46 protein-coding genes, 1 tRNA gene and 1 pseudogene (1 of these 48 running past the window's edge) are annotated in these 57,671 nt (G+C 57.6%); 27 read left to right on the top strand and 21 right to left on the bottom strand.

Going from position 1 to position 57,671, the window contains the following annotated elements:
* Positions 1 to 175 precede the first annotated feature (175 nt).
* Together IM314_RS15990 and rbn are read right to left on the bottom strand one after the other, a co-directional pair.
* Positions 176 to 1,180 carry a chemotaxis protein gene (locus tag IM314_RS15990; RefSeq protein ID WP_028013927.1) on the bottom strand — a complete coding sequence of 335 codons (1,005 nt, stop codon included), beginning with the start codon at positions 1,178 to 1,180 and terminating at the stop codon, positions 176 to 178.
* Between the two features lie 64 nt (positions 1,181 to 1,244).
* On the bottom strand, positions 1,245 to 2,162 hold the full coding sequence (rbn, locus tag IM314_RS15995) for a ribonuclease BN (RefSeq protein WP_153656580.1): 918 nt from the start codon (positions 2,160 to 2,162) through the stop codon (positions 1,245 to 1,247).
* Positions 2,163 to 2,233: 71 nt separating this feature from the next.
* Here rbn and IM314_RS16000 point away from each other — a divergent pair, with 71 nt between their 5' ends.
* The 8 genes from IM314_RS16000 to menE all read left to right on the top strand — a co-directional run bounded on the left by IM314_RS16000 (position 2,234) and on the right by menE (position 10,144).
* Positions 2,234 to 2,695: a GNAT family N-acetyltransferase gene (locus IM314_RS16000; protein WP_193358832.1), complete on the top strand. Its 462-nt coding sequence runs from the start codon at positions 2,234 to 2,236 to the stop codon at positions 2,693 to 2,695.
* 53 nt (positions 2,696 to 2,748) lie between these two features.
* Entirely contained in the window at positions 2,749 to 3,054 is a 306-nt protein-coding gene (gene elaB, locus IM314_RS16005; protein WP_028013924.1) for a stress response protein ElaB, read from the top strand.
* 85 nt (positions 3,055 to 3,139) lie between these two features.
* Positions 3,140 to 4,435, top strand: coding sequence for an isochorismate synthase MenF (gene menF / locus IM314_RS16010; protein ID WP_193358831.1), 1,296 nt, complete (start codon positions 3,140 to 3,142; stop codon positions 4,433 to 4,435).
* Positions 4,436 to 4,523: 88 nt separating this feature from the next.
* Positions 4,524 to 6,194 carry a 2-succinyl-5-enolpyruvyl-6-hydroxy-3-cyclohexene-1-carboxylic-acid synthase gene (gene menD, locus IM314_RS16015; protein WP_193358830.1) on the top strand — a complete coding sequence of 557 codons (1,671 nt, stop codon included), beginning with the start codon at positions 4,524 to 4,526 and terminating at the stop codon, positions 6,192 to 6,194.
* The gene (gene menH, locus IM314_RS16020; protein WP_193358829.1) at positions 6,191 to 6,967 is read left to right on the top strand and encodes a 2-succinyl-6-hydroxy-2,4-cyclohexadiene-1-carboxylate synthase; all 777 of its coding nucleotides are present in this window, start codon (positions 6,191 to 6,193) and stop codon (positions 6,965 to 6,967) included. Before menD ends, menH begins: the two co-directional genes overlap by 4 nt.
* Positions 6,964 to 7,821 (top strand): 1,4-dihydroxy-2-naphthoyl-CoA synthase, encoded by an 858-nt coding sequence (gene menB, locus IM314_RS16025; RefSeq protein WP_028013920.1) that lies wholly within the window; start codon positions 6,964 to 6,966, stop codon positions 7,819 to 7,821. Before menH ends, menB begins: the two co-directional genes overlap by 4 nt.
* Positions 7,821 to 8,786, top strand: coding sequence for an o-succinylbenzoate synthase (gene menC, locus IM314_RS16030; RefSeq protein ID WP_193358828.1), 966 nt, complete (start codon positions 7,821 to 7,823; stop codon positions 8,784 to 8,786). The genes menB and menC overlap by 1 nt, the downstream gene beginning before the upstream one ends.
* Positions 8,783 to 10,144 carry an o-succinylbenzoate--CoA ligase gene (gene menE, locus IM314_RS16035; protein WP_193358827.1) on the top strand — a complete coding sequence of 454 codons (1,362 nt, stop codon included), beginning with the start codon at positions 8,783 to 8,785 and terminating at the stop codon, positions 10,142 to 10,144. Before menC ends, menE begins: the two co-directional genes overlap by 4 nt.
* Here menE and IM314_RS16040 read toward each other — a convergent pair whose 3' ends face one another.
* The 3 genes from IM314_RS16040 to IM314_RS16050 are packed head-to-tail and all read right to left on the bottom strand — an operon-like array spanning position 10,145 to position 13,094.
* A complete protein-coding gene (locus IM314_RS16040) occupies positions 10,145 to 11,659 on the bottom strand; it encodes a tripartite tricarboxylate transporter permease (RefSeq protein WP_193358826.1) in 1,515 nt (504 codons plus the stop codon).
* Positions 11,660 to 11,670: 11 nt separating this feature from the next.
* Positions 11,671 to 12,102 carry a tripartite tricarboxylate transporter TctB family protein gene (locus IM314_RS16045; RefSeq protein ID WP_014884622.1) on the bottom strand — a complete coding sequence of 144 codons (432 nt, stop codon included), beginning with the start codon at positions 12,100 to 12,102 and terminating at the stop codon, positions 11,671 to 11,673.
* Positions 12,103 to 12,113: 11 nt separating this feature from the next.
* Positions 12,114 to 13,094 (bottom strand): tripartite tricarboxylate transporter substrate binding protein, encoded by a 981-nt coding sequence (locus tag IM314_RS16050; RefSeq protein ID WP_041908951.1) that lies wholly within the window; start codon positions 13,092 to 13,094, stop codon positions 12,114 to 12,116.
* A gap of 137 nt (positions 13,095 to 13,231) precedes the next feature.
* Between IM314_RS16050 and tctD the strand changes: the two genes are divergently transcribed.
* The 4 genes from tctD to IM314_RS16070 all read left to right on the top strand — a co-directional run bounded on the left by tctD (position 13,232) and on the right by IM314_RS16070 (position 17,263).
* The gene (tctD, locus tag IM314_RS16055) at positions 13,232 to 13,906 is read left to right on the top strand and encodes a transcriptional regulator TctD (protein ID WP_028013915.1); all 675 of its coding nucleotides are present in this window, start codon (positions 13,232 to 13,234) and stop codon (positions 13,904 to 13,906) included.
* Positions 13,893 to 15,302, top strand: coding sequence for a sensor histidine kinase (locus IM314_RS16060; RefSeq protein ID WP_193358825.1), 1,410 nt, complete (start codon positions 13,893 to 13,895; stop codon positions 15,300 to 15,302). Before tctD ends, IM314_RS16060 begins: the two co-directional genes overlap by 14 nt.
* A 128-nt stretch (positions 15,303 to 15,430) precedes the next feature.
* Positions 15,431 to 15,970: a YfaZ family outer membrane protein gene (locus IM314_RS16065; protein WP_028013913.1), complete on the top strand. Its 540-nt coding sequence runs from the start codon at positions 15,431 to 15,433 to the stop codon at positions 15,968 to 15,970.
* 93 nt (positions 15,971 to 16,063) lie between these two features.
* Entirely contained in the window at positions 16,064 to 17,263 is a 1,200-nt protein-coding gene (locus tag IM314_RS16070; RefSeq protein WP_193358824.1) for a nicotinamide mononucleotide deamidase-related protein YfaY, read from the top strand.
* Positions 17,264 to 17,296: 33 nt separating this feature from the next.
* On the opposite strand, the gene glpC is transcribed toward IM314_RS16070, so the two are convergent.
* From glpC to glpA, 3 genes and pseudogenes are all read right to left on the bottom strand, one after another.
* Positions 17,297 to 18,487: an anaerobic glycerol-3-phosphate dehydrogenase subunit GlpC gene (gene glpC / locus IM314_RS16075; protein ID WP_193358823.1), complete on the bottom strand. Its 1,191-nt coding sequence runs from the start codon at positions 18,485 to 18,487 to the stop codon at positions 17,297 to 17,299.
* On the bottom strand, positions 18,484 to 19,701 hold the full coding sequence (glpB, locus tag IM314_RS16080) for a glycerol-3-phosphate dehydrogenase subunit GlpB (RefSeq protein WP_193358822.1): 1,218 nt from the start codon (positions 19,699 to 19,701) through the stop codon (positions 18,484 to 18,486). Before glpB ends, glpC begins: the two co-directional genes overlap by 4 nt.
* Positions 19,691 to 21,345, bottom strand: a pseudogene (glpA, locus tag IM314_RS16085) (anaerobic glycerol-3-phosphate dehydrogenase subunit A). The gene glpB and the pseudogene glpA overlap by 11 nt, the downstream one beginning before the upstream one ends.
* Before the next feature lie 250 nt (positions 21,346 to 21,595).
* Between glpA and glpT the strand changes: the two are divergent.
* Both glpT and glpQ read left to right on the top strand, forming a co-directional pair.
* A complete protein-coding gene (gene glpT / locus IM314_RS16090; RefSeq protein WP_028013908.1) occupies positions 21,596 to 22,948 on the top strand; it encodes a glycerol-3-phosphate transporter in 1,353 nt (450 codons plus the stop codon).
* Positions 22,949 to 22,959: 11 nt separating this feature from the next.
* A complete protein-coding gene (glpQ, locus tag IM314_RS16095) occupies positions 22,960 to 24,012 on the top strand; it encodes a glycerophosphodiester phosphodiesterase (protein WP_041908960.1) in 1,053 nt (350 codons plus the stop codon).
* 23 nt (positions 24,013 to 24,035) lie between these two features.
* Here the strand turns inward: glpQ and yfaE are convergent, their stop codons facing one another.
* The 4 genes from yfaE to ubiG form a co-directional block, all read right to left on the bottom strand.
* Positions 24,036 to 24,290 carry a class I ribonucleotide reductase maintenance protein YfaE gene (gene yfaE / locus IM314_RS16100; RefSeq protein WP_047367977.1) on the bottom strand — a complete coding sequence of 85 codons (255 nt, stop codon included), beginning with the start codon at positions 24,288 to 24,290 and terminating at the stop codon, positions 24,036 to 24,038.
* Positions 24,290 to 25,420, bottom strand: coding sequence for a class Ia ribonucleoside-diphosphate reductase subunit beta (nrdB, locus tag IM314_RS16105; RefSeq protein ID WP_041908962.1), 1,131 nt, complete (start codon positions 25,418 to 25,420; stop codon positions 24,290 to 24,292). Before nrdB ends, yfaE begins: the two co-directional genes overlap by 1 nt.
* 49 nt (positions 25,421 to 25,469) lie before the next feature.
* A complete protein-coding gene (nrdA, locus tag IM314_RS16110; RefSeq protein ID WP_028013905.1) occupies positions 25,470 to 27,755 on the bottom strand; it encodes a class 1a ribonucleoside-diphosphate reductase subunit alpha in 2,286 nt (761 codons plus the stop codon).
* Positions 27,756 to 28,102: 347 nt separating this feature from the next.
* Complete coding sequence (gene ubiG / locus IM314_RS16115) at positions 28,103 to 28,831, bottom strand: bifunctional 2-polyprenyl-6-hydroxyphenol methylase/3-demethylubiquinol 3-O-methyltransferase UbiG (RefSeq protein WP_047363045.1); 729 nt, start codon at positions 28,829 to 28,831, stop codon at positions 28,103 to 28,105.
* Between the two features lie 146 nt (positions 28,832 to 28,977).
* On the opposite strand from ubiG, the gene gyrA reads away from it, so the two are divergent.
* Complete coding sequence (gene gyrA / locus IM314_RS16120; protein ID WP_060571957.1) at positions 28,978 to 31,614, top strand: DNA topoisomerase (ATP-hydrolyzing) subunit A; 2,637 nt, start codon at positions 28,978 to 28,980, stop codon at positions 31,612 to 31,614.
* Between the two features lie 134 nt (positions 31,615 to 31,748).
* Entirely contained in the window at positions 31,749 to 34,595 is a 2,847-nt protein-coding gene (gene rcsC, locus IM314_RS16125) for a two-component system sensor histidine kinase RcsC (protein ID WP_047367976.1), read from the top strand.
* A 112-nt stretch (positions 34,596 to 34,707) separates the two neighbouring features.
* On the opposite strand, the gene rcsB is transcribed toward rcsC, so the two are convergent.
* Positions 34,708 to 35,358, bottom strand: coding sequence for a response regulator transcription factor RcsB (gene rcsB / locus IM314_RS16130; protein ID WP_006176468.1), 651 nt, complete (start codon positions 35,356 to 35,358; stop codon positions 34,708 to 34,710).
* A 16-nt stretch (positions 35,359 to 35,374) separates the two neighbouring features.
* Positions 35,375 to 38,047, bottom strand: coding sequence for a phosphotransferase RcsD (gene rcsD / locus IM314_RS16135; protein ID WP_047363050.1), 2,673 nt, complete (start codon positions 38,045 to 38,047; stop codon positions 35,375 to 35,377).
* 743 nt (positions 38,048 to 38,790) lie between these two features.
* Between rcsD and IM314_RS16140 the strand changes: the two genes are divergently transcribed.
* The 6 genes from IM314_RS16140 to mgtE all read left to right on the top strand — a co-directional run bounded on the left by IM314_RS16140 (position 38,791) and on the right by mgtE (position 46,160).
* Positions 38,791 to 39,906: a porin OmpC gene (locus IM314_RS16140; protein ID WP_193358821.1), complete on the top strand. Its 1,116-nt coding sequence runs from the start codon at positions 38,791 to 38,793 to the stop codon at positions 39,904 to 39,906.
* A gap of 114 nt (positions 39,907 to 40,020) precedes the next feature.
* Complete coding sequence (gene apbE, locus IM314_RS16145) at positions 40,021 to 41,076, top strand: FAD:protein FMN transferase ApbE (protein WP_193358820.1); 1,056 nt, start codon at positions 40,021 to 40,023, stop codon at positions 41,074 to 41,076.
* 72 nt (positions 41,077 to 41,148) lie between these two features.
* Entirely contained in the window at positions 41,149 to 42,207 is a 1,059-nt protein-coding gene (gene ada, locus IM314_RS16150; protein ID WP_047363052.1) for a bifunctional DNA-binding transcriptional regulator/O6-methylguanine-DNA methyltransferase Ada, read from the top strand.
* Positions 42,207 to 42,863 carry a DNA oxidative demethylase AlkB gene (gene alkB, locus IM314_RS16155; protein ID WP_193358819.1) on the top strand — a complete coding sequence of 219 codons (657 nt, stop codon included), beginning with the start codon at positions 42,207 to 42,209 and terminating at the stop codon, positions 42,861 to 42,863. Before ada ends, alkB begins: the two co-directional genes overlap by 1 nt.
* A gap of 69 nt (positions 42,864 to 42,932) precedes the next feature.
* The gene (locus IM314_RS16160; protein WP_045629903.1) at positions 42,933 to 44,576 is read left to right on the top strand and encodes a multidrug ABC transporter permease/ATP-binding protein; all 1,644 of its coding nucleotides are present in this window, start codon (positions 42,933 to 42,935) and stop codon (positions 44,574 to 44,576) included.
* Positions 44,577 to 44,723: 147 nt separating this feature from the next.
* Positions 44,724 to 46,160 (top strand): magnesium transporter, encoded by a 1,437-nt coding sequence (mgtE, locus tag IM314_RS16165; protein ID WP_028013894.1) that lies wholly within the window; start codon positions 44,724 to 44,726, stop codon positions 46,158 to 46,160.
* On the opposite strand, the gene IM314_RS16170 is transcribed toward mgtE, so the two are convergent.
* Positions 46,123 to 47,412 (bottom strand): SulP family inorganic anion transporter, encoded by a 1,290-nt coding sequence (locus tag IM314_RS16170; protein ID WP_193357288.1) that lies wholly within the window; start codon positions 47,410 to 47,412, stop codon positions 46,123 to 46,125. The genes mgtE and IM314_RS16170 overlap by 38 nt on opposite strands.
* A gap of 188 nt (positions 47,413 to 47,600) precedes the next feature.
* Between IM314_RS16170 and mqo the strand changes: the two genes are divergently transcribed.
* Positions 47,601 to 49,250, top strand: coding sequence for a malate dehydrogenase (quinone) (gene mqo / locus IM314_RS16175; protein ID WP_060571583.1), 1,650 nt, complete (start codon positions 47,601 to 47,603; stop codon positions 49,248 to 49,250).
* Positions 49,251 to 49,330: 80 nt separating this feature from the next.
* On the opposite strand, the gene eco is transcribed toward mqo, so the two are convergent.
* The gene (gene eco / locus IM314_RS16180; RefSeq protein WP_193358818.1) at positions 49,331 to 49,834 is read right to left on the bottom strand and encodes a serine protease inhibitor ecotin; all 504 of its coding nucleotides are present in this window, start codon (positions 49,832 to 49,834) and stop codon (positions 49,331 to 49,333) included.
* A gap of 209 nt (positions 49,835 to 50,043) precedes the next feature.
* Between eco and IM314_RS16185 the strand changes: the two genes are divergently transcribed.
* Both IM314_RS16185 and IM314_RS16190 read left to right on the top strand, forming a co-directional pair.
* Positions 50,044 to 50,304, top strand: coding sequence for a DUF2534 family protein (locus IM314_RS16185; RefSeq protein ID WP_008500962.1), 261 nt, complete (start codon positions 50,044 to 50,046; stop codon positions 50,302 to 50,304).
* A gap of 123 nt (positions 50,305 to 50,427) precedes the next feature.
* Positions 50,428 to 51,615 (top strand): MFS transporter, encoded by a 1,188-nt coding sequence (locus IM314_RS16190; RefSeq protein WP_049137286.1) that lies wholly within the window; start codon positions 50,428 to 50,430, stop codon positions 51,613 to 51,615.
* A gap of 37 nt (positions 51,616 to 51,652) precedes the next feature.
* Here IM314_RS16190 and IM314_RS16195 read toward each other — a convergent pair.
* From IM314_RS16195 to IM314_RS16205, 3 genes are all read right to left on the bottom strand, one after another.
* Positions 51,653 to 51,729, bottom strand: a tRNA-Pro gene (locus IM314_RS16195).
* Between the two features lie 72 nt (positions 51,730 to 51,801).
* On the bottom strand, positions 51,802 to 53,562 hold the full coding sequence (yejM, locus tag IM314_RS16200; RefSeq protein ID WP_193358817.1) for an LPS biosynthesis-modulating metalloenzyme YejM: 1,761 nt from the start codon (positions 53,560 to 53,562) through the stop codon (positions 51,802 to 51,804).
* 19 nt (positions 53,563 to 53,581) lie between these two features.
* Positions 53,582 to 53,809: a YejL family protein gene (locus IM314_RS16205; RefSeq protein WP_014884596.1), complete on the bottom strand. Its 228-nt coding sequence runs from the start codon at positions 53,807 to 53,809 to the stop codon at positions 53,582 to 53,584.
* A 134-nt stretch (positions 53,810 to 53,943) separates the two neighbouring features.
* On the opposite strand from IM314_RS16205, the gene yejK reads away from it, so the two are divergent.
* Positions 53,944 to 54,951 carry a nucleoid-associated protein YejK gene (gene yejK / locus IM314_RS16210; RefSeq protein ID WP_109845346.1) on the top strand — a complete coding sequence of 336 codons (1,008 nt, stop codon included), beginning with the start codon at positions 53,944 to 53,946 and terminating at the stop codon, positions 54,949 to 54,951.
* A 50-nt stretch (positions 54,952 to 55,001) separates the two neighbouring features.
* On the opposite strand, the gene rplY is transcribed toward yejK, so the two are convergent.
* Positions 55,002 to 55,286, bottom strand: a complete 285-nt coding sequence (rplY, locus tag IM314_RS16215) for a 50S ribosomal protein L25 (RefSeq protein WP_003859376.1) — start codon at positions 55,284 to 55,286, stop codon at positions 55,002 to 55,004.
* 125 nt (positions 55,287 to 55,411) lie between these two features.
* The gene (locus tag IM314_RS16220; RefSeq protein ID WP_047363059.1) at positions 55,412 to 57,172 is read right to left on the bottom strand and encodes a DEAD/DEAH box helicase; all 1,761 of its coding nucleotides are present in this window, start codon (positions 57,170 to 57,172) and stop codon (positions 55,412 to 55,414) included.
* 152 nt (positions 57,173 to 57,324) lie between these two features.
* Here IM314_RS16220 and rsuA point away from each other — a divergent pair, with 152 nt between their 5' ends.
* Positions 57,325 to 57,671 carry the 5' end (the start) of a 16S rRNA pseudouridine(516) synthase RsuA gene (gene rsuA, locus IM314_RS16225; protein WP_028013885.1) on the top strand. It continues 361 nt past the right edge of the window, so 347 of the gene's 708 nt are visible here — the first part of the coding sequence; it begins with the start codon at positions 57,325 to 57,327; the stop codon falls past the right edge of the window.

The following is a 57,671-nucleotide window of genomic DNA, read 5'->3' on the forward strand; positions in this document are numbered from 1 at the left end:
AAACTCGGTACGTAATGACATGGTATCTCTCGCATCCCAGGGCATAAGCGACTCCATAGACGGGTTCTTATGCCTTAGTTGTAAGTGTCTACCATGTCCCCGAACAAGTGTTCACTATGTCCCCGGACCGTACAGTGGGAGAGGGATGGGGTGAGGGCACCAGCCCGCACAGGACTTAAGCCAGCTGCTTCCGGCTAATCAACGGCCCGCCAATCTTCTTCATCGAACGATCCAGCACTTCCTCAATCACCGACGACAGCTCGTTCAGCTCAAACTTCGCCACGTACCCGTCCGCCTTCACCTTGCGAATATGATCTTCGTTGGCGTTGCCGGAAAGGGAGGAGTGGATCACTACCGGAATATCCTTCAGAACCGGGTCGGTTTTGATTTTGCGCGTCAGCGTAAATCCGTCCATCTCCGGCATTTCGAGGTCGGTCAGCACCAGCGCGATCTTATCGGTGATCGGCACGCCCTCAGCCTGCGCCTGCGCGGCCAGCACGCCAATTTTTTCCCACGCGTCTTTGCCGGTGATGTGCAGCTGCGCTGGGATCTCCATCGCCTGCAGACCTTTCTCCAGCATCGAACGCGCCACTTTGGAATCTTCCGCCACAATCGCGACTGCGCCCGGCTTGATGTTGAACTTGGTGGTTTTCAGATTGGTGGCGTGCAGATCGTGGTTGGCTGGGGTGATGTCATACAGGATCTGCTCAACGTCCAGCACCATCGCCAGATCGTTGGTATCCGTTTTCTCATCCAGGCAGGCAATGCTGGTGATATAGCGGCCGCTGACGGCCGTTTCCGCCGCGTGCACCTGCTTCCAGTCCAGACGCATGATGTTTTCAACCGACTCCACGGCAAAGGCCTGCACGCTTCGGGCATATTCGGTGATAAGCAGGATGTTCAGCCCGGTGGTAGGCTTACAGCCCGCCACGGCGGCCAGATCTATCACCGGGATCACCTGATCGCGAATATTCACCATCCCCATCAGCGGTGATTTCATCCCGGCGGGTTTTGTGAATTCCGGCATCGGCACAATTTCACGCAGCTTAAAGACGTTAATGCCAAACAGCTCGGATTTATTTTCGTTCAGAGAGGTGCCAAGACGGAACAGTAACAGTTCAAAACGGTTCGACAGGGTGAGATTCGCCCTGTCATCAATATCTTTCTGGAAATTATCCATTCTACCCTCGAGAGAAATGCTGACCTTTTAATCGTTATCGGCATCCTGAGAGAAAAATGAAGGGCTAAACGCTGACCTTAGCGAAATCTTCGGCCAGCTCGCACGCCGGGAACACCGCCAGGCACTCTGCCAGCAGGCTTGCACACCCCCGCGCGTCGTAGCGGGAACTGACGTGAGTGACGATCAGCCTTCCGACGCCTGCGTCGCGGGCAAGCTGCGCCGCCTGACGCGTTGAGCTATGGCCGCGGCCGTTGGCTTTCTCTTCCATCGCCGTTTCCAGCGTGGCTTCGTGCACCATCACGTCAACGCCCTGGGCAAGCTGAAGCGCCGCCGGGCACGGGGCCGTGTCGCCAAAGATAGCCAGCTTCTTGCCCGGCTCGGGCGCGGCGAGATAATCCTGACCGTTGATGACGCGACCGTCCTCCAGCGTGACGGTCTCGCCGTGCTTCAGGCGCTGGAACAACGGTCCGGGTTTTACGCCAGCGGCCTTCAGCGCGGCGGCGTCCAGCGCGCCGGGTTTGTCATGCGCTTCAATGCGATAGCCATAGCACTCAACGGGATGATTCAGCGGCTGAGCGCTCACCTTATAATCACCGTCATCGAAAACCAGGCCTTCGCTAATCTCAACGATCTCCAGCGGATAATCCGTCCATGATCCGCTCAGGCGCAGCGCGGTTTCAACAAATTCACGCACACCCGCAGGACCGTAAATCGTCAGCGGATTGGCGTTGCCGGCCATGGAGCGGCTGCACAGCAGGCCCGGCAGGCCAAACAGATGGTCGCCGTGCAGGTGAGTAATAAAAATTTTATCCAGCTTGCCGGGGTGATACGCGGTGTGCAGCAGCTGATGCTGCGTCCCTTCACCGCAGTCAAACAGCCACAGCCCGCCGCGGGTGGGGTGCTTAAGATCCAGCAGAATTGCCGTCACGTTTCGTGAGCGGGTTGGCACGCCAGCGGACGTACCCAGAAAAATCAGTTCCATAACGCAATCAGCCCTTTGCCGAACGGGGAGGGGTTTAGTATAACGTGATGAACCCCAGGAAGGAGAAAGAGATGATCCAGTGGCAAGATTTACATCATAGTGAGCTCTCCGTTCATTCGCTCTACGCACTGCTTAAACTGCGCTGCGAAGTGTTTGTGGTTGAACAGACGTGCCCGTATCAGGATATCGACGGCGATGACCTCGTTGGCGAAAACCGCCATATCCTCGGCTGGAAGGATAACGAGCTGGTGGCGTATGCGAGGATTCTGAAAAGCGAGGACGATGTCGAGCCCGTGGTGATAGGCCGCGTCATTATCAGCGGTAACGCTCGGGGTGAGAAACTGGGCTATCAGCTGATGGAAAAAACGCTGGAGTCATGCCAGAAACAGTGGCCGGACAAGGCGTTATACCTGGGCGCGCAGGCGCACCTGCAATCCTTCTACGGTCATTTCGGTTTTATGCCGGTCACCGACATCTACGACGAAGACGGTATTCCGCACATCGGTATGGCGCGGGAAGCGAAACAGGCGTAATGGCGCGTCGTTGTCTATAGTTAGCGGACTGGTGTACTAACATGGAGAAAAATATGTCATTTCAATCCTGGGATACCCGTATCGACGACGACCTCACCTTACTGAGCGAAACGCTGGAAGAGGTGTTACGTTCCTCGGGCGACCCTGCCGATCAGAAATATATCGAGCTGAAAGCCCGTGCCGAGCAGGCGCTCCACGACGTTAAAAACCGCGTCAGCCATGCGTCTGATACTTACTACTACCGCGCCAAAAAAGCGGTTTATCGTGCCGATGATTACGTCCATGAAAAACCGTGGCAGGGCATTGGGGTGGGCGCAGCCGTAGGGCTGGTGCTGGGTCTGCTGCTGGCCCGTCGTTAAGCCGTTTAACCACTCCCTATACGTGGGTACTGATATTTCTTATGGTACCCCGTATAATATGAGGTTTTAACAGGGAGAGGTTCGCGTGAATTCGATTTTCCTCGCGCTGGAACAATTGCGTAGCCATCTTTCGCAAGCGTTACCTGCCACATCCGGCCTGCGTCATTTCGACGTCTCTTTCCCGTTAAACGATGCCTTCGATCCCCTCGCCTGGCTGGGCGAGCAGCAGTTCTATCCCCAGTTTTACTGGCAACAGCGTAACGGCGATGAAGAGCTGGCCGCGCTGGGAGCGGTGGTCCAATTCTCCTCTCTGGCGTTAGCCTCGCAGTTTTTAAGTGCGCAACACGCCCCTGAAGATACCCGAATCTGCGGCCTGAACGCGTTTAACCCGGAGCAGGGCAGCCTCTTTTTACCGCGTCTGCTGTGGCGACGTACCGCTGGCAACGCCACGTTGCGTCTGCAGCTGTGGAGCGACAGCTCGCTTGAGGACGATGCCGACACCGCGCGGGCGTTCTTACAGCAACTGCTTCCCGCCAGACCGATCCGTCCGCTCTCCGTGCAGGTTGAGCGCGAAACCCATCACCCGGAAAAACCGCAATGGCTTAGCCTTATCGGCAAAGCGACAGAGACGATTGCACGCGGTGATTTCGAAAAGGTCGTTCTCGCCCGAGCCACCGACCTGCAGTGTAAACAGCGCGTTAACCCCGTCGCGCTGATGGCCGCCAGCCGCGCCCTGAATTTAAACTGCTATCATTTCTGCATGATATTCGACGCCAGCAACGCGTTTCTCGGCTCCACGCCCGAGCGTCTCTGGCGGCGGCGCGGCAAGCTGCTGCGCACCGAAGCGCTGGCGGGCACCGTCGCCAGCCATACTGACGATAAACAGGCGCAGCGTCTGGGCGAGTGGCTGCTGAATGACGATAAAAACCAGCGCGAAAATATGCTGGTGGTGGAAGATATCTGCCAGCGTCTTCAACACCATACGCAGACGCTGGAGGTGTTGCCGGCTCAGGTCGTCCGCCTGCGCAAAGTGCAGCACTTACGCCGCTGTATCTGGACCGAGCTCAAGCAGGCCGACGATGAGCTGTGCCTGCACGTGCTACAGCCGACGGCGGCGGTTGCCGGGCTTCCGCGACAGCCAGCGCGCGAGTTTATTCAGCACGTTGAACCCTTTAACCGCGAGTGGTACGCCGGTTCGGCCGGGTATTTATCCCCCGAACAAAGCGAATTCTGCGTGGCGCTGCGCTCGGCGCGCGTACAGGAAGACGCTCTGCGGCTTTACGCCGGAGCGGGCATTGTCAGCGGCTCTGACCCGGAGCAGGAGTGGCAGGAGATCGAAAACAAAGCCGCCGGATTGCGCTCTCTGCTCCTAAGGGATTAATACTGATTCGCGCAATCCCGATTCATATCAAAATTCCAATTTTTTCTATTATTTATACTGTGTCGCATTCTTGATACCGGACAATCTCATGTCAGTAAGTTCTTTTAACCGACGCTGGGCGGCGGTGATCCTTGAAGCCCTGACGCGCCATGGAGTCAGGCACGTGTGTATTGCACCGGGTTCTCGCTCAACGCCGCTGACGCTGGCGGCGGCTGAAAACCGGGCGTTTGTTCACCACACCCACTTTGACGAGCGAGGCCTGGGGCATCTCGCGCTCGGGCTGGCGAAGGTCAGCAAAGAACCCGTGGCGGTGATTGTCACTTCCGGTACCGCCGTGGCGAACCTCTATCCGGCCCTGATTGAGGCCGGGTTAACCGGTGAAAAACTGATCCTGCTGACGGCCGACCGTCCGCCTGAGCTAATCGACTGCGGCGCCAATCAGGCTATTCGCCAGCCCGGACTTTTTTCTACGCACCCTTCGCAGACGGTTTCGTTACCGCGTCCCACCCAGGATATTCCTGCAAGCTGGCTGGTCTCGACCGTCGATCACGCCATGGCGACATTGCGCAGCGGGGCGCTGCATATCAACTGCCCGTTTGCCGAGCCGCTGTACGGCGAGCTGGACGATACCGGCCTTGACTGGCAGCGGTCGCTCGGCGAATGGTGGCAGAGCGAAAAGCCGTGGCTGCGCGAGCAGACGCATCTTGAGAGCGCGAAACAGCGCGACTGGTTCTTCTGGCGGCAGAAGCGAGGCGTGGTCATCGCCGGGCGCATGAGCGCCGCCGAAGGCAGGCTGGTCGCCGAATGGGCGCAAACCCTCGGCTGGCCGCTGATTGGCGACGTGCTTTCCCAGACCGGCCAGCCGCTGCCGTGCGCCGATCTCTGGCTGGGTAACGCGAAAGCGGTTACTGAGCTTTCGCAGGCGCAGATTGTGGTCCAGATCGGCGCAAGCCTGACCGGAAAACGTCTGCTGCAGTGGCAGGCGACCTGCACGCCGGAAGAGTACTGGGTGGTGGACGCGCTGGAAGGGCGGCTCGACCCGGCGCACCATAGCGGCCGTCGTCTGGTGAGCAAAATTGATAGCTGGCTGGAACTGCACCCGGCGGAAAAACGTCAGCCCTGGGCGGTGGCGATCCCTGAGCTGTCGCGTCAGGCGTGGGAAATCACCAAAGCGCGCTGTGAGACATTCAGCGAGGCCGGGCTGGCGCACCGTATTCGCCAATACCTGCCGGAACAGGGGCAGCTGTTTGTCGGCAACAGCCTGGTCGTGCGGCTGATCGATGCCTTTTCGCAGCTGCCGGCGGGCTACCCGGTGTACAGCAACCGCGGTGCCAGCGGCATCGACGGGCTGATCTCGACGGCGGCGGGGGTGCAGCGCGCCAGCGCGAAATCGACGCTGGCGATCGTGGGCGATCTCTCCGCGCTCTACGATCTCAACGCGCTGGCGCTACTGCGTCAGGCGTCCGCGCCGTTTGTGCTGATTGTGGTCAACAACAACGGTGGGCAGATTTTCTCCCTGTTGCCAACGCCCCAGAGCGAGCGCGAGCGCTTCTACCTGATGCCGCAGAACGTGCAGTTTGAACACGCCGCGGCGATGTTCAGCCTGAAATACCATCGCCCGGAAAGCTGGGAACAGCTGGAAGCGGCGTTAAGCACCGCCTGGAAGCAGCCGGGCGCGACGCTGATTGAGCTGGTGGTGAACGAGGCCGATGGCGCGCAGACCCTGCAAAGCCTGCTGGCGCAGGTGAGCCAGCTGTGATCCTCTCGGGTGTGCAGCAGGCCGGAAAACCGGGCTATCCCTGGCTGGTCTTTTTGCACGGTTTTTCCGGCGACTGCCCCGAGTGGCAGGCTGTCGGGAAGCAACTCGGCGAGTATTCCCGGCTCTATCTTGACCTGCCGGGCCACGGTGAGTCCGGGAATATTGCCGTGACGGGGTTCGACGAGATGAGCACGTTACTTACCCGAACCCTGCTTAGTTACAACATACTGAACTTTTGGCTGGTGGGGTACTCCCTCGGCGGCCGCATTGCGATGTTTCATGCCTGCCAGCAGCCGAAGGGGCTGCTGGGGGTGATCGTTGAAGGTGGACATCCGGGCCTGCAGGATGAGGATGAGCGTCACGCGCGGTGGACATCCGACCGCCGCTGGGCGACGCGTTTTCGCACCGAACCGCTGGAAAAGGTATTTACCGACTGGTATCAACAGCCGGTATTTGCTTCCCTCACTGACCACCAGCGCAAGGCGCTTATCGCCCTGCGCAGCCAGAACAACGGCGCGACGCTGGCGAAGATGCTCGAAGCAACGTCGCTGGCCGTGCAGCCCGATTTGCGTGCCGCGATTAGCGTATGCAATTTCCCTTTTGACTATCTCTACGGTGAACGTGACCAGAAGTTCGCGGCCCTGGCCGCTGAACTGGACGCCGTTCGCCATGCGATTCCAAACGCCGGACACAACGCCCACCGGGAAAACCCCGACGCGGTTGCCGCGAGTCTGGCTCAGATACTGCGTCTTCGAATAAAGGACACTCTATGATCTATCCTGATGAACATATGCTTTATGCGCCGGTTGAATGGCAGGACTGCTCCGAAGGCTACACCGACATTCGTTACCACAAATCCGCCGACGGCATTGCCAAAATCACCATCAACCGTCCGCAGGTGCGTAACGCCTTCCGTCCGCTGACCGTCAAAGAGATGATTCAGGCCCTGGCGGATGCGCGCTACGACGACAGTATCGGCGTGATCGTGCTGACCGGTGAAGGCGAGAAGGCCTTCTGCTCCGGTGGCGATCAGAAGGTGCGCGGCGACTACGGCGGATACCAGGACGATGCGGGTACGCACCACCTGAACGTCCTCGATTTCCAGCGCCAGATCCGCACCTGCCCGAAACCGGTGGTGGCGATGGTGGCGGGCTATTCCATCGGCGGTGGCCACGTGCTGCACATGATGTGCGACCTGACCATCGCTGCTGAAAACGCCATCTTCGGCCAGACCGGCCCGAAAGTGGGCTCCTTCGACGGCGGCTGGGGTGCCTCTTACATGGCGCGCATCGTCGGGCAGAAAAAAGCCCGCGAAATCTGGTTCCTGTGCCGCCAGTACAACGCACAGGAAGCGCTGGATATGGGCCTGGTGAATACCGTGGTGCCGCTTGCCGATCTCGAAAAAGAGACCGTGCGCTGGTGCCGCGAGATGCTGCAAAACAGCCCAATGGCGCTGCGCTGTCTGAAGGCGGCCCTGAACGCGGACTGTGACGGTCAGGCGGGTCTGCAGGAGTTGGCGGGTAACGCCACCATGCTGTTCTACATGACCGAAGAGGGTCAGGAAGGGCGCAACGCGTTCAACGAAAAACGCCAGCCAGACTTCAGCAAATACAAACGGAACCCGTAATGCGTCGCGCGCAGGTTTACCGCTGGCAGATACCGATGGACGCGGGCGTGGTGCTGCGTGAACGGCGGTTAAAGACCCGTGACGGCTTCTTTGTGCATCTTCATCAGGACGAGCAGGAAGGCTGGGGCGAGATTTCGCCTCTGCCGGGCTTTAGCCTGGAGTCGCTGGATGACGCGCAGTCTGCATTGCTGACGTGGGTAAAGGCGTGGCGTGAGGGCGCAAACCCGGCATTACCGGACACGCGTTCCGCCGCCTTTGGCATCAGCTGCGCGCTGGCGGAGCTGGACGGTAGCCTGCCGGAAGAGGCTAACTATCGCGCGGCACCGCTCTGCACGGGCGACCCGGACGAGCTGTTCGCGCTGCTCGCCGCCATGCCGGGCGAGAAAGTGGCGAAAATCAAAGTCGGTCTCTACGAAGCGGTGCGTGACGGCATGGTCGCCAATCTGCTGCTGGAAGCAATCCCCGATCTGCACCTGCGTCTGGATGCCAACCGCGCGTGGACGCCGCTTAAGGCGCAGCAGTTCGCCAGGTACGTCAACCCGGCGTACCGCAGCCGCATTGCCTTCCTCGAAGAACCGTGCAAAACCCGCGATGACTCGCGCGCCTTTGCCCGCGAAACGGGGATCGCCATCGCCTGGGATGAAAGTCTGCGCGAGGACGATTTTGAATTTGTCGCCGAGCCCGGCGTCAGCGCGGTGGTGATTAAGCCGACGCTAACCGGCAGCCTGGCGAAGGTGCGCGAGCAGGTCTCGGCGGCGCACGCGCTGGGGCTGACGGCGGTGATCAGCTCGTCGATAGAGTCCAGCCTGGGGCTGACCCAGCTGGCGCGCATTGCCGCCTGGTTAACGCCGGACACGGTTCCCGGCCTCGACACGCTGAACCTGATGCAGGCTCAGCTTCTCCGCGAGTGGCCTGCCAGCACGCTGCCGTGCCTCGACGCAGAGGCACTGGAGCCGTTGCTATGAGTTTTACCGACTGGCCCTGGCGTCACTGGCGCGCGCTTTTTGCCGATAAACCGGCCCTGAGGCTGAATGATGAAGCGCTCACCTGGCAGCAGTTGTGTGTACGCGTCGACCGCCTTGCGGCAGGGTTTCACCAGCAGGGCGTGACGGAGGGCGACGGCGTACTGCTGCTGGCCTATAACCACCCGCAAACGCTGCTGGCATGGCTGGCGCTGCTTCAGTGCGGGGCACGTATTCTTCCCGTTAATCCGCAGCTGCCGCGCCCGCTGCTCGACGTGCTGATCCCGCAGATGACGCTGCGCTTTGCGCTGGTGCTGGACGGCAGCTACGACGGCCTTCACGGCCTGAGCATGTGCGAGCCAGCAGATGCGTACTGCGCTGCGTGGCAGCCGTCGCGGCTGGCCACCATGACGCTCACCTCCGGCTCCACCGGGCTGCCGAAGGCGGCGGTGCATACCAGCGCCGCCCATCTTGCCAGCGCCCGCGGCGTGCTGTCGCTGATGCCCTACGGGGATAATGACGACTGGCTGCTTTCGCTGCCGCTGTTTCACGTTTCAGGCCAGGGGATTTTATGGCGCTGGCTGCAGGCCGGTGCGCGCTTAACCGTGCGCGAGAAGCAGCCGCTGGAGCAGGCGCTACGCGGCTGCACCCACGCCTCGCTGGTGCCGACCCAGCTCTGGCGTCTCCTCAATAGCGAAAGCCACATCGCACTGAAAGCGGTGCTGCTCGGCGGGGCGGCCATTCCCGTAACGCTGACGCAAAAGGCCCGGGAACAGGGCGTTCGGACGTACTGCGGCTACGGCCTCACCGAGTTTGCCTCTACCGTCTGCGCAAAAGAGGCTGACGGCGATCCGGACGTGGGCCGTGCGCTGCCGGGCAGAGAGGTGCAGGTCGTTAACGGTGAAGTCTGGATCAAAGCGCAGAGCATGGCTTCCGGCTACTGGCGGGACGGCGCCCTGATACCGCTGACCAACGCGCAGGGCTGGTTTGCCACTCGCGATCGCGGGGAATGGCATGGCGACCGTCTGACGATTTTAGGCCGCATGGACAATCTCTTTTTCAGCGGTGGAGAGGGGATCCAGCCGGAATCGCTGGAGCGCGTTATCGCCGCGCACCCGCAGATTAACCAGGTTTTTATCGTCCCGCTGGATGACGCCGAGTTTGGACAGCGTCCGGTGGCGGTGGTGGAGTGCGAGCCGGGAACGGATATCACCCGTTTCCCGACCTGGGTACAGGGCAGGCTGGCGCGCTTTGAGCAGCCCGTTCACTGGCTGGTGCTGCCGGCTGAGCTAAAAAATGGCGGGATTAAGATCTCCCGCCAGGCGTTAAAGCAGTGGGTCAATGCCCAGCTGTCCGTATAGTTAGCCGATATCCGGCTCCGGTTTGCGCTGGCGACGACGCAGCAGGCGCAACACCGGCGGCACCACAATCACCATGACCGCGAGCGCTAACAGAACCTTCGCGACGCTGCTGTCCCACAGTATCGACACATTACCGTTGCTGATGGACAGGGCGCGGCGCAGGTTCTGCTCCAGCATCTCACCCAGCACAAAGCCCAAAATCAGCGGAGACATTGGGAAGTGCATTTTTCGCAAGATGTAGCCGAACACGCCGAGGACCACCATCAGCACCAGGTCAAACGTGGTGCTGTGCACCGCGTAAACCCCCACCGCAGAGACGGCGGCAATGGCGGGCACTAGGAACCACAGCGGAATCGTCAGCATGCGGGTGAACAGCCCAATCAGCGGGATATTCATCACCAGTAGCATGACGTTGGCGATCAGCAGCGCGGCAATCAGCCCCCAGACAATATCAGGCTGCTCGGTAAACATCGCCGGGCCGGGCGTAATGTTATAGAGCGTCAGCGCGCCCATCATCACCGCCGTGGTGCCGGATCCCGGCACGCCCAGGGTCAGCATCGGGATAAACGAGCCGCAGGCCGAGGCGTTATTGGCCGCCTCAGGCGCGGCGACGCCGCGAATATCGCCTTTACCAAAGCTGTCGCTATTGCCGCTGAGCTTCTTCTCGGTCATGTAGGTGATGGCGCTGGCGATAGTGGCCCCGGCGCCCGGCAGGATGCCGACGAAGAAGCCAATCACCGACGAGCGCAGCGTGGCGCCGATGCACTGCGCGCCCTCTTTAGTGCTAAAGAGCATCCGGCCGGTTTTGCGCACCAGCGTCTGCCCGCTGCTGGTATGCTCCAGCATCAGTAAGATCTCAGAGACAGAGAACAGGCCGATCACGACGACAATGAACTGCACGCCATCGGACAGGTGAACGCTGTCGAAGGTAAAGCGATAGACCCCGGTGTTGGCATCCACGCCGACGGTGGCTAACCCTAAGCCAATCAGCGCGGATAAAAACGACTTCAGCGGATTTTGCGCCATCATGCTGCCGAGGCAGGCAATGGCGAACACCATCAGGGCAAAATATTCTGCCGGACCAAACGCCAGCGACCACTGGGCCAGCGCAGGAGCGAACAGAATGATGCCGCCAATGGCAATCAGTGAGCCAAAGAATGAACTGACCGCAGAGATGGAGAGCGCCACGCCGCCGCGTCCCTGCCGCGCCATTGGGTAGCCGTCCAGCGCGGTCATGATCGCCGCCGCATCCCCCGGCACGTTAAGCAGGATCGACGAAATGCGTCCGCCATATTCACAGCCGATGTAGACCGTTGCCAGCAGGATCAGTGCCGATTCCGCAGGCAGATGCAGGGCAAACGCCAGCGGGAGTAAAATCGCCACGCCGTTGATCGGCCCAAGGCCCGGCAGCAGGCCGACAATCGTGCCCACGAAACAGCCGATCAGGGCTATCACCAGGTTTTCCGGGGTCATCGCCACGGCGAACCCCTGCGAGAGGTAAATCCAGGTATCCATAGCGTGCTCCGTTAATTAAGCCAGGCGCCGAGCGGTAACGTCACGTCCAGCAAGCGGTCAAAGGCGTACCACAGTAAAATCCCCATCACCACGCCTGAGATCCCCGCCGCGGGGAGGGTGGCGTTAAACAGCATGCCGATGACCATCGTCAGAATGGCGGTCGCCACCGGGAAGCCGAGCCACTCAAAGCCCCAGGCATACATCAGCAGGACAATCACCATCACCAGCAGACGCTGCAGAATGCGACGCGGCGGCCACTCGACGGTATCCGGGTGGCGAAGCAGCAGCGCCACCGAGCAGAGCAGCATCAGGCCGACGATGCCCATCGGGAAGGGGCGGGGTCCCACGGGTTCATAGCTGTATTCGCTGTGGATCTGCCAGGCGACAAACATCCCGCCAACGCAGAGCAGCAGCCATATCCCGGCAAAAATACGATCGCTCATAGCGCCTCCGGTTATTTCGCCAGGCCAAAGGCTTTCGCCTGTTCGCGGTAGTCATTCACCTGTTTTTTGACGTACTCATCCAGTGGCTTACCGGTCAGGTTAAACTCAAACAGTCCGCGCAGATCGCGCTGTTTCTTAAATTCTTCCGTCTGCTGGAGTTTGTTGAACGCGTCGACCCACCACTGGTACTCGGCGTCGGTCACTTTTGGCCCGACGAAGAAGCCGCGGATGATCGGCCAGACCAGGTTATAACCCTGCTCTTTGGCGGTCGGGACGTTCGCCAGCTGGCCCGGCAGACGGTTTTCCGAGAAGACCGCCAGCACGCGGATTTTATCCCCGCTCAGGTACGGCACCATCTCGCTGAGATCGCCGGAAACGGCCTGAACGTGGTTGCCCATCAGCGCCGTGACCGGTTCGCCGCCGCCCTCAAAGGCCACGTAGCGCATCTTATGCGGGTCAACCTTCGCCTGCTGGGCGAGAAGGGCCGCTTTCATCCAGTCCTGGCTGCCGATAGACGCCCCTGCGCCAATCACCACGCTGTTCGGATCTTTTTCCATAGCGGTCAGCAGATCTTTCAGGGATTTCCACGGGGAATCGGCACGCACGGCAATCATTCCGTAGTCGGTGCCGACGGTCGCCAGCCAGCGCACGTCGTTCACACCGTAGCGGCCAAACTTGCCCTGCGACAGGTTCAGCAGCGAGCCGCCGGAGAAGGCCACCACCGTTCCCGCTTCCGCCGGACGTTGCGCGACAATCGCGTTATAGGCCACCGCGCCCACGCCGCCTGGCATGTAGGTGACGCGCATCGGTTTCTCAATGGCCTTCGTCTCCAGCAGGCTGACCTGAATAAGCTTGCAGGTGAGATCGAAACCGCCGCCCGGTTTGGCCGGGGCGATACATTCGGTACGGGACGGAGCGTCCTGGGCCTGAACGACAGAGGTACTCAACAGCAATACGCTTGCAGCAAGGGTAGAAAGTAATTGTTTTTTCATCGTTTATCCTCACGCCGTGGGTACGGGTCTTTTTTTCTGATTATGTGAACCACCTTGTAGCGGTTCCGTTGCGTGATTGTTAAAACAATAACCTTTCATTTCCCTTTCAACGGGACACCAACTTTACAGGATGTGACATGCGTCTCTTACTCGCAGAAGATAATCGTGAGCTGGCTCACTGGCTGGAGAAAGCGCTGGTGCAGGAAGGCTTTGCCGTGGACTGCGTCTCCGACGGACGTGCCGCCGACCATCTGCTGCAGGGTGAAAACTACGCGGTCGCTATTCTGGACATCGGCATGCCCGGTTTTGACGGCCTGGAAGTGGTCCACCGCCTCAGAAAACGGGGGCAAACGCTGCCGGTGCTGTTTCTTACCGCCCGCAGCAACGTGGCGGATCGGGTGAAGGGACTGAACGCCGGGGCAGATGACTATCTGCCAAAACCGTTTGAGCTGGAGGAGCTTGACGCGCGTCTGCGCGCCCTGTTGCGCCGAAGCGAGGGGCGAACGCAGGAGCGCCAGCGCCTTGGGGAGCTGGAGTATGACGACGAGGGCTTTTTCCTGCTGCGCGATGAACCGCTTTCCCTGACGCCGCGGGAGCTCTCCCTGCTGAAAGTGCTGATGCACCGCCGGACCCGTCCGGTTTCACGACAGCAGCTTTTCGACCAGGTGTTCAGCCTGAACGACGACGTCAGCCCTGAAAGCATCGATCTCTATATTCACCGGCTGCGTAAGAAGTTGACCGGCAGCGGCGTGCGGATAACCACCCTTCGGGGGCTTGGGTACGTGCTGGAGTGCGGCGATGAGGTGGGTTAAGCCGCAGTCGCTCTATCTGCAGCTGTTGCTTTTCCTGGGTCTACCGCTGCTGCTGCTGTGGGGATTGTCGGCCTTTAACAGCTACGTTAGCGCGCTGCAGGCGGCCACGCAGGCCTACGATCGCACGCTGTTATCCTCTGCCCGCACCATCTCCGAGCGGCTGGAGGTGCGCAACAGCAGGTTGGCGGTCGACGTGCCCTGGGTGGTGCTCGACAGCTTTGAGCTCAACATGAACGACCGGCTCTACTATAAGGTGGTCGACCCCGACGGACGGGTGATCTCCGGCTATGACGATCTGCCGAAGATGCCGCCTGCGACGTCGCGCACCACGCTCTATCCGGCGCTGGCCTGGTTTTACCACACCGAATATCGCGGCCAGGCGATTCGGGTGGCGCGCCTGCTGCAGCCCGTAAATGAAGATAATGTTTTTGGCATGGCGGAGATTTACGTCGCCGAGACGCTCCAGTCCCGCCGCTATCTCGCCAGCCAGTTGCTCTTTTCATCCTGGGTTTCACAGGGGCTGCTGGTGCTGCTGACGCTGGTGCTGACCGCATGGCTGCTGCGCCGCGTGCTGCGCCCAATGCGCCAGCTTTCGTCACTGATGGTGCGGCGCGAGCCGGGCCTGCTCGCACCGCTGCCGGAGCTGCTGCCCTGGTCCGAGACCCGGCTGCTGATAGTCGCCTTTAACCGCTATATCGACCGGCTGCGCGGCGTGCTTTCGCGTCAGGAACGCTTTAACGCGGATGCGTCGCACCAGCTCAAAACGCCGCTGGCGGTGCTTAAAACCCAGGTCTCCGTCGCCCTCGCGCGTCAGGATCCCGCCCTGTGGCAGGAGAGTCTGCGGGCAATGAATGCCACCCTGGACGACACTATCGTGCTCACCGAGCGGCTGCTGCAGCTTTCAGCGGTGAAGGGAAAAGAGCAGGGGGATCGTCATTTTACGCCTGTGGATCTGGTTCAGGTGGTGCAGAACTGCTGCTTTTCCCGGCTGGCGCAGGCGCGGAGCAAGGCGATTGATTTAGGATATGACGGTGTACAGCAGCCGGTCACGATCGAAGGCGATGACGTTCTGCTGGGCGAGCTGTGCGCCAACCTGCTGGAGAACGCGATTAAATATACGCCTGCAGGCGGGACCGTGACCGTTTTCCTGCGCATGGATGGCGGTGCCGTTGAGCTGAGCGTTGAGGACAGCGGCCCCGGCATTGAAGAGGATCAGATCTACCAGGCGATGCAGCCTTTCCACCGTCTGGACAACGTCGGGAACGCCGCCGGCTCCGGGATTGGGCTGGCGCTGGCGGGGGATATCGCCCGGCTGCACCGCAGCCATTTGCAGCTGACTCGCAGCGAAACGCTGGGTGGCCTTTGCGTCAAAATGCGCTTTCTGCTGCTTACGTAAAAAAGCCGGGGGTTTCAAATCGTTACAATCTTCCTGTCCGCCGCACGCAGAGTGCTTGATCCCCCGCAGACTCAGGTTAAAATCTCGCGGTTTTGGGGACTTCTCTATAATTATGCAGGATCGCGACAATGAAAAAAGTGGCATTACTGGGCCTCGGCCTGATGGTTGTATCTGCGGCGGCTAACGCCATTAGCATTAATGGTTCGGCGGGTCAGGACTATACCCACCTCGGTTTTGGCATGGGTACTGACACCTCCGGTCTGGCAATGACCGGCGGCTGGACGCACAACGATGACGACGGCGACGCGGCAAGCCTCGGCCTCGGTCTGAATATTCCTCTTGGCCCATTCCTGGCCACCGTTGGCGGTAAAGGTATCTACACCAACCCAAATGACGGTGATGAAGGGTACGCAGCGGCAGTGGGCGGCGGCCTGCAGTGGAAAATTGGCGACAGCTTCGGCCTGTTTGGTGAGTACTACTACTCTCCGGATTCTCTCTCCAGCGGCATCGACAGCTATGAAGAAGCCAACGCCGGCGCGCGCTGGACCATCATGCGTCCGATTACCATCGAAGCGGGCTACCGTTATCTGAACCTGGCCGGTAAAGACGGCAACCGCGATAACGCGCTGGCTGACGGCCCGTACGTGGGCGTGAGCGCAGGCTTCTAATCGTTCCGGCGCGGCGTTCCGTCGCGCCAGTTTCTCTCATCTCCACCCCGCGTTTGCGCTATAGTGTTTTGACCAAATAAGCGGGAGAACACAATGATTAACGTGGAGATGTTATCCACCGGCGACGAAGTGCTGCACGGACAGATTATTGATACCAATGCTGCCTGGCTTGCCGATCTTTTCTTTGAGCAAGGATTACCGTTAACGCGCCGCAATACCGTGGGCGACAATCTGGAGTCACTGGTCGCTGTTCTGCGCGAGCGCAGTGAACAGTGCGACGTGCTGATTGTGAACGGCGGGCTTGGCCCCACCAGTGACGATCTTAGCGCGCTGGCTGCCGCGACCGCAAAAGGCGAAGGGCTGGTGCTGCACGAGGCGTGGCTTTCGCAGATGGAACGCTTCTTCTCCGAACGTGGCCGCGTCATGGCCCCCAGCAACCGTAAACAGGCTGAAATTCCCGCCAGCGCCGAGCTGGTTGATAACCCGGTCGGTACCGCATGCGGGTTTGCCATGCAGCTGAACCGCTGCCTGATGTTCTTCACGCCGGGCGTGCCTTCCGAATTTAAGGTGATGGTCGAGCAGCAGATCCTGCCGCGCCTTCGCCAGCGTTTTACTCTGCCTGAACCTCCGCTGTGCCTGCGCCTGACCACCTTTGGCCGCTCGGAAAGCGATCTGGCCCAGAGCCTTGACCACCTTCCGCTGCCGCCGGGCGTGTCCATGGGCTATCGCTCCTCTATGCCGATCATTGAACTCAAATTAACAGGACCGGCCACGCAGAAAGAGGCGATGCTTGCCCTGTGGCCTGAGGTGCAGCGCGTGGCGGGCGAAAGCCTGATTTTTGAAGGGACGGAAGGGTTGCCTGAGCAGATTGCAAAACATCTGCAGACTCGCCAGCTCAGCGTGACCTTAAGCGAGCAGTTCACCGGTGGCCTGCTGGCGCTGCAATTGTCGCGCGTCAACGCGCCGCTGCTCGCCAGCGAAGTGGTGCCGTTTCAGCAGGAGACCCTGGCGCAAACCGCCCGCTGGGCTTCCGAAAGAAGGGTGAAGCATTTTGCCGGTCTGGCGCTGTTTGTCGGCGGGCTGGATGAGGATTACCTCAACTTCGCGCTGGCGACGCCGGAAGGCACCTGGGCGCTGCGGGTAGAAATGAGCATCACCCGCCACAGCCTGGCGGTGCGTCAGGAGGTGTGCGCCATGATGGCGCTGAATATGCTGCGCCGCTGGCTCAACGGCAAAGAGGTCGCCAGCGAGCACGGCTGGATTAACGTTGTCGAGTCGCTGTTCGTTGAGTAATGCCTGTGCCGGGGCCTTTCGCCCCGGCAACGTTCAGCCCAGCGCTTTCGCCAGCAGGGTAATCGGATGTTCGCAGCGCTTGCTGGTGGACATCTCAATCTGCCATTTACAGGTTTCGCAGTCCGTCACCACGATATCCGCGCCGCTCTCTTCAATCTGGCGGAACAGCGGGGCGCCAATTGCCTGCGAGGTTTCGTAGTTTTCACGCTTAAAGCCGTAGGTGCCTGCGATGCCGCAGCAGCGCGAATCCAGCACCGTCAGCTCCAGCCCCGGAATTAACCGCAGCAGCTCCAGCGTATAGAGCGACCAGCCCATTTTCTCCATATGACACGGGGTGTGATAGACCACCTTCAGCGGCAATGTTCCCAGCGGCAACGTCTGCCCGCTGTCCAGCTTGCGCCAGAGGAAGCGCGTCGCCAGCTCGATGTGCTCGCGCAGTCCGGCGTTATCCACGTCCAGCAGGTGCGGATACTCATCGCGCAGGGTGAAGGTGCAGGTGGACGACGTCGCCAGCACCGGCATGCCTTTATCGACAATCGCTTCGCGCAGGGAGGTGACGTTGCTTTTGGCCTGCCTGCGCGCTTTATCGGTAAACCCGTTGGCAATCAGCGGCACGCCGCAGCACTTCTCTTTGCTAAGCAGCTGTACGCCTGTTCCCATGGCGTTCAGCACCTTCAGCAAGTCTTTTCCCAGCTGCGGGTGGTTGTAGTTCACATAGCAGCCGTGGAAAAAGGCTACCCGATCGTCGTACTGCGCCTGCTGCTCCGCGACGGTTTTATACCAGCGACGGAAGGCGCCGTGAGAATATTTTGGCAGGCTGCGGTGATGGTCTATTTTAAGCGTGGCATCCAGCAGCTGACGCACCGGCTTGAATGAGGTTGCGGCATTCACCAGCGGGGCAAACGGCGTGGAGACGCTGCCCATCAGATCGGTATGGCTCAGGATCGCATCGCGCAGTGACGGCTTTTGCGTGCTGTAGCGCGCCCGGGCGCGCTGGATGATGTCGCCGATTTTCACGTCCGACGGGCAGGCGACCTCGCAGCGCTTGCAGTTGATGCAGTATTTCAGCGCCTCGTCGTACAGCCTGCCGTCCTTCAGGCGCAGGCGCTCGCCGTCCGGCCCGGCCTGCTTTGGCCCAGGGTAGCGCGGGTTCACGCCGCTGACCGGGCAGACGGTGGTACAGACCGTGCATTTAATGCAGCTTTCGAAACGGGTGTCGTTCATTGTTCAGCCTCCACGCGCTGGATAATCTGCTCGGCTACATACAGCGCCGTGACGGCGCAAACCCCGCCGCCGCATCCCTGGGGGATCGGATCGTATCCGCCCAGCAGCGAGCCGATGGCAAAAAGATTACCGACGGGCATACCGGAAAGCTGCGGATGTAGCCGGTTATCGACAATTACGCCAAACTGCTGCCAGGGCTGCGGCGTGAAGAAATCACACTGATACCAGTCCGCGCGGGAAGCGGTTTGCCGCACATCCAGCCCCATAATCGCTTCCCGGATGCCCTCCCGGCTGCTCAGCAGCCCGTTGCTGAAGAAGCTCCCGCTCGCCAGCACCGTATAGCGGGCGCGAAGCGGAATATCCTCGTGGTTGCGCGTCCAGATTTCGCTCACCGCGCCGTCGGTCAGGGTGATTTTTTTCACCTCATCACCCGCCATCCATACGCCGCCCTGCGCAACAAACTGGCGCTGAAGCTGGGTGTGCAGACGAATGCCGGGTACGGAAGGGGGAAGCGTCGGCAGCAAACCGAGCGTGCAGGGCAGACGATCCGAGAGCCAGCGCCAGAGCCGGTTGTCGTTTAAACCAAAGCAGGCGGGCATTATCAGGGCATCGCAGGTTTCACCGAGCGGCCTGAGCGCCTCATACAGCAGCGGCCATTTCTCCTCGTTATCCAGAAAACGGGCGATATTCACCGCGCGAAACTCGCTCGGGTTATCGTGCAGGATATCCAGCTCGGGCAGCTCTATTTCTGCCGTGTCGGCGTTGATGCCCTGGCGACAGAGCGAGGCCGCCGCGAGATGGGGTTGAAAATCCAGAAAGCCGCTAATACCCACCACCCGCACTCGTCCCGCGCTGACGGGGGCCACGGGGACTTCCTCCGGGCTGAGCCACGCGGAGCGCAGGGTGCCGAGCGGCGTGATGCGCTGGTGATTTTGCCTGGCGCTTCCCTTCAGACGCGCGCCGCAGCCCGCCAGCAGCGCTTCGGCTTCCAGCGCAAAGCGGTCAATATGCTGCGCGCCAACCAGGTGATAGGGGTGCTCCGGCGGCAGCCTGTCGCGGTACGCTTCGTCCACCAGATCCAGCGATCCCGACGAGAAGTGCAGGGCGCTCTGGCCGCGGGTGATAATGGCGCAGCGCAGCCCCTGCTTCGTGAGTTTGATGCCGCAGAGCAAGCCTGCCAGCCCGCCGCCGACGATTACGGTATCAAATTTCATCGTGTTGCTCCTTCTCCAGGCCGCAAAGCCCCTGATAGACCCAGCGGGTAAATTCGCTTTCGCGCAGGGCATCACCCCAGGCGACAGGCTGAATGCCTTTCCAGCGCTCGTTCAAAAACGCGCTGAGCTGATCGAGCGACTGGGTGGCGGTGGTGGTATGAAAACGCTGCAGCAGCCCGGCGGCACGACAGGCGCACAGTTCGCCCTGACAGGTCCCCATTCCGACGCGGGTGCGGCGGCGGAGATCCAACAGGCTGTTGACTGTCAGGTTCTCTACCGCGTACTGCACTTCGCCTGCGGTAACGGCTTCGCACTCGCACACCAGGCTGCGGCTTCGCACTCGCACACCAGGCTGCGGCTCAGTCGTCCTTCACCGAGCCACTGCGGCGTTCTGTCGCCGTGGCGGTAGATGGCCGAACCGCGCAGCGGCGCGGGCAGGGAGATGATTTTTTGCAGCGTTTTTTCGGTAGACTGGCGCGATCCCGGCAGCGGCTGTTCTGCGGTAACGCACGGTTCGGTATTTCCGAGCTTGCGGCAGACGGCATCGGTCGCCCACTCGGCCATCAGCCGGTAGGTCATCAGCTTGCCGCCGGTAATGGTGATAAACCCGTCCATGCCGTCGCGCTCGGCGTGATCGAGCAGCACGATGCCACGGCTGACGTTACGTCCGCTCGGATCGTTATCGCTGGCGACAAGGGGACGCACGCCCGCGTAGGCGCGCAGAATACGCGTCTGCGCCATCACCGGCGCCAGCTTTTCCCCTTCGCGCAGCAGAATATCCACTTCTTCGGCGGTGACCCGGTTGACGTCAATGTCGCTGTAGTCAACGTGCGTTGACGTCGTACCGATGAGCGAAATGGTGTCGCCCGGCACCAGAATGTCGGCGTCAGACGGTTTGCGGCAGCGGTTGATGACGTGGTTATTGATGCGGTGGTCAAGGATAAGCAGCGAACCTTTTGCCGGGAACATGCGGATGGATAAATCGGCGTATTCTGCGATGCGCTGGCCCCAGATCCCCGCCGCGTTGACCACTACGGCGGCGTGCAGCTCGCTGTGCTCGTTGTACTGCGTATCAAACACCCGCACGCCGCAGATGCGATGACCCTCGCGGATAAGCCCGGTCACTTCATGTCCGGTCAGAATGCGCGCGCCATGCTCGCGGGCGTCCAGCATGTTGGCGGCGGTCAGGCGGAACGGATCGACGGTGCCGTCAGGCACCTTCACCGCGCCGATCAGCGTCGGGTTCACCGACGGCTCCAGCCGCCGGGCCAGCGCCGGATCCATAGCCTCAGCCTGAATGCCCGCTGCAGTACAGGCGGTTATGAAGGTTGACTGAAAGGCGAGGTCATCTTCGGGAAGGGTAATAAAGAGACCGTCGGTCGGCTCTATGCAGTGTCGGGCGATACGCTTGAGGATCTGGTTTTCAGCGATACATTCGCGCGCGGATTCACCGTCGGTGACCGCATACCGCGCGCCGCTGTGCAGCAGGCCGTGGTTACGCCCCGTCGCGCCGGTGGCGATATCGTGGCGCTCCAGAAGCGTGACGCTTAAGCCGCGAAGGGCGCAGTCGCGTGCGATGCCGGCGCCGGTTGCGCCACCGCCAATGATAATCACATCGCTGTAGCGTGGATCGTGAATTGTCATTGCCTTTCCTCTATGTTCGTTTTTTAGCATTTAGCCACATAAATCGTGTGGTTTGTTTGATTTCGAACATAAACGCGCGAAATTCGAAACTGAAACGTGATTTCATGCGCTTTTTTGCGCATTATGTCATATTTCTGTAACAATCTGTGCGTTGATTCACAGTAACAAACCGCATGTTTTTTTAACATCCCCGCCTCTGTAACCGGGCGCGAGATGCCTGGTCATTTTTTGAAAGGCCACGGAGGCTGTTATGCTCAGTATCTTCAAACCTGCGCCGCATCGGGCGCGACTGCCAGAGGCAGAGATCGATCCTCTCTACCGCCGTCTGCGTTGGCAAATCTTCCTCGGGATCTTCTTCGGATATGCGGCGTACTATCTTGTACGTAAAAACTTTGCGCTCGCCATGCCGTATCTGGTGGAGCAGGGCTTCTCTCGCGGCGACCTGGGCTTCGCGCTGTCGGGGATCTCCATCGCCTACGGTTTTTCTAAATTCATCATGGGTTCCGTGTCGGACCGCTCGAATCCGCGCGTGTTCCTGCCCGCCGGTCTGATCCTCGCGGCAGCGGTCATGCTGTTCATGGGCTTTGTGCCGTGGGCGACGTCCAGCATTGCCATCATGTTCGTGCTGCTGTTCCTCTGCGGCTGGTTCCAGGGGATGGGGTGGCCGCCGTGCGGACGTACCATGGTGCACTGGTGGTCGCAGAAGGAGCGTGGCGGCATTGTGTCGGTGTGGAACTGCGCGCATAACGTCGGGGGCGGGCTTCCACCTCTGCTGTTCCTGCTGGGGATGGCCTGGTTCAACGACTGGCACGCGGCGCTCTACATGCCTGCCTTTGGTGCTATTCTGGTGGCGATTATTGCCTTCGCCCTGATGCGCGACACGCCGCAGTCCTGCGGGCTGCCGCCAATCGAAGAGTACAAAAACGACTATCCGGATGACTACAGCGAGAAGCACGAAGAAGAGCTGACCGCGAAACAGATCTTCATGAAGTACGTGCTGCCGAACAAGCTGCTGTGGTACATCGCGGTGGCGAACGTGTTCGTATACCTGCTGCGCTACGGCATCCTCGACTGGTCCCCGACCTACCTGAAAGAGGTGAAGCACTTCGCGCTGGATAAATCCTCCTGGGCGTACTTCCTGTATGAATACGCCGGGATCCCGGGCACGCTGATTTGCGGCTGGATGTCGGACAAAGTGTTTAAAGGCAACCGCGGCGCAACGGGCGTGTTCTTTATGACCCTGGTGACCATCGCGACTGTCGTTTACTGGCTTAACCCGCCGGGTAACCCATCAGTAGACATGGCCTGTATGATCGTTATCGGCTTCCTGATTTACGGCCCGGTGATGCTGATCGGTCTGCACGCGCTGGAGCTGGCGCCGAAAAAAGCGGCGGGCACGGCGGCAGGCTTTACCGGTCTGTTTGGCTACCTCGGCGGTTCCGTCGCGGCGAGCGCTATCGTGGGCTACACCGTTGACTTCTTCGGCTGGGACGGCGGCTTTATGGTGATGATTGGCGGCAGCGTGCTGGCGGTTCTGCTGCTGGTTGTTGTGATGATCGGCGAGAAACGTCACCACGCGGAAGTGCTGGCGCGTCGTCAATAAGGAGCATTGCGATGAAATTAACTCCATTAACCACCGGCCTGCTGCTGGCAGGCCTGATGACTGGCTCTGCCCTGGCGGCGGATAAAATCGTTATCGCCCACCGCGGTGCCAGCGGCTATCTGCCGGAGCATACGCTGCCGGCGAAAGCGATGGCCTATGCCCAGGGGGCGGATTACCTGGAGCAGGATCTGGTGATGACGAAGGACGACCAGCTGGTCGTCCTGCATGACCACTATCTTGACCGCGTCACGGACGTGGCGGAGCGTTTCCCGGACCGCGCGCGCAAAGACGGTCGTTACTACGCCATCGACTTTACCCTGGATGAAATTCGCTCTCTGAAGTTTACCGAAGGCTTTGAGATTGAAAACGGCAAGAAGGTGCAGGTCTACCCGGGACGCTTCCCGATGGGCAAATCTGACTTCCGGATCCATACCTTCCAGGAAGAGATTGAGTTTGTTCAGGGGCTGAACCACTCCACCGGGAAAAACATCGGTATCTACCCGGAGATCAAAGCGCCGTGGTTCCACCATCAGGAAGGGAAGGACATTGCCGCGAAGACGCTGGAGGTGCTGAAACAGTACGGCTACACCAGCAAGAAGGACAAAGTTTACCTGCAGTGTTTTGACGCCGCCGAGTTGAAGCGCATCAAAACCGAGCTGGAGCCGAAGATGGGGATGGATCTCAATCTGGTGCAGCTGATTGCCTACACCGACTGGAACGAAACCCAGGAGAAACAGCCGGACGGGAAGTGGGTGAACTACAGCTACGACTGGATGTTCAAGCCGGGCGCGATGAAGCAGATTGCGCAGTACGCTGACGGCATCGGGCCGGATTATCACATGCTGGTGGCGGAAGGCTCAACGCCTGGCCACGTGAAGCTGACGGCGATGGTGAAAGAGGCGCACGCCAGCAAAATGCAGGTGCATCCGTACACGGTGCGTGCCGACCAGCTGCCGCCATATGCCACCGATGTGAATCAGCTTTACGAGGTGTTGTATAAGCAGGCGGACGTGGACGGGCTGTTTACGGATTTCCCGGATAAAGCGGTGACGTTCTTAAAATAGAAAAAGGGCCGTAAGGCCCTTTTTTACATCTCGATCTCAATATCGCCTTTTGCCCGGCAGCAGCAGGGCAAAATTTCCCCTTCACTGATAAAGGCCAGCGGTTCGGTCAGCCAGTCCACCTGGCCTGCGACCAGACGGCAGCGGCAGGAGCCGCAATAGCCTTCACGACACTGGTACTCTACCTCCACCTGATGCGCTTCAAGCGCCACCAGAAGGGAAGGGTGCTCATCCTGGCACAGCACTTCGGTGCCAGAAAGGCTCAGCGTTACGCGCGTCATCAGAGCTGGAAGTCGCTCAGGTCGTCGGTGTTGACTTCAGAATCAATCTGACCGACCAGATAAGAGCTCACTTCCACTTCCTGCGGCGCAACCTGCACGTTATCGGATACCAGCCAGGTATTGATCCACGGAATCGGGTTAGAGCGCGTCTGGAACGGCAGGTCCAGACCAACCGCCTGCATGCGGATGTTGGTGATGTACTCCACGTACTGGCACAGAATATCTTTGTTCAGGCCAATCATGGAGCCGTCGCGGAACAGGTAGTCTGCCCACTCTTTCTCCTGCTGAGCCGCCAGCACGAACAGGTCGTAGCACTCCTGCTTGCACTCTTCGGCGATTTCCGCCATCTCCGGGTCGTCCGTACCGCTGCGCAGCAGGTTCAGCATGTGCTGGGTGCCGGTCAGGTGCAGGGCTTCGTCACGAGCGATCAGACGGATGATTTTGGCGTTGCCTTCCATCAGCTTGCGCTCGGCAAAGGCGAAGGAGCAGGCGAAGCTCACGTAGAAGCGGATCGCTTCCAGGGCGTTAACGCTCATCAGGCAGAGGTACAGCTGCTTTTTCAGCGCGCGCAGGTTCACGGTAACGGTTTTGCCGTTCACGCTGTGGGTGCCTTCGCCCAGCAGATGCCAGTAGCTGGTCATCTCGATCAGCTCGTCGTAGTAGTGCGCAATGCCTTCCGCGCGCTTCTGGATCTGCTCGTTAGTGACGATATCGTCAAACACCACCGCCGGATCGTTCACGATGTTGCGGATGATGTGGGTATAAGAGCGGGAGTGGATCGTCTCAGAGAACGCCCAGGTTTCCACCCAGGTTTCCAGCTCAGGAATCGAGATCAGCGGCAACAGCGCCACGTTCGGGCTACGGCCCTGAATGGAGTCCAGCAGCGTCTGGTACTTCAGATTGCTGATGAAGATATGCTTTTCGTGATCCGGCAGCGACTGGTAATCAATACGGTCGCGGGAAACGTCAACTTCTTCCGGACGCCAGAAGAAGGAGAGTTGCTTTTCAATCAGCTTTTCGAAGATGTCATATTTTTGCTGATCGTAGCGTGCCACGTTGACCGGCTGGCCGAAGAACATTGGCTCTTTGAGCTGGTCGTTTTTCGTCTGTGAAAAGGTGGTATATGCCATGAGTGTGTCCTGTCTTACGAAATAAAGGCGGGGATATCCCCGCCCTTCATTAGATCTTACATGCGCCGCTTTCGCAGCCATCGTCCTGAATTGACGGTACCAGGTCGTCCTGCGCGTCTTCTGCACCGTCACGGGTGTTGTGATAGTACAGCGTTTTCACGCCAAATTTGTAGGCGGTCAGCAGGTCTTTCAACAGCTGCTGCATCGGTACCTTGCCGGACGGGAAGCGCGTCGGGTCGTAGTTAGTATTGGCAGAGATCGACTGGTCGATAAACTTCTGCATGATACCCACCAGCTGCAGGTAACCGTCGTTGTTTGGCATCTCCCACAGCAGCTCGTAGTTGTTGCCCAGCGTTTCGTAATCCGGCACCACCTGACGCAGCACGCCGTCTTTCGACGCTTTAATGCTGACGTGGCCGCGCGGTGGCTCAATACCGTTGGTGGCGTTGGAGATCTGCGAAGAGGTCTCGGACGGCATCAGGGCAGAGAGCGTGGAGTTACGCAGGCCGTGCGTTTTGATGGACTCGCGCAGGCCTTCCCAGTCCAGGTGCAGCGGCTCGCTGACGATCGCATCCAGGTCTTTCTTATAGGTGTCGATCGGCAGAATGCCTTTTGCATAGGTGGTTTCGTTGAACCACGGGCACGCGCCTTGCTCTTTCGCCAGCTCGTTAGAGGCTTTCATCAGGTAGTACTGAATCGCTTCGAACGTCTGGTGCGTCAGGTTGTTAGCGCTGCCGTCGGAGTAACGCTTGCCGTTTTTCGCCAGCCAGTAGGCGAAGTTGATCACGCCGATACCCAGGGTACGACGGCCCATTGCGCCGCGTTTAGCGGCCGGGATTGGGTAATCCTGGTAGTCCAGCAGGGCATCCAGCGCACGTACCGCCAGCACGGCCAGCTCTTCCAGCTCGTCCAGGCTCTTAATCGCACCCAGGTTGAACGCGGACAGCGTACACAGGGCGATTTCGCCGTTTTCGTCGTTCACGTCTTCCAGCGGTTTGGTCGGCAGGGCGATCTCCAGGCACAGGTTAGACTGGCGCACTGGCGCAACCGCCGGATCAAACGGGCTGTGGGTGTTGCAGTGGTCAACGTTCTGGATGTAGATACGGCCGGTAGAGGCGCGCTCCTGCATCATCAGGGAGAACAGGTCTACCGCCTTCAGGCGCTGTTTACGGATGCTGTCGTCTTTTTCATATTTGGTGTACAGACGCTCGAACTCGTCCTGATCGGCGAAGAACGCGTCGTACAGGCCCGGAACGTCGGACGGGCTGAACAGGGTGATGTCTTCCCCTTTCAGCAGACGGGTGTACATTAGCTTGTTGATCTGCACGCCGTAGTCCATGTGACGCACGCGGTTGCCTTCCACGCCGCGGTTGTTTTTCAGTACCAGCAGGCTTTCCACTTCCAGGTGCCACATTGGGTAGAACAGGGTCGCTGCGCCGCCGCGCACGCCGCCCTGAGAGCAGGATTTTACCGCCGTCTGGAAGTGCTTGTAGAACGGGATACAGCCGGTGTGGAACGCTTCACCGCCGCGAATCGGGCTGCCCAGCGCGCGGATGCGACCGGCGTTGATGCCGATACCGGCACGCTGGGAGACGTATTTCACGATGGCGCTGGAGGTGGCATTGATGGAATCCAGGCTGTCACCACACTCGATCAGTACGCAAGAGCTGAACTGACGGGTAGGGGTGCGCACGCCAGACATGATCGGCGTTGGCAGAGAAATTTTGAACGTCGATACCGCATCGTAGAAACGCTTCACATAGTCCAGACGGGTGTCGCGCGGGTAGTTTGAGAACAGGCAGGCAGCCACCAGAATATAGAGGAACTGGGCGCTTTCGTAGATCTCACCGGTCACACGGTTCTGAACCAGGTATTTGCCTTCGAGCTGCTTCACCGCCGCGTAGGAGAAGTTCATGTCGCGCCAGTGATCGATAAACCCGTTCATCTGCTCGAACTCTTCTTCCGTATAGTCTTCCAGCAGATGCGTGTCGTATTTGCCCAGCTCAACCATTTTCACCACGTGATCGTAAAGCTTTGGCGGCTCGAACTGACCGTAGGCTTTCTTACGCAGGTGGAAAATCGCCAGACGCGCAGCGAGGTACTGATAATCCGGTGCGTCGCGGGAGATCAGATCCGCCGCTGCTTTGATAATGGTTTCGTGGATATCAGACGTTTTGATGCCGTCGTAGAACTGAATGTGAGAACGCAGTTCAACCTGGGATATAGATACGTTATTCAGTCCTTCTGCTGCCCAGTCGAGAACTCGATGGATTTTGTCCAGATTGATACGCTCGGTAGTACCGTCGCGCTTTGTCACCAGCAGACTCTGATTCATGTGGGTTTTACCTGTCCGTGAAATAAAAAATATCCCCCGCTTATCCACAGATCCGTCTTGTGACTAACTCTGTGGATAAATACTACATATAGGGGGTTTGCGATAAGAAAAACGCTATATGGTGAGTATTCTAGTATCGAATCTTTTCAGCACAAGGGTTGATTTTGAGGTTAAATTGAGGTTGTGAAAGGGTAAAAAAGCGTAAGTCCTCGTACCGTAAGGCCTGGAAGAGATGTCAATAATTTAGAAAAAAAATTCAAAATTTGATCGAGTGCTGATTTCTTCAACGGGAGGTCAGAATTGCGCAACATGATGTCGCGCAATCATTATAAGAATAACGGATGACGTTAGTCGTTTTTGGCGGTTGTATGCAACATATAGTTAACATCCACGCCCGGGGCAAGTTTGAACTTATCCGTTAGCGGGTTGTAGTGCAGGCCCGTGATGTGCTGCTCCTTAAGCCACGTCTGGTCAACCCAGCCCAGCAGTTCGGCAGGCTTGATAAACTTCTTCACGTCGTGCGTCCCTTTCGGCACCATGCGCAGCACATATTCTGCGCCGACCACGGCCATCAGCCAGGCTTTACCGTTGCGGTTAATTGTCGAGAAGAAGACCTGGCCGCCCGGCTTCACCAGTTTTGCACAGGCGTTTACCACGGACTGCGGATCCGGAACGTGCTCCAGCATCTCCATGCAGGTCACCACATCGTACTGGTGGGCATGTTTTGCCGCGTGCTCTTCCACGGTTTCCTGCACATATTCCACCTGTATACCGGACTCCAGCGCATGAAGACGGGCAACCTGCAGCGGTTCAAAGCCCATATCCAGGCCCGTGACGTTCGCCCCTTCGCGCGCCATGCTCTCCGCCAGGATGCCGCCGCCGCAGCCGACGTCGAGCACTTTCTTACCGAACAGACCGCCGGAACGCTCCGCGATATAGCCCAGACGCAGCGGGTTAATACGATGCAGCGGTTTGAACTCACCTTCGAGATCCCACCAGCGGGACGCCACCGCTTCAAATTTGGCAATCTCTTCGTGGTCAACGTTGTGAGCCACCGGGGATTTTTCGGCATTCATGGGCGCTTTTACTCCTTATTTTGCAAGACAAATGAGTATATCAGGCAATCCCTGTGAATAAAGCGTATAGGTTTACCTGTATCACCGCGGCTGTGTTATAATTTGCGACCTTTGAATCCGGGATACAGTAGAGGGATAGCGGTTAGATGAGCGACCTTGCGAGAGAAATTACACCGGTTAACATCGAGGAAGAGCTGAAAAGCTCCTATCTGGACTATGCGATGTCGGTCATTGTTGGCCGTGCGCTGCCGGACGTCCGCGATGGCCTGAAGCCGGTACACCGTCGCGTACTATACGCCATGAACGTATTGGGCAATGACTGGAATAAAGCCTACAAAAAATCTGCCCGTGTCGTTGGTGACGTAATCGGTAAATACCATCCCCATGGTGATTCCGCGGTGTACGACACCATTGTCCGTATGGCGCAGCCATTCTCGCTGCGTTACATGCTGGTAGATGGTCAGGGTAACTTTGGTTCTATCGACGGCGACTCCGCCGCGGCAATGCGTTATACGGAAATCCGTCTGGCGAAGATTGCCCATGAGCTGATGGCCGACCTGGAAAAAGAGACGGTTGATTTCGTTGATAACTACGACGGCACGGAAAAAATTCCTGACGTTATGCCAACGAAGATCCCAAACCTGCTGGTGAACGGCTCGTCCGGTATCGCCGTGGGTATGGCGACCAACATTCCGCCGCACAATATCACGGAAGTGATCAACGGCTGCCTGGCCTACATTGACGATGAAGACATCAGCATTGAAGGGCTGATGGAACACATCCCGGGCCCGGACTTCCCGACGGCGGCAATCATCAACGGTCGTCGCGGTATTGAAGAAGCGTACCGCACCGGTCGCGGCAAGATTTACATCCGTGCCCGCGCCGAAGTGGAAGCGGACGCTAAAACCGGCCGTGAAACCATTATTGTTCACGAGATCCCGTATCAGGTGAACAAAGCGCGACTGATTGAAAAAATCGCCGAGCTGGTAAAAGAGAAACGCGTTGAAGGCATCAGCGCGCTGCGTGACGAGTCTGATAAAGACGGTATGCGCATCGTGATTGAAATCAAGCGCGACGCGGTGGGTGAAGTTGTGTTGAACAACCTTTACTCCCAGACTCAGCTTCAGGTCTCCTTCGGTATCAACATGGTTGCGCTGCACCATGGCCAGCCGAAGATCATGAACCTGAAAGAGATCCTGAGCGCGTTCGTGCGTCACCGCCGTGAAGTGGTGACTCGCCGTACCATCTTCGAACTGCGCAAAGCGCGCGACCGTGCCCATATCCTTGAAGCACTGGCCGTTGCGCTGGCGAACATCGACCCGATCATCGAGCTGATCCGCCGTGCGCCGACGCCGGCAGAAGCGAAGGCGTCGCTGGTTGCGCGTCCGTGGGATCTGGGCAACGTGGCGGCGATGCTGGAACGTGCGGGCGATGACGCTGCGCGTCCTGAGTGGCTCGAGCCTGAATTCGGCGTGCGTGACGGTCAGTACTACCTGACTGAACAGCAGGCCCAGGCGATTCTGGATCTGCGCCTGCAGAAGCTGACCGGCCTTGAGCATGAAAAACTGCTCGACGAGTACAAAGAGCTGCTGGAGCAAATTGCTGAGCTGCTGCACATCCTGGGTAGCGCCGAGCGCCTGATGGAAGTGATCCGCGAAGAGCTGGAGCTGGTCCGCGATCAGTTCGGCGACGAGCGTCGTACCGAAATCACGGCCAACAGCTCTGATATCAACATTGAAGATCTGATCAACCGCGAAGACGTGGTAGTGACCCTGTCTCACCAGGGCTACGTGAAGTATCAGCCGTTGACCGACTACGAAGCACAGCGTCGTGGCGGTAAAGGTAAATCTGCGGCACGTATTAAAGAAGAAGACTTCATTGACCGTCTGCTGGTGGCTAACACCCACGATACGATCCTCTGCTTCTCCAGCCGTGGTCGTCTGTACTGGATGAAGGTCTATCAGCTGCCGGAAGCGAGCCGCGGTGCGCGCGGTCGTCCAATCGTCAACCTGCTGCCGCTGGAAGCGAACGAACGTATCACCGCCATCCTGCCGGTACGCGAGTACGAAGAGGGCGTGAACGTCTTTATGGCGACCGCCAGCGGTACCGTGAAGAAAACCGCGCTGACCGAGTTCAGCCGTCCGCGTTCTGCCGGTATTATTGCGGTAAACCTGAACGAAGGCGACGAGCTGATCGGTGTGGATCTGACCTCCGGTTCTGATGAAGTGATGCTGTTCTCTGCGGCCGGTAAAGTGGTGCGCTTCAAAGAGAACGCCGTGCGCGCAATGGGTCGTACGGCGACCGGCGTGCGCGGTATTAAGCTGGCGGGTGAAGACTCCGTTGTTTCCCTGATCGTTCCACGTGGCGAAGGCGCAATCCTGACCGTCACCCAGAACGGCTACGGTAAACGTACGGCGGAAAACGAATACCCGACCAAGTCACGCGGCACGCAGGGCGTTATCTCCATCAAGGTTACCGAGCGCAACGGTTCCGTTGTGGGCGCGGTGCAGGTGGACGATGCCGACCAGATCATGATGATCACCGATGCCGGTACGCTGGTGCGTACGCGCGTATCCGAGATCAGCGTGGTGGGCCGTAACACCCAGGGCGTTATCCTCATCCGTACGGCGGAAGATGAAAACGTGGTCGGTCTGCAGCGCGTTGCTGAGCCGGTGGACGACGAAGAGCTCGATTCCATCGACGGCAGCGTCGCGGAAGGTGATGATGAAATCGCACCGGAAGCAGAGAGCGACGACGACGCAGCGGATGACGCTGACGAGTAATCTCTTCTGACGCATAAAGGGCCGGATTCCGGCCCTTTTCTTTTGCAGATGCAGATACGTGAACGTTGCGACAAGCCGCGTTTACCGCTACCTTAACCACATTCTTTTGACCCCGACGGCGGAGCCTCGCCCCTTTGAAATACCTCGTCTCCTTTCGTACCACGCTGAAAGTTTCTCGCTATCTGTTCCGGGCGCTGGCGCTCCTGCTTTGGCTGCTGGTGGCCTTGCTGTCGGTGTTTTACATCGTCAATGCGCTGAACCAGAAAGAAGCGGAGATCCGCCAGGAGTTTAATTTAAGCTCCGATCAGGCCCAGCGCTACATTCAGCGAACGTCTGACGTGATGAAGGAGCTGAAGTATATTGCCGAAAATCGGCTGACGGCAGAAAACGGTATCCTTGCCCTGCGCGGGCGCAATGACAAAACCGAAGTACCGGACTTCCAGCCGCTGTTCCCGGACTCTGATTGCTCCACCATGAGCAGCACCTGGCGCGGGTCGCTGGAATCCCTCGCCTGGTTTATGCGCTACTGGCGCGACAACTTCTCCGCCGCTTACGACCTTAACCGCGTATTCCTGATTGGCAGTGAAAACCTCTGCATGGCTGACTTTGGCCTGCGCGATGTGCCCGTCGAGCGTGATGATGCGCTGAAAAGCCTGCACGAGCGTATTGTGAAATATCGCAATGCGCCGCAGGACGAGCGCGGGAACAACATTTTCTGGATTAGCCAGGGGCCGCGCATGGGCGTGGGCTATTTCTACGCGCTGACGCCGGTCTACCTGGGCAATCGCCTGCAGGCGCTGTTGGGGATTGAGCAGACCATCCGCATGGAAAACTTCTTCACGCCGGGCAGCCTGCCGATGGGCGTGACCATTCTGGATGAAAACGGGCATCAGCTGATCTCACTCGCCGGGCCGGATAAAAGTTTGAACGTCGATCCGCACTGGATGCAGGAACGCTCATGGTTTGGCTACACCTCCGGCTTCCGCGAGCTGGTGCTGAAAAAAAGCCTGCCGCCATCGTCGCTGAGCATTGTTTACTCGCTGCCGGTGGATATGGTCCTTGAGCGGATACGCATTCTTATTATGAATGCGATCCTGCTGAACCTGCTGGTGGGCGGGGCGCTGTTTACGCTGGCGCGCATGTATGAGCGGAGAATCTTTATTCCCGCCGAAAGTGACGCCCAGCGTCTGGAGGAGCACGAGCAGTTCAACCGCAAAATTGTCGCCTCGGCTCCGGTGGGGATCTGCATTCTTCGTACCCAGGACGGGACCAACATCCTGAGTAACGAGCTGGCGCACAACTACCTGAACATGCTGACGCACGAGGACCGGCAAAGGCTGACGCAAATCATCTGCGGCCAGCAGGTGAACTTTGTCGACGTGCTCACCAGCACCCACACTAACCTGCAGATCAGCTTTGTTCATTCCCGCTATCGCAATGAAAACGTAGCGATTTGCGTGCTGGTGGATGTCTCCGCGCGCGTGAAGATGGAAGAGTCGCTGCAGGAGATGGCGCAGGCCGCGGAGCAGGCCAGCCAGTCGAAATCCATGTTCCTGGCTACCGTCAGTCACGAGCTGCGTACGCCGCTGTACGGGATTATCGGTAACCTCGATCTGCTGCAGACGAAGGAATTGCCGAAAGGCGTCGACCGGCTGGTAACGGCGATGAACAACTCCTCCAGCCTGCTGCTGAAGATCATCAGCGATATTCTCGACTTCTCTAAAATTGAGTCTGAGCAGCTGAAAATCGAGCCGCGCGAGTTTTCGCCGCGTGAGGTCATGAACCACATCAGCGCCAACTATCTGCCGCTGGTGGTGCGTAAACAGCTGGGGCTCTACTGCTTCATTGAACCGGACGTGCCGCTGACGCTGCACGGCGACCCGATGCGCCTGCAGCAGGTCATCTCTAACCTGCTCAGCAATGCCATCAAATTCACCGATATCGGCTGCATTGTGCTACACGTCTGCCGGGCGGGAGATTATCTCAGCATCCGCGTGCGCGACACGGGGGTGGGCATACCGGCCAAAGAGGTGGTGCGTCTGTTCGATCCGTTCTTCCAGGTCGGCACCGGCGTGCAGCGTAACTTCCAGGGCACCGGTCTGGGGCTGGCGATTTGCGAGAAGCTCGTCAGCATGATGGACGGTGACATTTCCGTGGATACCGAGCCCGGCATGGGCAGCCAGTTCACCATCCGCATTCCGCTCTATTCCGCGCAGTATCCGGCAAAAGCCACGGTTGACGGGCTGAACGATAAGCGCTGCTGGCTGGCGGTCAATAATGCCTCGCTGAATGACTATCTGACGGCGCTGCTCGCCCATAGCGGCGTGAGGGTCTGCCGCTATGAAGGCCAGACGCCGGACGTGGACGATGTGCTCATCGCCGACGAGATGCCGGAACAGCCGTGGCAGGGGAGAGGAACGGTGCTCTTCTGCCGTCGCCACATTGGCATACCGGTTGAACGTGCGCCGGGGGAATGGGTGCACAGCGTCGCAACGCCGCATGAGCTGTTGAGCCTGCTGGCCCGTATCTATAAAGTCGAGCTGGAAGAGAACGACGGTGCAGTCGCGCTGCCGTCACCGGAAGGTCTGGCGTCAGTGAATGACGATATGATGATTCTGGTGGTGGATGACCATCCGATTAACCGCCGCCTGCTGGCTGACCAGCTCGGATCGCTGGGCTATCAGTGCAAAACCGCCAATGACGGCGTGGATGCGCTGAATGTGCTGAGTAAAAATCATATTGATATCGTGCTGAGCGACGTCAACATGCCTAACATGGACGGCTACCGGCTGACGCAGCGCATCCGACAGCTTGGCCTGACGCTGCCTGTCGTGGGCGTGACGGCGAACGCGCTGGCGGAAGAGAAACAGCGCTGTCTGGAGTCGGGCATGGACAGCTGCCTGTCGAAACCGGTGACGCTGGACGTGCTCAAACAAACGCTGTCTGTTTATGCGGATCGCGTGAGAAAAACCAGAATATAAAAAAGGCCCGTAAGGGCCTTTTTTATTTGCCCGGCGGCGCTGCGCTTGCGCGGGCCTACGGGTTCTGTAGGCCGGGTAAGCGTGAGCGCCATCCGGCATTTACAGTGGGGGATCAATCCTTATCCGATGCGCTCAGCGTAACGGAGGAGAGATAGTTCAGCAGGGCAATATCGTTGTCCACGCCCAGCTTCATCATTGCTGATTTTTTCTGGCTGCTGATGGTTTTAATGCTGCGGTTCAGCTTCTTGGCAATCTCGGTCACCAGGAAACCTTCGGCGAACAGGCGCAGAACTTCGCTCTCTTTCGGCGACAGGCGTTTGTCACCGTAGCCACCCGCGCTGATTTTTTCCAGCAGACGAGAGACGCTCTCAGGCGTGAACTTCTTGCCTTTCTGCAGCGCAGCCAGCGCTTTTGGCAGATCGGTCGGGGCGCCTTGCTTCAGCACAATCCCTTCGATGTCCAGATCCAGCACGGCGCTCAGGATCGCCGGGTTGTTGTTCATGGTCAGAACAATAATCGAGATGTCCGGGAAGTGACGTTTAATATATTTGATGAGCGTGATCCCATCACCGTATTTGTCTCCAGGCATAGAGAGATCGGTAATGAGCACGTGCGCATCAAGCTTTGGGAGGTTATTGATCAGTGCTGTAGAGTCTTCAAATTCACCGACTACATTCACCCACTCGATCTGTTCAAGTGATTTGCGAATACCGAACAGTACAATCGGATGGTCATCGGCAATAATTACGTTCATATTGTTCATGTATAAGGCTACCTTGCTACAGCAAGCTTTTGACGTAGGCGTCAATGTCGCTGATGTATTTTTCAATGCCAGAGGCATCTTTCTCACGAATTAGATGTTCCAGCGTTTCACATAACTGCTTGCCGGGAACCAGATTAAGCATGGCAAACACCCCTTTAAGCCGGTGTGCTGTCTGTGCCAGCGCTGCAAAATCATTCGCAGCGGACTCAGTATACAACCGCTTCACATCATCTGGTACTGTATCAACAAAGAGGGAATAGTATCCGCTGGCGTGAAGCTCGGCATTTTCATTACCGCCTAACGGGGATTCCGTTATCTCTTCCTGCGCCAGCTGCTCTTCTATTAGTTGTAGTACAGCTTCCTGCATCGCATTGCTTATATTAAAGTTGACGCGCAGCTGGCCAGGGCCGATTTTCCGCACGCGTGACTCATCATCGCTTAAAAGCAAGCCCGAGGCAGTAAGATTAGACGGATTATCAGTTAAAAACAGATCAAATTCTTGACTTGCCAGCCTTTCATCCGGCGTGATGCAGGCCGCGCCCCAGTTTTCGAGCTGACGAACCACAATATTGCGGATCTCGTTTGAGGTCACATCCACCATCACCACGACGTCATCCAGCAGGCGTTCTTCATCTTCTTCCTGTGGATTGGCGGCCATTTTCACGTGCAGAGAGTAACGGGTGCCGAGCGATTCACGGGCCTTGATATTCAGATGGCCGCCGAGCTTACGTGCCAGCTGATCGCACAGCCAGAAGGTCAGGGCGTTAGCCTTGCCGTAATGATCGCTTTGCGTGTCATTCAGGAACGGGAAGTGCAGATTATCAATTTCACTCGCCGTCACGCCTTCCCCGGTGTCCAGAATGCGGAACGTCAGGCGATCTTCCGCCGACTCGTCGGTGCTCACTTCAAGGGTGATCTTGCCGATCTGCGTGGTGGTCACGGCGTACTGAATAATCATCAGCAGAATACGACGCAGCGCCTCGCGGTCGCCGTGACGTTCGTCATTGGCGGGTAAATGGTTGTTGATTAGCAGCTGCAGCCCTTTGCGCTTAATGACGGGCAGGACTTCGGGAACCACTTCATCGATCAGATCCTGAATGGAGAAGAGAGAAGGGGTGCCTTTCCAGAAATCATTCTCCAGCATGTTTGCCAGCTGGATCTCATCCACCATGCGGACCAGCGAGTCGGCCTGGCAGGCGAGCTGGTGGCTTTCAGACGTGTTTAACGCTGCCGCCTGGGTCGCCAGCGTTTTTAACGGCTGCTTGAAGGCATCGCCAATATTCTGCATGAATGCCGCGCGCCCCTGCTGGTTCTTCTCATACAGCCTTTGCGCCTGCTTGAGCTTTTTATTCACCAGCACTTCGCGATCCTGATCGCGAATGATGAAGATTTGCGTACGCGGTGCCACCTGGCTGCGGAACTGACGGATCTCGTAAAGTTCATTATTAATCGTGGCCTGAATAACCCCCTGGTGCTGATCCGCCATAGTGGTGATGTTCTGCAGATTAAGGTGCGGCAGCAGATGATCAGCAATTTTATTGCTCATCACCGTGCGATTCGCTTCCTGATCGTGAACTAACACCCCTAGCGGCAGCACGGAGACAATCTCTTCATTGAGCGCGCGCAATACGCGCAGCTCGTTGGTATTGCCCGCGGAGACCGCAGACGCGTCGCTCTGGCGTCCCGGCTGGAAGCGGAAGGTGCTGTAGCCAAACAGGGCCAGCGCCAGCAGACCAATATTCAGCAGCAGCGGCAGCAGAATATTTTGCAGGGTATCAAGCAGCAGCGTGCCGAACGGTACCTGCCACACCAGACGCATGCCGGTTGAGTTCAGCGACGAGGCAATTTCAATTTTCGAGCCGTTAAAGGAGATGGTGACGCTCTCTGCGGCCTCTTTGTCGGACGCCGCACGCATGTTCTGGGTGCTGCTGTCAGGCTCCAGACGGAAGCTGTCGAGCGGCATATCCGGCGGGATCAAATCATTAATGGGTAAATCGAAGGCCACGACCGTCGCCAGATGACCCGGCTGGTTAAAGGTGGTACGCAGGGTAAAATAGTGACCATTCTGCCAGGCCAATCGGCGCAGCGATGAGAAGCTCTCACGTTCATCAAGGGCATTGGCCTGCTGCAGCATTTCTGCCCGGCGGGAGTCGACAATGCTGCCGACCGTCGTCTCTTTAAATCCGGAAGAGAGATCTTTCAACGGCAGCGTCGAGATCAGGATCATGCTGTTGTCCTGACCGTTCAGATAGTACATCGACCACGGCACCGTTTCGGCGCCCCAGAGGGTATCCAGGTAGGTCGAAATACGCTGCGTCATCTCAAGGGTCGCGCTGTCGTGAGAGCCAAAGATAAGCGCTTCAGTCTTACGCTGCGGTTTTTCGAGATAGTAGACATCCTGCTTAAGCCGCGTCTCCTGAAGCCCATCTCCGGATGAGCTGGCAGGCGCTGCCGCAATGTTGTCGTAAATCTGCCAGGTGGCGTAGCGCCAGGTATCAATACGCTTGTGTACGGCGTGGGTAATATCCACCACCTGATAGCTCTTATCCTTCAGCCAGGCGTTAACCGCGCTCTGCACCATCACGCCCATTGTGACTAACAGCACCACGATCAAAAGAAGAAAGAAACGGGTGATGCTCCCGGGCAGAAGGGAGAATTTGCTTTGGGCGGTAGTTTCAGTCTGACTCATTGATATCTTTAACCCGTGATGGTCGTGCTCTGTGGCGATAGGGCAGTATAAAGGGTAATAATTGAATTTCCAGCGCCACTGTCCTTGAACAAGCGACTTTTTCGATGGCCCGTGCGAGAGAGAAAGGACGTCTTAAATGTGTACAAGAACATAATGTATGTACAAATAAAAAATGCATTTCGTCAGAAAATAGCACGAATTAACAAGAAATTAAGTTTTGAGCGAATTTTCCCATTATGCACAGGGGCGAGCGTGAATTTAGTTAATAGTCGTTACAATTACGCGGCGGTAGCACAAAAAAGGAAAAGTTACGTAAAGAAGGGTAAAAAAAAACCGAATGCGATGCATCCGGTTGAATTAGGGATAAACAGACATTCAAAGCTGAATGACGGTAATAAATAAAGTTAATGATGATAGCGAGAGCTATTTTAGAGACTGGAGTCGATCTTGTTTTGTCATTCAGTGCGGTAACGTTTTTTATTTTAACTCTTTGATATGTATTGGGTCATTTTTCGTTTTGATTATAAGTGCTAAATTTCTAAGCTTTTTGTGCTTTGTAAAAGTTCCTTTTCATTTACATTTTGAAACATGTTGATGGATAAATGAAACATCTTCAAAGTTTTCGTATCATATTCGCATTGGATTATTCTGTAATTTTGCGGAGAATGAATTTGCCGACTGGTTAATGAGGGTTAACCAGTAAGCAGTGGCAATTATAAGGCATATAACAGAGGGTTAATAAAATGAAAGTTAAAGTACTGTCCCTCCTGGTACCAGCACTGCTGGTAGCAGGCGCAGCAAATGCGGCCGAAATTTATAATAAAGATGGCAACAAATTAGATCTGTACGGCAAAGTTGATGGTCTGCACTATTTCTCTAACGACAAGAGTGCTGACGGCGACCAGACCTACATGCGTCTTGGCTTCAAAGGCGAAACTCAGGTTAACGATCAACTGACCGGTTACGGCCAGTGGGAATACCAGATCCAGGGCAACACGACTGAAAGCGATAACCAGTCCTGGACACGTGTGGCGTTTGCTGGTCTGAAATTCGCTGAAGCGGGCTCTTTCGATTACGGTCGTAACTACGGCGTGATCTACGACGTAACTTCCTGGACTGACGTTCTGCCAGAATTTGGCGGCGATACCTACGGCTCAGACAACTTCCTGCAGTCTCGTGCTAACGGCGTGGCGACCTATCGTAACCAGGACTTCTTTGGTCTGGTGGATGGCCTGAACTTTGCGCTGCAGTATCAGGGTAAAAACGGTAGCGTAAGCGGCGAAAACGACACTGGTCGTAGCACCCTGAAACAGAACGGCGACGGCTACGGCGCGTCCCTGACCTATAACCTGGGTGAAGGCTTCAGCATCGGTGGTGCAATGTCTTCTTCCAAACGTACCGCTGACCAGAACAACACCGCTAACCCGGCGCTGAAAGGCGAAGGCGATCGCGCTGAAGTGTATTCTGGTGGTCTGAAATACGACGCCAACAATATCTACCTGGCGGCACAATACTCACAGACCTACAACGCAACGCGTTTCGGCAACTCTCAGAGCAGCAGCGACATTTACGGTTTTGCTAACAAAGCGCAGAACTTCGAAGTGGTTGCTCAGTACCAGTTCGACTTCGGCCTGCGTCCATCCGTGGCTTACCTGCAGTCCAAAGGTAAAGACATCGAAGGATACGGCGATCAGGATCTGCTGAAATATGTTGATGTGGGTGCGACTTACTACTTCAACAAAAACATGTCCACCTACGTGGATTACAAAATCAACCTGGTTGATGAAAATGAGTTCACCCGTCAGGCCGGTATCGGCACTGATGATATCGTCGCGCTGGGTCTGGTTTACCAGTTCTAATCGCGTCATCGTGTGACTAAGGGGCCTGAAGGCCCCTTTTTTGTGTTTTTTTTTGGCCTCACAATGCAACCGTTTTGGTGTACTCTTGCCGCCCTGGCATGAGGATAATAATGAATGGACATGACTTTTTTACGCGCCAGCTTTCTGGCTATGCTTTTTTTCCTGACCGCGTGTGACGATTCCGCGCCCGTGGCGAAAACCGATGCACCCGCCGCGACGGTGCTCGAAGGCAAAACGATGGGCACCTTCTGGCGCGTCAGCGTGATGGGCCTGGATAAAACGCGCGCTGATGAACTTCGCGGTAAAATCCAGTCTCAGCTGGACGCCGACGACCAGCTGCTCTCAACCTATAAAAATGACTCGGCGCTGATGCGCTTTAATCTTTCCACCAGTACCTCCCTGTGGCCGGTGAGCGAAGCGATGGCCGATATCGTCACCGAATCAATGCGCGTGGGATATAAAACCAACGGCGCGATGGATGTCACCGTCGGGCCTCTGGTCAATCTCTGGGGATTTGGCCCGAACAAACAGCCGGATACCACACCCGATCAGGCGGCCATTGATGATGCCCGCGCCCGGACAGGGCTAAAGCATCTGACGGTGATCAACCAGTACGGCCAGCAGTATCTGCAGAAAGATATCCCCGATCTGTTTGTCGATCTGTCGACGGTAGGTGAAGGTTACGCGGCGGATCACCTTGCCGCGCTGATGACGCAGGAAGGGATATCGCGCTACCTGGTCTCCGTGGGCGGCGCGTTAGTCAGCCGGGGCATGAACGCCAGCGGTAAACCGTGGCGCGTGGCGATTCAAAAACCGACCGATCGGCAAAACGCCGTACAGGCCATTGTGGATATTAACGGGCACGGCATCAGCACTTCCGGGAGCTACCGTAATTATTACGAACTCGACGGGAAGCGTATTTCGCACGTGATCGATCCGCTGACCGGACGTCCCATCACGCATAACCTGGTCTCGGTGACCGTGATTGCGCCGACTGCGCTGGAAGCCGACGCCTGGGATACCGGATTAATGGTTCTCGGCCCGGAAAAAGCAAAAGAGGTGGTTCGTCAGGAAGGGCTGGCGGTTTATATGATCGCTAAAGAGGACGACGGGTTCAAAACCTGGAGCTCGCCGCAGTTCAACAGCTTCCTGGTGAGCGACAAAAATTAAAAAGCAAGGTTGCGGGTTTTTTATCACTGGCACTCGGGCACGCTAAAGGTATGCTTGTAAGAGGAGCTGATGATGAAAAATCCAACCTATATGAATGATGAGGATCGCTGGCAGGCCGTTCTGGCTCGCGATCCGCGCGCTGACGATCGGTTTGTCTTTGCCGTGCAGACGACGGGGATTTTCTGCCGCCCGTCATGCCGCGCCCGTCACGCGCTGCGTAAAAACGTCTGCTTTTATCCCGATGTCCAGCATGCCGTTCAGGCAGGGTTTCGCCCGTGCAAGCGCTGCATGCCGGACAAACGCGATCCGAATCAGCAAAAGCTGGCGAAAGTGGAGCACGCCTGTCGCCTTCTGGAGCAGGATCCCGCGCTGACGCTTGAAGGCCTGGCGCAGCAGGTCGCCATGAGTCCTTTCCATTTCCACCGGCTGTTTAAGTCCGTCACCGGGATGACGCCAAAAGCCTGGCAGCAGGCGGCGCGGGGGCAGCGTCTGCGCGCGGCGCTTGCGCAGGGAAATAAAATTACCGATGCCGTGCTGGCGGCAGGGTTTCCCGACAGCAGCAGCTATTACCGCAAAGCCAACGATGCGCTGGGGATGACGGCGAAGCAGTACCGCAAAGGCGAGGTAGCGGTGCGTTACGCCATCGGCGACTGTTCGCTGGGACGCTGCCTGGTTGCGGAAAGCGAGCGGGGAATTTGCGCGATACTGCTGGGCGACAACGATACCAAACTGGCAGAAGAATTTGCGACGCTGTTTCCAAACGCGGAGCATGCCCCGCAGGAAGATGCCTTTGCCCAGCGTATCAGCCAGGTCATTGCCAGTATTGATAACCACGCGGTGCCGCTGGCGCTGCCGCTGGATATACGCGGCACCGCGTTCCAGCAGCGGGTCTGGCAGGCCCTTCGTGACATCCCCTGCGGGGAAACGGCCAGCTATCAGCAGGTGGCGAAGGCGATTGGCCAGCCCAACGCGGTGCGTGCCGTCGCGGGAGCCTGTGCGGCAAACAGGCTGGCGATTGTGATCCCCTGTCACCGCGTGGTCCGCAACGACGGCGCGCTGTCGGGCTATCGCTGGGGGGCGGCGCGAAAAGCGCTATTACTGAAACGTGAGGCGAAACGCCGGGAGGGATAATGCTCGATCTTTTTGCGGATGCTGAACCGTGGCAGGAGCCGCTTGCGCCCGGGGCAGTGATCCTGCGCCGCTTTGCACTCTCCCGTGCGGCGGCATTGCTTGCCGATATTGAAGAGGTCACGGCGGTTTCACCGTTTCGCCATATGGTGACGCCGGGCGGCTACACCATGTCGGTGGCCATGGCCAACTGCGGCGAACTGGGGTGGGCGACGAACGAACGGGGGTATGTGTATGCCCCGAACGATCCTACGACCGGCCGGCCGTGGCCTCCCATGCCTGCGGTGTTTCAGGCGCTTTGTCACGAGGCTGCCGTTGCAGCAGATTACCCTGACTTCCGGCCGGATGCCTGCCTGATTAACCGCTACGCCATCGGTGCGAAGCTCTCGCTGCATCAGGACAAAGATGAGCCCGATCTGCGCGCGCCCATCGTCTCGGTATCGTTGGGTCTGCCCGCCGTCTTCCAGTTTGGCGGATTGCGCCGCAACGATCCGCTCAGGCGCATTATGCTGGAGCACGGCGACGTGGTGGTGTGGGGCAGGGAGTCACGGCTGTACTATCACGGCATTCAGCCCCTGAAGCCCGGGGTTCATCCCCTCACTGGCGAGTACCGCTATAATCTGACTTTCCGTCAGGCGGGATTGAACAAACAAAAATAAGAATTATTCTTGATGTCCGCTCAGGGCAGTTTACACTGCTGGCTGATTTTTATTGTCCGGATTGCCTGCATGCAACTACTTCTTCTTGTCTGGCGTCAGTACCGCTGGCCCTTCATTGCCGTAATGGCCTTAAGCCTTGCCAGCGCGGCGCTGGGTATTGGCCTGATTGCGTTTATAAACGTGCGGCTGATCGAAATGGTCGATACCTCACTCTCGGTTCTGCCGGAGTTTCTCGGCCTGCTGCTGCTGTTGATGGCGGTTACGCTCGGCTCTCAGCTGGCGCTGACCGCGCTTGGCCACCATTTCGTTTTCCGCCTGCGCAGCGAGTTCATCAAGCGGATCCTCGACACGCAGGTTGAGCGCGTGGAGCAGCTCGGCAGCGCCTCCCTGCTGGCGGGGCTGACCAGCGACGTGCGCGCGATTACCATCGCGTTTGTCCGCCTGCCGGAGCTGGTGCAGGGGATCATCCTGACCTTTGGCTCGGCGGCCTATCTCGCCTGGCTTTCTACCAAAATGCTGGCGGTGACCGCGGTGTGGATTGCCATCACCATCTGGGGCGGTTTCGTGCTGGTATCGCGCGTCTATAAACACATGGCGGTCCTGCGCGAAACGGAAGATAAGCTCTATAACGATTACCAGACGGTACTGGAAGGGCGCAAAGAGCTGACCCTCAACCGCGAGCGTGCCGAGCATATCTTCAATAACCTCTATGTCCCGGACGCACGCGAATACCGGCACCACATTATTCGCGCCGATACCTTCCACCTGAGCGCGGTGAACTGGTCCAACATTATGATGCTGGGCGCCATTGGCCTGGTATTCTGGATGGCGAACAGCCTGGGCTGGGCGGACACCAACGTGGCGGCGACCTACTCGCTGACCCTGCTGTTCCTGCGTACGCCGCTGCTCTCGGCCGTCGGCGCATTGCCCACCTTGCTAAGCGCGCAGGTGGCGTTTAACAAGCTTAAGAAGTTCGATCTGGCGCCATTTAAGGCTGAATTCCCGCGCCCGCAGGCCTTCCCGAACTGGCAGACCCTGGAGCTGCGCGACGTGACGTTCCGCTATCAGGACAACGCCTTCTCCGTGGGACCGGTCAACCTGACGATTCACCGCGGCGAACTGCTGTTCCTCATCGGCGGCAACGGTAGCGGAAAATCCACGCTGGCGATGTTGCTCACCGGACTTTACCAGCCGCAGTCGGGCGAGATCCTGCTGGACGGTAAGGCGCTGAGCGCGGAGAAACCCGAGGATTACCGCAAGCTTTTCTCAGCGGTATTCACCGATGTCTGGCTGTTTGACCAGCTGCTGGGGCCGGAAGGGCAGCAGGCCAATCCGGCGCTGGTTGAGAAATGGCTTGCGCAGCTGCAGATGTCGCACAAGCTGGAGCTCCAGGACGGCAAAATCCTGAACCTCAAGCTCTCTAAGGGGCAGAAAAAGCGCGTGGCGCTGCTGCTGGCGCTGGCGGAAGAGCGTGACATCATCCTGCTGGATGAATGGGCGGCGGATCAGGACCCGCACTTCCGCCGCGAGTTTTATCAGGTGCTGCTGCCGCTGATGCAGGAGATGGGCAAAACCATTTTCGCCATCAGCCACGACGATCATTACTTCATTCACGCCGACCGTCTGCTGGAGATGCGCGACGGCAGGCTGAGCGAGCTGACCGGCGACGAGCGCGATGCGGCGTCGCGTGACGCGGTGGCGCGCACGGCCTGATGCCCTCACCCTAACCCTCTCCCACAGGGAGAGGGGATAATCGTGGCCGTAATGCCGCTTTTTTCTCCATCCCGCCTCGCTGTTTATTCTTATTTACATATCCTCGCGCTATGCTTAGTCTCAACTCATTTAATGGATTTATGATTGATGTCGGTATTAAAGAAAAACAGCGCCAGGCAGCGTGACCAGGAACGTGCGCGACTCATCTGGCTTCTCACGACCGATAAAGCGGTCACGTCTACGCTATTAGGCAAACTGACCCTGGCTGAGCAATATGATGTCGGCACCTTAGCCGACGATATTGCTGAGGTAGGTGCGCTGGTTGCTCATTTACCGCCGCCGGATCTGGCGGATACCCTGGAAGCGCTTCCTTCGGAAGAGCGTCACGCCCTCTGGCGCCTGGTACAGGATCACGAGCGCGGCCAGGTTCTGCTTGAAGCCTCGGAAAACGTCTGGGATGACCTGATCGACGAGATGAGCGATCGGGATATCCTCGACGCCCTGCAAACCCTGGATATCGACGAGCAGATTTACCTTGTACAGCATCTGCCGCGTAACCTGACCGGCCGCCTGCTGGCCTCTCTGCCTGCCGATGAACGTGCGCGTGTGCGTCAGGTGATGCACTACGAGAAAAACAGCGTCGGCGCGATCATGGAGTTCGGCGTTATCACGGTACGTCCGGACGTCACGCTCGGTACCGTGCAGCGCTACCTGCGCCGCCTGGGCAAAATGCCGGACAACACCGATAAGCTGTTTGTCACCTCGCGGGATAAAACCCTGCTGGGCGAGCTGGAGCTGAAAACCATCCTGCTCAACAGCGCCCAGCAGCGGGTGAGCGAGGTGATGGAAAACGAGCCGATGGTCTTCTCCCCGGAAGACGATGCGGAAAAAGCGGCGCGTACCTTTGAACGTGATGACCTTGTGAGTGCGGCGGTCGTAGACTCCGTTGGCAAGCTGATGGGCCGTCTGACCATCGATGAAATCGTTGACGTGGTTTATGAAGAGACCGATAACGACCTGCGCGCGCTAGGCGGGATTAGCGCCGAAGATGACGTCCACGCCTCCGTCGGTAAGGCGGTGAAAACCCGCTGGGCCTGGCTGGCTATTAACCTGTGTACCGCCTTCATCGCTTCCCGTGTGATTGACGGCTTTGAACACACCATCTCGCAGCTGGTGGCGCTGGCCTCGCTGATGCCGATTGTGGCCGGAATTGGCGGCAACACCGGAAACCAGACCATCACCATGATCGTCCGCGCGCTGGCGCTGGAAAATATTCAGCCCGGTAACTTCGCCTTTCTGATCTTCAGGGAAATGGGCGTGGCGCTGATTAACGGCCTGGTATGGGGCGGCATTATGGGCGGCATCACATGGTGGCTGTATGACGATATGGCCTTAGGCGGCGTGATGATGCTGGCGATGGTGCTGAATTTGCTGGTGGCATCGATGATGGGCGTCATTATCCCGCTGACGATGACCAAACTGGGGCGCGACCCCGCGGTGGGGTCGAGCGTGATGATCACCGCCATCACCGATACCGGCGGTTTCTTTATTTTTCTTGGGCTGGCAACGATTTTTCTGCTTTAACCCGACGCTTAATGCGGGCGGGGATCAGTGCCATGACGATAATCCCGCCCAGCACGCCAACCGCCAGATTGCCGGTTGATACCGTGGCGGCTACCGTCACCAGCATCACCACCGTTTCGGCAATCGGGGCTTTTTTTATCGTGGCGGGCTGAAGGCTGTGCCAGCTGAAGGTTTTGACGGCAACAATCGCCATAATCCCCGCCAGCACCGCCATCGGGATTTTGGCCATTACTTCGCTGAGCGCCGTTACCAGAAGCAGCAGCACGATGCCCGCCGCAATGGTTGAAATGCGGCTTCGTCCTTTCCCCATCTCCACGTTAACGATGGTTTGTCCGATCATCGCGCAGCCCGCAATGCCACCGTAGAGCCCGGCCATGATATTCCCCACGCCCAGCCCGATGCTCTCGCGACGCTTGCTGGAGGGCGTAACCGTCAGTTCATCCACCAGTTTTGCCGTCAGCAGGGACTCCAGCAGACCGACGAAGGCAATACTCAACGCGCACGGCCAGATAATGTTCAGCGTCTGTAAATTAAGCGGCACCAGCAGCTCGGTAAATCCAGGCAGACCGCCAGTCATTGAGCCTTCATCACCGACAGTCGGCAGGATCTGACCGGTGGTGACGGTGAAAAGGGTTAACAGCACAATCGCAATCAGCGGGGAAGGGACGCTTTTAATATAGCGCGGCACCCACAGCACAATCAGCAGCGTCAGCACGAACAGGCCCACAATCAGCGGGCTTCGGCTCCAGAAATGCGGCACCTGAGCGAAGAAAATCAAAATGCCAAGGGCGTTAACAAATCCGGTCATCACCGACTGGGGAATAAAGCGCATCAGCCTTGCCATGCCCAGCACGCCAAACAGAATCTGGATCACGCCAGCCATCAGCACGGCGGGAAGAATGTACTGTACCCCGTGCTGATGCACCATCGGGCCAATCACCAGCGCTACGGAACCGGCCGCAGCCGTGACCATCGCCGGACGACCGCCCAGCACGGAGAGAGCAAGACACAGCACCACGGAGGCGATCAGGCTGACCTTCGGGTCAACGCCCGCCACCACGGAAAATGAGATCACTTCGGGAATCAGCGCCAGAGCGGTAATCACGCCCGCCAGCGTTTCACGCGCCAGTTGTTTAGGGGAGTGCAGCACGCTGGCTACACTGACTTCAGGGGATACGGCAGAATGAGGTAAGGACATAACAGTTCGCTGGTTAGGGCAGGCTTCCGTGCGCGCGATCACAAAGTGCAGCATAGTAGCCATAAATTCCTCCTTATACCAGTTGCGCGCCGCAATCCCCTACAAACAATCCATCATTAAATTTCACAATTACAATAATTTCGTAACCTTTAAACAATATTTAAAAGTTGTTACCGTGCCCACGCAGCTTTTTTCACCTGCAATTTCCACGCATCAAGCACTTTTACACTAAGGCATAAATTATGAAAAAAATGACTGCCATGCTCTTTTCTCTGGCTGTCGGGCTCAACGCCGTCTCAATGGCAGCGAAAGCAGACGCACCAAAAGAGCAGGAAACGGACGTCCTTTTAATTGGTGGCGGCATCATGAGCGCCACGCTGGGAACCTATCTGCAAGAACTGCAGCCGGACTGGTCCATGACCATGGTCGAGCGCCTCGATGGCGTGGCGCAGGAGAGTTCGAACGGCTGGAATAACGCTGGTACGGGCCATTCGGCACTCATGGAACTGAACTATACGCCGCAGAAAAAGGACGGTTCCATTAGTATCGAGAAGGCGGTAGAGATCAACGAAGCGTTCCAGATCTCGCGTCAGTTCTGGTCCCACCAGGTCAACAGCGGCGTGATGCACGACCCGCACTCCTTCATCAATACCGTGCCGCACATGAGCTTTGTGTGGGGCGAGCAAAACGTGAATTTCCTGCGCGCGCGCTACGCTGCGCTGCAGCAGAGCACCCTGTTCCGCGGGATGAAATACTCCGAAGACCACGCGCAGATTAAAGAGTGGGCGCCGCTGGTCATGGAAGGCCGTGACCCGAACCAGAAAGTGGCGGCGACCCGTACCGAAATTGGCACCGACGTGAACTACGGCGAAATTACCCGTCAGCTGGTGGCGTCCCTGAAGAAGAAAGATAACTTCAATTTGCAGCTCAGCACCGAAGTGCGCGGCTTTAAGCGCAATGCGGACAACAGCTGGAGCGTGACCGTTGCCGATCTGAAAAACAACGAAGCCGAGCACGTCATTAAGGCGAAATTTGTCTTCATCGGTGCGGGCGGCGCGGCGCTGAAGCTGCTGCAGGAGTCCGGTATTCCTGAAGCTGACGACTACGCGGGCTTCCCGGTCGGCGGCCAGTTCCTGGTGTCCGAGAACCCGGAAGTGGTGAACCGTCACCTGGCAAAAGTGTACGGTCAGGCTTCCGTCGGTGCGCCACCGATGTCCGTCCCGCATATCGATACCCGTATGCTTGACGGTAAACGCGTGGTGCTGTTCGGACCGTTCGCGACCTTCTCAACCAAGTTCCTGAAAAACGGCTCCCTCTGGGATCTGCTGAGCGCGACCACCACCTCTAACGTCAAACCGATGATGGACGTGGGCCTGGATAATTTCGACCTGGTGAAATACCTGATTAGCCAGGTGATGCTTTCTGATGAAGAACGCTTCGAGGCGCTGAAAGAGTACTATCCGCAGGCGAAGAAAGAAGACTGGCGTCTGTGGCAGGCGGGTCAGCGCGTGCAGATCATCAAGCGCGATCCGAAAGAGGGCGGCGTGCTGCGTCTGGGGACCGAAGTGGTGAGCGATAAGGATGGCACGATTGCCGCGCTGCTGGGTGCGTCACCAGGTGCATCTACCGCTGCGCCAATCATGCTGCACCTGATGGAAAAAGTGTTTAAAGACAAAGTTGCCAGCCCGGAATGGCAGGCGAAGCTGAAAACCATTATTCCATCCTACGGCACGAAGCTGAACGGTAACGTGGATGCGACGGAACAAGAGCTGGAGTACACCAGTCGCGTGCTGCAGCTACAGTACGTGAAGCCGCAGGCTGCGGATGCTGCGCCGAAGGCGGAGCTGAAGCCTCAGCCGGTAAACAAGCCGGTTGCGGATATCGCGCTGTAAGGTAAAAGCAAAACGGTAACATCTGTTACCGTTTTTAGTTTAGCAGGTCGGGTAAGGCGAAGCCGCCACCCGACTTGTTTTTAACGTATTACCGCTTGTCCGACCGTCTCTTCTGCCTTCCACACGCGATATTTTACTTCCACGTTTTCAGGCGTATATACCACGATCGGCAACTTGCTGTTGTAGCGCAGCAGGCTGTTGTCGCCCAGATAGGCCGTCACAAATTTCTTCTCTTTCTTGCCGTCCGGGCAGGCCATCATGGTAGAGACCGGAGAGGTCACTTTATCAAAAACGTAATAGTCATAACCCCAGCCTTCCAGGGTTTTGCTTTCCAGCTGGCCGCCCAGACGATGCTGATTGCAGTCCACTTCCAGCGTCTTGCCAATTAACAGTTCGACTTTGTAATTCGCTTCGTCCTGCTGAACCGGCAGTTGAATCACCTGACGCTTCATGCCTTTTTCCGCTTGCGGATAGGGTGCAACTTTTTCCAGCGGCTGCGCTTTTTGAGCGTCGCTGGCGAAAGCGCTGGTGCTGACGCACGCGGCGGCGAGAAGCGCGATGGCAAATTTAGGTGCGTTTTTCATTGTCATTCCTTTATGTCAAAACGGTCCTGAACAGACTAACATAATGAGCATGAATGATTGGTGTGATTTACTTACATTTTCATTATATGCAGCGTAATAAACTTAGAATTAACCTTTTTGGCAGGTGTTTGTACTGGTGTGGAGTGTGGCGGGCGTTCGTGTTATTTTAGTCCATCGATAATGTTATTCATCTGTGAAAGGGAAGAGAGATGGTTCGTGCAAAACTGAAAACACCTGAAGGCCGCAAGTTCCTCCTGGCGCTACTCGTCGTGTTTATGATTGCTGCCGCGTGCGTCGGGCGGGCCACCATTGTTGGCGTCATTGAACAGTACAACATTCCTCTCTCCGCCTGGACCACCAGCATGTATGTGCTGCAGTCGGCGATGATCTTCGTTTACAGCCTTGTCTTCACCGTTCTGCTGGCCATTCCGCTGGGCATTTTCTTCCTGGGCGGACGTGAAAAACACTGAGCATTCACCTGCTATAAGAAGCCAGCCTGCGGGCTGGCTTTTTTATGTGTGATGATATTTATTCGCATTTCCAGGGTATTCTGTGTCGAACAAGGTCGTTCGACATAAAGCAGGAGATGTTCAATGTTATCCCGGTTTGCAACGCTCAGCCGGATCCCGAAAGGCGTATGGGTTGTGGGTGGGGTCAGTATGCTGATGGATATCTCCTCGGAGATCATTCACAGCCTGCTGCCGCTCTTTATGGTCACGACGCTGGGAGCCAGCGTGATTTTCATTGGCTTGATTGAAGGCCTGGCTGAAGCCACCGCGCTGTTTATCAAAGTTTTTTCCGGTGCCATCAGTGACTACCTGGGTAAACGTAAAGGACTGGCGGTGCTGGGCTACGGTCTTGGCGCGCTGAGTAAGCCGCTTTTCGCTATCGCCTCTTCGTCGGGCATGATTCTGGGGGCACGCTTAATCGACCGGGTAGGGAAGGGGATCCGGGGCGCGCCGCGCGATGCGCTGGTCGCTGACGTTACGCCGCCGGAACTTCGCGGCGCGGCCTTTGGGCTGCGTCAGTCGATGGATACCATCGGCGCATTTCTCGGGCCGCTGCTGGCCGTAGGCTTAATGCTGCTGTGGAACGATGATTTCCGCACGATTTTCTGGATTGCGGTGATCCCCGGCGTCCTCGCCGTGGCACTGCTTTTTTTCGGCCTGCATGAGCCGAAAACGCCCGTCGAACATAAACGCACGAACCCCATCAAAAAAGAGAACCTCAGGCGTCTCGGGAAAGGCTGCTGGTGGGTTATTGGCCTGGGCGCCATCTTCACGCTCGCACGTTTCAGTGAAGCCTTTCTTGTCCTGCGCGCACAGCAGTCGGGGGTGCCGCTGGCGCTGATCCCGCTGGTGATGGTGGCCATGAATTTGCTCTATTTCCTTTCAGCCTATCCGTTTGGCAAGTTATCGGACGGGATGAGCCACACCCGACTACTGCAGTGGGGCCTGGTGATGCTGATTGGGGCAGATATTGTGCTGGCGCTAAGCACCCACTGGGCTGGAATGCTTCTGGGCGTTGCGCTTTGGGGAGTGCATATGGGGATGACGCAGGGGCTGCTGGCGGCAATGATCGCAAAAACAGCACCTGCGGATCTGCGCGGTACCGCCTACGGCATTTTTAGTCTGGTTAGCGGCGTGGGATTGTTAGTCGCCAGCCTGGGCGCCGGGGCCATCTGGGAAACGTTTGGCGCGGAATATACGTTTTATGCCGGAGCCGTGATTTGTCTGGTTACGCTGATGTACCTGCGCAAAACACCGGACGAGGCGAAATAAAAAACCAGCCGTAAGAGGCTGGTTTTCAATGTGTTTTTGGTCGGCACGAGAGGATTTGAACCTCCGACCCCCGACACCCCATGACGGTGCGCTACCAGGCTGCGCTACGTGCCGACGCATAGAAAGAATACTACTCGATTCCGTTTCGAATGCAAGGGAATCCGTCGCTAACTGGTTTATTATTAATCAGTTAGCGATGAAGCGCTTCTCATCCGTCAGAACCTGTAACAGCAGGCTAAGCTGTGGTTTCTGGTCCTTCAGCCGTTCACCCTGCAGATTATAGGTCTGATAGTTCCCGTTGCTATTCAGCACCAGCGTCAGCTTCGGCGTGGTCACCACCAGCGTGTTGCCGTCAGCTGCAGTCACCCAGTTATGGCGGCGCGTGGCGCTGAAGAGATCCTGCCCCTGTGAATACTCGTTTGCTGGCGTACTGACGTGCAGCAGGCGCTGCATCAGGGTCGTCATGACGTCTTTATGTTCTGTGAGCATATTGATGCGCTGCGCCGGCGTTCCCGGCCAGTGGATCACCAGCGGAACATGCAGGTTTGGACGTGACCAGCTCATGCTCTTCGTCTCGTCGCCTAACGGTACGCCATGCCCCGCGGTCACGATCACGACCGTGTTATCAAGCTTGCCTGATTCACGTAGCGCGTCAAGCACGCGGCCAATCTGTGCGTCAACATCGATGGCCGCGCGGCCGTAGCGGCGCGCAAAGCCTGCCTGGTTGCTGTCGTTAAGCGTTGTGCCGTTAAAGGCCACCCACGAGAACCAGCGGTTATCTTCCTGCGCGTAGCGCTGCAGCCAGTTTATCCACTGGTTTGCGGTCTGGGCATCAGACTGGCTCTGCGCGGCAGGCAGTGAGAAATCAGAGAGCAGCGCCTGGCGGTACAGTGAACTGTTGAAGCCGTCCGATGAGAACAGCCCTAACTGATAGCCCTGCTGATTAAGCCCGGTGATCAGCGCCGCAGGAATGCGCGCAGACAGCACGCCGTCCATGTATCCGGCAGAAATGCCATAGAACAGGCCAAAGATACCCGCATCGGTTGAGTTACCTGAACTCATATGCTGGGTAAACGACACGTTCTGACTCGCGAAATCGGCCAGCGCAGGCATCTGCTTCTCGTAACGAGAATAGTTGAGGCCATCGACGGTAATCAGCAGGACGTTTTGCCCGCGACCCATATCGCGATAGCGCAGATCGCTCAGTGGATACTGCACGCTAACCGCTTCCGGATTACCCTGTTCGACCAGACGGCGCTGGTACTCCTGGGCATCAAGCAGGCCGTGTTTCTCAAGGAAACGACGGGCCGTCATCGGATAAGAGAGCGGCAGGTTAGCGCGCTGCATGGTAATAGGGCGATAGAAGTTCGCATCCGCCCAGATATACATGAGGTGCGAACTGATAAATGAGACGAAAAAGAGCGCGGCGACGGGTTTCGCGTAATGGCGGCGTCGGGTCAGGCTGCGGAGCTTTTGCCAGCTCCAGGTGGCAAACAGCATCTCGATCAACAGGATCACCGGAACGCTGATGAACATCAGCTGCCAGTCACGGGCCGTTTCGTTCTGGTCGGGGTTGATCACCAGTTCCCAGACGATAGGGTTGAGATGCAGGTGGAACCGGGTGAACACTTCACTGTCGATAAGCAGCAGCGTCATCCCCACCGTCGCAAGGATTGCGGACAAGAACCGCATCAAACGCTGCGACATGACGATAAACGTCAGAGGAAACAGGATCAGCAGATAGGTGGCGAATACCAAAAAGCTAAAGTGACCAACAACGCTTATCCAGGAGTAGATACGCCCGGTTAGCGTTGTGGGCCAGTCTGCGACAAACAGATAACGACAGCCAATTACCGTCGCTAGCAGAATGTTGAACAGGGCAAACCAGTGTCCCCAGCTGACCATCTGGGAGACTTTTTCACGGTAGCGCTGACGATTCGTCACCATAAACTGTTGTTCGTTTCCCTTAATGGGCCTGGTCGTTGCTGACGGATGACTGTAACGCCTGGGCGAAAGATTTGGCGATCGCCTGACGCTGAGCCGGAGCAACGCTGGTGTTGATAAGGTTGGTGACCATATTTCCCAAAACCATCAGGGAGAGATCGGTCGGCGTTTTATGTTTTTCCAGTACGTTGACCAGCTCACTGAGCAGTTGTTCAACGTGTTCATCACTGTAGCGGGAATGTTGTGGCATAAATCAAAATCAGTTTGTTGATGAAAGGGCAACATATTACCGTAGCAACAGCTTTTTTTCCCCTTTTTTATCTGTTGTTGCACACATGTCCTGGTGGTGGTTGAATACCGCCCGGTCTAAAAGGAGAGTTTATCATGAGTCTGGAAATCAACCAGATTGCCTTGCACCAGCTTATCAAGCGTGATGAGCAAACCCTTGAAGTGGTGCTACGCGATTCGTTACTGGAACCCACGGCAACCGTTGTGGAAATGATGGCAGAACTGCATCGCGTCTACAGCGCTAAAAATAAAGCCTATGGTCTGTTCAGCGAAGATAGTGAGCTGGCAGATAGCCTGCGCCTGCAGCGTCAGGGCGAAGAGGATTTCCTGGCGTTTAGCCGCGCGGCAACCGGGCGTCTGCGCGACGAGCTGGCGAAATATCCGTTCGCCGACGGCGGTATTGTCCTGTTCTGCCACTATCGTTACCTGGCGGTCGAGTACCTGCTGGTTACCGTGCTGAATAACTTAAGCAGCATGCGCGTGAACGAGCAGCTGGACATCAGCTCAACGCACTATCTGGATATCAACCATGCGGATATTGTGGCGCGTATTGATTTGACCGAGTGGGAAACTAACCCGGAGTCGACCCGCTACCTCACCTTCCTGAAGGGGCGGGTGGGCCGCAAAGTGGCGGATTTCTTTATGGACTTCCTCGGTGCCAGCGAAGGCCTGAACGCCAAAGCGCAGAACAAAGGGCTGCTGCAGGCCGTTGATGACTTCACGGCGGAAGCGCAGCTCGATAAATCTGAACGCCAGACCGTGCGTCAGCAGGTTTACAGCTATTGCAACGAGCAGCTGCAGGCGGGGGAAGAGATTGAACTGGAGTCCCTGTCAAAAGAGCTGGCGGGCGTCAGCGAAGTGAGCTTCCAGGAATTCACCGCGGAGAAGGGCTATGAGCTTGAGGAGAGCTTCCCGGCGGATCGCAGCACGCTGCGTCAGTTAACCAAATTTGCCGGCAGCGGCGGTGGGTTAACCATCAACTTTGACGCCATGCTGTTGGGGGAACGCATCTTCTGGGATCCGGCCACCGATACCCTGACCATAAAAGGTACGCCGCCGAACCTGCGCGATCAGCTTCAGCGCCGCACGTCTGGCGGTAAATAGCAGCCATAAAAAAACCCCGCCGAAGCGGGGTTTTCTCGACAGGTTTGCGATTACGCGCGAACGAAGTCGATGTGAGTCAGTTTTGGCTTGAACGCGTGACGCTGAACAGCCTGAACTTTCACTTTTTCTTCTTTACCGCCAACAACGATGGTCAGAACTTCGCTGTAGAATTCAGCTTTGGTCTGCATGTTCCATACTTTGTCGTGATCCAGTTCAATAGCAACTGGAGCAGCTTCGCCACCGTAAACGATAGCCGGGAACTTGTTTGCGGTACGCAGGCGGCGGCTCGCACCCTTACCCTGCACGTTACGTACTTCTGCTTCGATAGTGAACATTGATTTCTCTCTGTATTTAAAACCCTACTACAGGCGACCCAGCAGCAGGTGAGTGTTCTGCCCCACGGATGTGAAGCGGGCGGCATTTTATACTCAAATGCCCCGCACATCAATGAAAAGTCCCGTTAACCGCGCAATTCATTTGCCCGACGGAAGCGACCTTCATAGTCAAAGACCTTCTCGCGAACCTGCCAGAACTGGCCTTTCTTGCGGGCGACCACGAAGTCGGGGTGGCGCAGCAGCGCCTGCTGATGCACGATATCCGCCACGGTTATCCAGCGCAGCGGCACGCCAGGCGTACGGGTATGCGGCCGGATAAACAGCTGCTCAAATGCCGTGCGCTGGGCAGGCGTCTGAACCCTGAACCGTTCGCTGACGTCAGCGCCATCCTCGTCGTAATAGGTTATTTTCAGCCACTCGCCTTTTTCATCCGCGCCGGGCTGCAGCGCCATGCCGGAGCAGCGCAGCACCAGCGCATCTTTCAGCTTCAGCGCCGCTTTCAGCATGTCGTCCGGGTCCACCAGTACCGTGTCGCACTCGCGGCAACGGCGGGCGGCGATGTCATTTTCGGCGTTGCACTGCGGGCAGTTTTTGAAGCGGAAGCGGAAATCGCACTGCTCGCGATGTCCCTCATCATCCTCAAACCAGCCCTGACAGCGGCGGCCAAAGTGTTCAATCAGCGTGCCGTCGGCGGTGGTTTTTCCCCAGAATGTGTTGGCAAAGCCGCAGGCCGGGCAAAACACCTGTACCGGCACGTTGTCGCTTTTGCCTTTTGGCGCGCCCACTTCCGGGGAGTACAGATCGTGCGGGTTGCCGGCGTAATCCAGTATCAGGCAGTCGGTTTTGCCCGGCGCCAGGCGCAGGCCACGGCCGACAATCTGCTGATACAGGCTGACGGATTCCGTCGGGCGCAGAATCGCAATCAGATCGACGTGCGGGGCGTCAAACCCGGTGGTTAATACGGAGACATTCACCAGGTAGCGGAACTGCTGGGCTTTGAAAGCCTCAATCAGCCTGTCGCGCTCCGGGCCGGGCGTTTCGCCAGTGATCAGCGCTGCGTCGTCAGCGGGTAGCAGTCCCGTGATTTCGCGCGCGTGTTCGACGGTGGCAGCAAAAATCATCACCCCTTTACGCGTTTGCGCGAACTCTTCAATCTGGCTGATGATATGCGGCGTGATCCGCTTCTGTTTTTTCAGTTCATGGTTAAGATCCGCCTCGCTGAACAGCCCGTTGCTCTGCGCCTGTAAGCGGCTGAAATCGTACTGCACGACCGGCATATCCAGCCGCTCGGGCGGCGTCAGGTAGCCGTGCTTAATCATGTAGCGCAGCGGAAGTTCATAGATACAGTCGCTGAACAGCGCTTTCTCGTCGCCGCGCACCATGCCGTGATAATGAAAGCGGTAGATCCAGCCTTTGCCCAGACGAAACGGGGTTGCCGTCAGGCCGAGCAAGCGTAAGTGAGGGTTCACCTCTTTAAGGTGAGTGAGGATTTGCTGATACTGGCTGTCGTCGTCATCGCTGATGCGGTGACATTCGTCGACAATCAGCAGCGAAAACTCGCTGCGGAACAGATCCAGGTTACGGGCCACCGACTGTACGCTGCCGAAAACCACTTTGCCGTGGCTCTCTTTGCGCTTCAGCCCGGCGGCGAAAATGTCGGCTTCCAGCCCCAGCGCACAATATTTGGCATGGTTTTGCGCCACCAGCTCTTTGACGTGGGCCAATACCAGCACGCGACCGCGCGCCAGGCGCGCCAGTTCGGCAATGACCAGGCTCTTGCCTGCACCGGTCGGGAGGACAATGGCCGCCGGTTCCCGGTGTTTACGGAACCAGGCGAGCGTCGCGTCAACGGCTTCCTGCTGATAGGGACGAAGTGTAAAAGTCATGGGGTCTCGGTTTCGTTAATCCGCATATAGTATGCCACGAAACTTTTTCCCTTGAGTGGCGCAACCAGACCATTATACTGAACCGTTCCTGACTGCTTCTTTTTTCGGACGCACGGTCCGACATCCAGCACCATTAAGGCTAAAAAGATTTCATGCGACTTGATAAGTTTATCGCTCAGCAACTCGGCGTAAGCCGCGCTATTGCCGGGCGCGAAATTCGCGCCAACCGCGTTACCGTGGATGGCGACATTGTGCGAGACAGCGCGTTCAAACTGCAGCCTGACCATCAGGTTGAGTACGACGGCAATCCGCTGACCCAGCAGCACGGTCCCCGCTATTTCATGCTCAATAAGCCGGAAGGCTATGTCTGCTCAACGGACGATCCGGATCACCCAACTGTGCTCTATTTCCTCGACGAACCGGTGGCGCATAAGCTGCACGCCGCGGGCCGCCTCGACATCGACACCACCGGTCTGGTGCTGATGACCGACGACGGTCA

Source organism: Enterobacter cloacae complex sp. P42RS, from assembly GCF_014930595.1.
Lineage (GTDB): Bacteria > Pseudomonadota > Gammaproteobacteria > Enterobacterales > Enterobacteriaceae > Enterobacter > Enterobacter bugandensis.

What these genes read in the sequence shown, in the direction of transcription:
- IM314_RS15990 (WP_028013927.1), bottom strand. Translation starts at nt 1,180, where the DNA reads ATGGATAATTTCCAGAAAGATATTGATGACAGGGCGAATCTCACCCTG.
- rbn (WP_153656580.1), bottom strand. Translation starts at nt 2,162, where the DNA reads ATGGAACTGATTTTTCTGGGTACGTCCGCTGGCGTGCCAACCCGCTCA.
- IM314_RS16000 (WP_193358832.1), top strand. Translation starts at nt 2,234, where the DNA reads ATGATCCAGTGGCAAGATTTACATCATAGTGAGCTCTCCGTTCATTCG.
- elaB (WP_028013924.1), top strand. Translation starts at nt 2,749, where the DNA reads ATGTCATTTCAATCCTGGGATACCCGTATCGACGACGACCTCACCTTA.
- menD (WP_193358830.1), top strand. Translation starts at nt 4,524, where the DNA reads ATGTCAGTAAGTTCTTTTAACCGACGCTGGGCGGCGGTGATCCTTGAA.
- menB (WP_028013920.1), top strand. Translation starts at nt 6,964, where the DNA reads ATGATCTATCCTGATGAACATATGCTTTATGCGCCGGTTGAATGGCAG.
- menC (WP_193358828.1), top strand. Translation starts at nt 7,821, where the DNA reads ATGCGTCGCGCGCAGGTTTACCGCTGGCAGATACCGATGGACGCGGGC.
- menE (WP_193358827.1), top strand. Translation starts at nt 8,783, where the DNA reads ATGAGTTTTACCGACTGGCCCTGGCGTCACTGGCGCGCGCTTTTTGCC.
- IM314_RS16040 (WP_193358826.1), bottom strand. Translation starts at nt 11,659, where the DNA reads ATGGATACCTGGATTTACCTCTCGCAGGGGTTCGCCGTGGCGATGACC.
- IM314_RS16045 (WP_014884622.1), bottom strand. Translation starts at nt 12,102, where the DNA reads ATGAGCGATCGTATTTTTGCCGGGATATGGCTGCTGCTCTGCGTTGGC.
- IM314_RS16050 (WP_041908951.1), bottom strand. Translation starts at nt 13,094, where the DNA reads ATGAAAAAACAATTACTTTCTACCCTTGCTGCAAGCGTATTGCTGTTG.
- tctD (WP_028013915.1), top strand. Translation starts at nt 13,232, where the DNA reads ATGCGTCTCTTACTCGCAGAAGATAATCGTGAGCTGGCTCACTGGCTG.
- IM314_RS16060 (WP_193358825.1), top strand. Translation starts at nt 13,893, where the DNA reads ATGAGGTGGGTTAAGCCGCAGTCGCTCTATCTGCAGCTGTTGCTTTTC.
- IM314_RS16065 (WP_028013913.1), top strand. Translation starts at nt 15,431, where the DNA reads ATGAAAAAAGTGGCATTACTGGGCCTCGGCCTGATGGTTGTATCTGCG.
- IM314_RS16070 (WP_193358824.1), top strand. Translation starts at nt 16,064, where the DNA reads ATGATTAACGTGGAGATGTTATCCACCGGCGACGAAGTGCTGCACGGA.
- glpC (WP_193358823.1), bottom strand. Translation starts at nt 18,487, where the DNA reads ATGAACGACACCCGTTTCGAAAGCTGCATTAAATGCACGGTCTGTACC.
- glpB (WP_193358822.1), bottom strand. Translation starts at nt 19,701, where the DNA reads ATGAAATTTGATACCGTAATCGTCGGCGGCGGGCTGGCAGGCTTGCTC.
- glpT (WP_028013908.1), top strand. Translation starts at nt 21,596, where the DNA reads ATGCTCAGTATCTTCAAACCTGCGCCGCATCGGGCGCGACTGCCAGAG.
- glpQ (WP_041908960.1), top strand. Translation starts at nt 22,960, where the DNA reads ATGAAATTAACTCCATTAACCACCGGCCTGCTGCTGGCAGGCCTGATG.
- yfaE (WP_047367977.1), bottom strand. Translation starts at nt 24,290, where the DNA reads ATGACGCGCGTAACGCTGAGCCTTTCTGGCACCGAAGTGCTGTGCCAG.
- nrdB (WP_041908962.1), bottom strand. Translation starts at nt 25,420, where the DNA reads ATGGCATATACCACCTTTTCACAGACGAAAAACGACCAGCTCAAAGAG.
- nrdA (WP_028013905.1), bottom strand. Translation starts at nt 27,755, where the DNA reads ATGAATCAGAGTCTGCTGGTGACAAAGCGCGACGGTACTACCGAGCGT.
- ubiG (WP_047363045.1), bottom strand. Translation starts at nt 28,831, where the DNA reads ATGAATGCCGAAAAATCCCCGGTGGCTCACAACGTTGACCACGAAGAG.
- gyrA (WP_060571957.1), top strand. Translation starts at nt 28,978, where the DNA reads ATGAGCGACCTTGCGAGAGAAATTACACCGGTTAACATCGAGGAAGAG.
- rcsB (WP_006176468.1), bottom strand. Translation starts at nt 35,358, where the DNA reads ATGAACAATATGAACGTAATTATTGCCGATGACCATCCGATTGTACTG.
- rcsD (WP_047363050.1), bottom strand. Translation starts at nt 38,047, where the DNA reads ATGAGTCAGACTGAAACTACCGCCCAAAGCAAATTCTCCCTTCTGCCC.
- IM314_RS16140 (WP_193358821.1), top strand. Translation starts at nt 38,791, where the DNA reads ATGAAAGTTAAAGTACTGTCCCTCCTGGTACCAGCACTGCTGGTAGCA.
- apbE (WP_193358820.1), top strand. Translation starts at nt 40,021, where the DNA reads ATGGACATGACTTTTTTACGCGCCAGCTTTCTGGCTATGCTTTTTTTC.
- ada (WP_047363052.1), top strand. Translation starts at nt 41,149, where the DNA reads ATGAAAAATCCAACCTATATGAATGATGAGGATCGCTGGCAGGCCGTT.
- alkB (WP_193358819.1), top strand. Translation starts at nt 42,207, where the DNA reads ATGCTCGATCTTTTTGCGGATGCTGAACCGTGGCAGGAGCCGCTTGCG.
- IM314_RS16160 (WP_045629903.1), top strand. Translation starts at nt 42,933, where the DNA reads ATGCAACTACTTCTTCTTGTCTGGCGTCAGTACCGCTGGCCCTTCATT.
- mgtE (WP_028013894.1), top strand. Translation starts at nt 44,724, where the DNA reads ATGTCGGTATTAAAGAAAAACAGCGCCAGGCAGCGTGACCAGGAACGT.
- IM314_RS16170 (WP_193357288.1), bottom strand. Translation starts at nt 47,412, where the DNA reads ATGCTGCACTTTGTGATCGCGCGCACGGAAGCCTGCCCTAACCAGCGA.
- mqo (WP_060571583.1), top strand. Translation starts at nt 47,601, where the DNA reads ATGAAAAAAATGACTGCCATGCTCTTTTCTCTGGCTGTCGGGCTCAAC.
- eco (WP_193358818.1), bottom strand. Translation starts at nt 49,834, where the DNA reads ATGAAAAACGCACCTAAATTTGCCATCGCGCTTCTCGCCGCCGCGTGC.
- IM314_RS16185 (WP_008500962.1), top strand. Translation starts at nt 50,044, where the DNA reads ATGGTTCGTGCAAAACTGAAAACACCTGAAGGCCGCAAGTTCCTCCTG.
- IM314_RS16190 (WP_049137286.1), top strand. Translation starts at nt 50,428, where the DNA reads ATGTTATCCCGGTTTGCAACGCTCAGCCGGATCCCGAAAGGCGTATGG.
- yejM (WP_193358817.1), bottom strand. Translation starts at nt 53,562, where the DNA reads ATGGTGACGAATCGTCAGCGCTACCGTGAAAAAGTCTCCCAGATGGTC.
- IM314_RS16205 (WP_014884596.1), bottom strand. Translation starts at nt 53,809, where the DNA reads ATGCCACAACATTCCCGCTACAGTGATGAACACGTTGAACAACTGCTC.
- yejK (WP_109845346.1), top strand. Translation starts at nt 53,944, where the DNA reads ATGAGTCTGGAAATCAACCAGATTGCCTTGCACCAGCTTATCAAGCGT.
- rplY (WP_003859376.1), bottom strand. Translation starts at nt 55,286, where the DNA reads ATGTTCACTATCGAAGCAGAAGTACGTAACGTGCAGGGTAAGGGTGCG.
- IM314_RS16220 (WP_047363059.1), bottom strand. Translation starts at nt 57,172, where the DNA reads ATGACTTTTACACTTCGTCCCTATCAGCAGGAAGCCGTTGACGCGACG.